General features: G+C 67.1%; 32 protein-coding genes and 4 pseudogenes. 15 read left to right on the forward strand and 21 right to left on the reverse strand.

The window, feature by feature from the left end; genetic code table 11:
• Positions 1 to 62: 62 nt before the first annotated feature.
• The 8 genes from OZ10_RS14820 to OZ10_RS14855 all read right to left on the reverse strand — a co-directional run bounded on the left by OZ10_RS14820 (position 63) and on the right by OZ10_RS14855 (position 9,383).
• Complete coding sequence (locus OZ10_RS14820) at positions 63 to 515, reverse strand: MarR family winged helix-turn-helix transcriptional regulator (RefSeq protein ID WP_039565677.1); 453 nt, start codon at positions 513 to 515, stop codon at positions 63 to 65.
• A 194-nt stretch (positions 516 to 709) separates the two neighbouring features.
• Positions 710 to 2,380, reverse strand: coding sequence for a choline dehydrogenase (betA, locus tag OZ10_RS14825; RefSeq protein ID WP_039411942.1), 1,671 nt, complete (start codon positions 2,378 to 2,380; stop codon positions 710 to 712).
• Positions 2,381 to 2,523: 143 nt separating this feature from the next.
• On the reverse strand, positions 2,524 to 3,996 hold the full coding sequence (gene betB, locus OZ10_RS14830; protein WP_039565654.1) for a betaine-aldehyde dehydrogenase: 1,473 nt from the start codon (positions 3,994 to 3,996) through the stop codon (positions 2,524 to 2,526).
• A 38-nt stretch (positions 3,997 to 4,034) separates the two neighbouring features.
• Complete coding sequence (gene betT, locus OZ10_RS14835; protein ID WP_039565656.1) at positions 4,035 to 6,014, reverse strand: choline BCCT transporter BetT; 1,980 nt, start codon at positions 6,012 to 6,014, stop codon at positions 4,035 to 4,037.
• A gap of 134 nt (positions 6,015 to 6,148) precedes the next feature.
• Entirely contained in the window at positions 6,149 to 6,886 is a 738-nt protein-coding gene (locus OZ10_RS14840) for an endonuclease/exonuclease/phosphatase family protein (protein WP_081419565.1), read from the reverse strand.
• A gap of 49 nt (positions 6,887 to 6,935) precedes the next feature.
• On the reverse strand, positions 6,936 to 7,751 hold the full coding sequence (locus OZ10_RS14845; RefSeq protein ID WP_039411912.1) for a thiol:disulfide interchange protein DsbA/DsbL: 816 nt from the start codon (positions 7,749 to 7,751) through the stop codon (positions 6,936 to 6,938).
• Between the two features lie 91 nt (positions 7,752 to 7,842).
• A complete protein-coding gene (locus OZ10_RS14850) occupies positions 7,843 to 8,493 on the reverse strand; it encodes a thiol:disulfide interchange protein DsbA/DsbL (protein WP_039411915.1) in 651 nt (216 codons plus the stop codon).
• Positions 8,494 to 8,585: 92 nt separating this feature from the next.
• Positions 8,586 to 9,383: a c-type cytochrome gene (locus OZ10_RS14855; RefSeq protein ID WP_039411918.1), complete on the reverse strand. Its 798-nt coding sequence runs from the start codon at positions 9,381 to 9,383 to the stop codon at positions 8,586 to 8,588.
• A 144-nt stretch (positions 9,384 to 9,527) separates the two neighbouring features.
• Between OZ10_RS14855 and yihA the strand changes: the two genes are divergently transcribed.
• On the forward strand, positions 9,528 to 10,151 hold the full coding sequence (gene yihA / locus OZ10_RS14860) for a ribosome biogenesis GTP-binding protein YihA/YsxC (protein ID WP_039411921.1): 624 nt from the start codon (positions 9,528 to 9,530) through the stop codon (positions 10,149 to 10,151).
• Positions 10,152 to 10,224: 73 nt separating this feature from the next.
• Here the strand turns inward: yihA and OZ10_RS14865 are convergent, their stop codons facing one another.
• Both OZ10_RS14865 and OZ10_RS14870 read right to left on the reverse strand, forming a co-directional pair.
• Entirely contained in the window at positions 10,225 to 11,205 is a 981-nt protein-coding gene (locus OZ10_RS14865) for an MBL fold metallo-hydrolase (RefSeq protein ID WP_039565657.1), read from the reverse strand.
• 106 nt (positions 11,206 to 11,311) lie between these two features.
• Entirely contained in the window at positions 11,312 to 12,148 is an 837-nt protein-coding gene (locus tag OZ10_RS14870; RefSeq protein WP_039565659.1) for a helix-turn-helix transcriptional regulator, read from the reverse strand.
• A 453-nt stretch (positions 12,149 to 12,601) separates the two neighbouring features.
• Between OZ10_RS14870 and OZ10_RS14875 the strand changes: the two genes are divergently transcribed.
• Positions 12,602 to 13,966, forward strand: a complete 1,365-nt coding sequence (locus OZ10_RS14875; RefSeq protein ID WP_039565660.1) for a glutamate--cysteine ligase — start codon at positions 12,602 to 12,604, stop codon at positions 13,964 to 13,966.
• Positions 13,967 to 14,186: 220 nt separating this feature from the next.
• Here the strand turns inward: OZ10_RS14875 and OZ10_RS14880 are convergent.
• From OZ10_RS14880 to OZ10_RS14885, 3 genes and pseudogenes are all read right to left on the reverse strand, one after another.
• A pseudogene (locus OZ10_RS14880) lies at positions 14,187 to 15,176 on the reverse strand (ATP-binding protein); the annotation flags it as partial.
• Positions 15,177 to 15,355: 179 nt separating this feature from the next.
• Positions 15,356 to 15,680, reverse strand: a pseudogene (locus tag OZ10_RS23225) (two-component sensor histidine kinase); the annotation flags it as partial.
• Positions 15,677 to 16,396: a response regulator gene (locus OZ10_RS14885; RefSeq protein WP_081419567.1), complete on the reverse strand. Its 720-nt coding sequence runs from the start codon at positions 16,394 to 16,396 to the stop codon at positions 15,677 to 15,679. The gene OZ10_RS14885 and the pseudogene OZ10_RS23225, both read right to left, overlap by 4 nt.
• 137 nt (positions 16,397 to 16,533) lie before the next feature.
• On the opposite strand from OZ10_RS14885, the gene OZ10_RS14890 reads away from it, so the two are divergent.
• The 7 genes and pseudogenes from OZ10_RS14890 (at position 16,534) to fghA (ending at position 24,921) form a co-directional block, all read left to right on the forward strand.
• Positions 16,534 to 17,634, forward strand: a complete 1,101-nt coding sequence (locus OZ10_RS14890; protein WP_039411945.1) for a glycosyltransferase — start codon at positions 16,534 to 16,536, stop codon at positions 17,632 to 17,634.
• A 456-nt stretch (positions 17,635 to 18,090) separates the two neighbouring features.
• Positions 18,091 to 18,897, forward strand: a pseudogene (locus tag OZ10_RS23230) (PAS domain-containing protein); the annotation flags it as partial.
• A 625-nt stretch (positions 18,898 to 19,522) separates the two neighbouring features.
• Positions 19,523 to 21,652, forward strand: coding sequence for a PAS domain-containing sensor histidine kinase (locus OZ10_RS22895; protein ID WP_052210044.1), 2,130 nt, complete (start codon positions 19,523 to 19,525; stop codon positions 21,650 to 21,652).
• A 286-nt stretch (positions 21,653 to 21,938) separates the two neighbouring features.
• A complete protein-coding gene (locus OZ10_RS14910; protein ID WP_039411209.1) occupies positions 21,939 to 22,214 on the forward strand; it encodes a metal/formaldehyde-sensitive transcriptional repressor in 276 nt (91 codons plus the stop codon).
• Between the two features lie 63 nt (positions 22,215 to 22,277).
• Complete coding sequence (locus OZ10_RS14915) at positions 22,278 to 23,387, forward strand: S-(hydroxymethyl)glutathione dehydrogenase/class III alcohol dehydrogenase (RefSeq protein ID WP_039411211.1); 1,110 nt, start codon at positions 22,278 to 22,280, stop codon at positions 23,385 to 23,387.
• A 69-nt stretch (positions 23,388 to 23,456) separates the two neighbouring features.
• Entirely contained in the window at positions 23,457 to 24,032 is a 576-nt protein-coding gene (gfa, locus tag OZ10_RS14920) for an S-(hydroxymethyl)glutathione synthase (protein WP_039411228.1), read from the forward strand.
• A gap of 58 nt (positions 24,033 to 24,090) precedes the next feature.
• Complete coding sequence (gene fghA, locus OZ10_RS14925; RefSeq protein WP_039565667.1) at positions 24,091 to 24,921, forward strand: S-formylglutathione hydrolase; 831 nt, start codon at positions 24,091 to 24,093, stop codon at positions 24,919 to 24,921.
• Between the two features lie 883 nt (positions 24,922 to 25,804).
• Here fghA and OZ10_RS14930 read toward each other — a convergent pair.
• Positions 25,805 to 27,214, reverse strand: coding sequence for an aminotransferase-like domain-containing protein (locus OZ10_RS14930; RefSeq protein WP_039565668.1), 1,410 nt, complete (start codon positions 27,212 to 27,214; stop codon positions 25,805 to 25,807).
• 190 nt (positions 27,215 to 27,404) lie between these two features.
• Here OZ10_RS14930 and OZ10_RS14935 point away from each other — a divergent pair.
• Both OZ10_RS14935 and OZ10_RS14940 read left to right on the forward strand, forming a co-directional pair.
• Positions 27,405 to 27,599 (forward strand): annotated as a pseudogene (locus OZ10_RS14935) (phenazine biosynthesis protein PhzF); the annotation flags it as partial.
• Entirely contained in the window at positions 27,596 to 28,516 is a 921-nt protein-coding gene (locus OZ10_RS14940; protein WP_039565671.1) for a DMT family transporter, read from the forward strand. The pseudogene OZ10_RS14935 and the gene OZ10_RS14940, both read left to right, overlap by 4 nt.
• A gap of 39 nt (positions 28,517 to 28,555) precedes the next feature.
• Here OZ10_RS14940 and OZ10_RS14945 read toward each other — a convergent pair whose 3' ends face one another.
• Both OZ10_RS14945 and OZ10_RS14950 read right to left on the reverse strand, forming a co-directional pair.
• On the reverse strand, positions 28,556 to 28,894 hold the full coding sequence (locus OZ10_RS14945) for a hypothetical protein (RefSeq protein WP_039411215.1): 339 nt from the start codon (positions 28,892 to 28,894) through the stop codon (positions 28,556 to 28,558).
• Between the two features lie 86 nt (positions 28,895 to 28,980).
• Positions 28,981 to 29,925 carry a DegV family protein gene (locus tag OZ10_RS14950; protein ID WP_039411217.1) on the reverse strand — a complete coding sequence of 315 codons (945 nt, stop codon included), beginning with the start codon at positions 29,923 to 29,925 and terminating at the stop codon, positions 28,981 to 28,983.
• Positions 29,926 to 30,392: 467 nt separating this feature from the next.
• Here OZ10_RS14950 and OZ10_RS14955 point away from each other — a divergent pair, with 467 nt between their 5' ends.
• Entirely contained in the window at positions 30,393 to 31,208 is an 816-nt protein-coding gene (locus OZ10_RS14955) for a GH12 family glycosyl hydrolase domain-containing protein (protein WP_039411219.1), read from the forward strand.
• A gap of 400 nt (positions 31,209 to 31,608) precedes the next feature.
• Here OZ10_RS14955 and OZ10_RS14960 read toward each other — a convergent pair whose 3' ends face one another.
• The 3 genes from OZ10_RS14960 to OZ10_RS14970 all read right to left on the reverse strand — a co-directional run bounded on the left by OZ10_RS14960 (position 31,609) and on the right by OZ10_RS14970 (position 36,498).
• Positions 31,609 to 33,210, reverse strand: a complete 1,602-nt coding sequence (locus OZ10_RS14960; protein ID WP_039565680.1) for a rhamnogalacturonan lyase B N-terminal domain-containing protein — start codon at positions 33,208 to 33,210, stop codon at positions 31,609 to 31,611.
• A 610-nt stretch (positions 33,211 to 33,820) separates the two neighbouring features.
• A complete protein-coding gene (locus OZ10_RS14965) occupies positions 33,821 to 35,101 on the reverse strand; it encodes an amidohydrolase family protein (protein WP_039411220.1) in 1,281 nt (426 codons plus the stop codon).
• On the reverse strand, positions 35,098 to 36,498 hold the full coding sequence (locus tag OZ10_RS14970) for an amidohydrolase (protein WP_039411222.1): 1,401 nt from the start codon (positions 36,496 to 36,498) through the stop codon (positions 35,098 to 35,100). Before OZ10_RS14970 ends, OZ10_RS14965 begins: the two co-directional genes overlap by 4 nt.
• A 141-nt stretch (positions 36,499 to 36,639) precedes the next feature.
• Between OZ10_RS14970 and OZ10_RS14975 the strand changes: the two genes are divergently transcribed.
• Entirely contained in the window at positions 36,640 to 37,200 is a 561-nt protein-coding gene (locus tag OZ10_RS14975) for a DUF924 family protein (protein ID WP_039411225.1), read from the forward strand.
• A 149-nt stretch (positions 37,201 to 37,349) separates the two neighbouring features.
• Here the strand turns inward: OZ10_RS14975 and OZ10_RS14980 are convergent, their stop codons facing one another.
• Both OZ10_RS14980 and grxD read right to left on the reverse strand, forming a co-directional pair.
• On the reverse strand, positions 37,350 to 38,219 hold the full coding sequence (locus OZ10_RS14980; protein ID WP_039565673.1) for a hypothetical protein: 870 nt from the start codon (positions 38,217 to 38,219) through the stop codon (positions 37,350 to 37,352).
• 174 nt (positions 38,220 to 38,393) lie between these two features.
• The gene (grxD, locus tag OZ10_RS14985) at positions 38,394 to 39,320 is read right to left on the reverse strand and encodes a Grx4 family monothiol glutaredoxin (RefSeq protein ID WP_039406216.1); all 927 of its coding nucleotides are present in this window, start codon (positions 39,318 to 39,320) and stop codon (positions 38,394 to 38,396) included.
• 60 nt (positions 39,321 to 39,380) lie between these two features.
• On the opposite strand from grxD, the gene OZ10_RS14990 reads away from it, so the two are divergent.
• Positions 39,381 to 40,157 (forward strand): polysaccharide deacetylase family protein, encoded by a 777-nt coding sequence (locus tag OZ10_RS14990; protein ID WP_039565674.1) that lies wholly within the window; start codon positions 39,381 to 39,383, stop codon positions 40,155 to 40,157.
• 434 nt (positions 40,158 to 40,591) lie between these two features.
• Entirely contained in the window at positions 40,592 to 42,775 is a 2,184-nt protein-coding gene (locus OZ10_RS14995) for a TonB-dependent siderophore receptor (RefSeq protein WP_039565676.1), read from the forward strand.
• Positions 42,776 to 43,418: the final 643 nt, after the last annotated feature.

Here is a 43,418-nt window from a genome sequence, read left to right on the forward strand (position 1 = left end):
ACATGCGACCACTCCTGCAGTGAATTTACATCACGCATGATACGTAAATATCATGCGTGATGCTATTCGCCGGCAGCGGATTCCAGGTTGGCGATGAGCCGGCCGAGAAGCGCCGTCAGCAGGCCGGCGTCCTTGCCGGAAAATCCTGAGACGCCGAGTGCATTGACATCGAGCAGGACGGTACGCCCGGTTGCGGCGGCGTCTTGCCCTGCCGCGGTCAAGCGGACGGTGGCGGCGCGCCTGTCGGTCGACGATGCTTCGCGCGCGATCAGCGCCATCGCTTCAAGTTTGTCCAGCAACGCGGCCATCGCCGGCTGCTTCACCGCGGACTCGCGCACCAGGTCCCGCTGCAGCATCGGGCCCTTCCAGGACAACAGCAGTAATGGCCCGATCAGCGCGAGCGTGAGTCCATGCTCGCGCAGGCGGGCATCGACCAGGCGATTGAAGACGCGCGCGGCATGGTTGGCCAGATAGCCGGGCGCGATGGCGGCTTCCGGGTGGATGTCCGAGGTCATGCGCAAAGGATAGCCCACGTGTGCCGGGCTAAGTGTTTGCGTCAATGGCGCTGCGGTGATCTTGCAGGCAGCAGTACCGTTGACGATGAAGTGGCGCCCGGTGCTGTTGCCGAGCGCCTGCAACGCGATGCGCCGCTGCCGATGCGCGAAGCGACCGGCGCGCTCGCGCTTACAGTTTCAAGCAAGCGCTCGACTCAACGGCGAACCGGTGCATCGCCTGCGATGTAATAGTCGGCCGTGCTGCGCGGCAAGGGAGTGCGCCCGCGCATGCGGTCGGCGATCTTCTCGGCGATCATGATGGTGGTCGCATTGAGGTTGCCGGTGATGATGCGCGGCATGATGGACGCGTCGATCACGCGCAGGCCTTCCATGCCGTGCACGCGGCCCTGCCCATCGACCACGGCCATGTCGTCGGTGCCCATCGCACACGAACACGACGGGTGGTAGGCGGTTTCCGCACGTGCGCGGACGAAGGCATCCAGTTCCGCATCGGTCCTGCAATCGGCGCTCGGGCTGATTTCGCGGCCGCGGTACGCATCAAGCGCGGGCTGGGCGATGATCTCGCGGGTGATCCGGATCGCGTCGCGGAATTCCTGCCAGTCCTGGTCGGTGGATTGGTAATTGAACAGGATGGACGGATGCTGACGCGGATCGCGCGACTTGGCATGCACGCGTCCGCGGCTGGGCGTGCGCATCGAGCCGACATGCGCCTGAAAGCCGTGCTCCTTCACCGCATTGCTGCCGTTGTAATTGATGGCGACGGGGAGGAAGTGGTACTGGATGTTGGGCCAGTCGAACTCATCGCGCGTGCGGATGAAGCCGCCGGCTTCGAATTGATTGCTGGCACCGGTGCCGGTGCCGGCGAACAGCCATTCGGCGCCAATCGCAGGCTGGTTCCACCATTGCAAAGCCGGGTACAGCGACACCGGCTTGGTGCACGCGTACTGGATGTAGACCTCCAGATGGTCCTGCAGATTCTGGCCCACCCCTGGCAGGTCGTGCACCAGTTGCACGTCGAGCGCACGCAGCAGATCGGGCGCGCCCACGCCGGAGCGCTGCAACAGTTGCGGCGATGCAATCGCGCCGGCGCACACCAGCACTTCGCGGCGCGCATGCGCATCGATGCCTTCGCTGCTGTTGCCAACCAGGTAATGCACGCCGATGGCGCGCTTGCCGGAAAACAGGATGCGGTCCGTGGTGGCGTGGGTGACGATGTGCAGGCCATCGCGCGGCTTGGCCATGTCCAGGTAACCGCGCGCGGTGCTGGCGCGGCGGCCGCGCGGGGTAACGGTACGGTCCATCGGCCCGAAGCCTTCCTGTTGATAGCCGTTGAGATCGTCGGTGCGTGGGTAGCCCGCCTGGACGCCCGCCTCGACCATGGCATGGAACAACACATTGTTGTCGTTCTTCGGCGTGGCCACGCTCACCGGGCCGTCGCCGCCGTGATAGTCATTGGCGCCGATGTCGCGCGTTTCGGCCTTGCGGAAGTAGGGCAGCACATCGCGGTAGCTCCAGTCCTCCAGGCCTGGCCGCCTGGCCCAGTGATCGAAGTCCAGCGCGTTGCCGCGGATGTAGCACATGCCGTTGATCAGCGAGGAGCCACCCAGGCCCTTGCCGCGCCCGCACTCCATCCGCCGGTTGTCCATGTACGGTTCCGGCTCGGTCTCGTAGGCCCAGTTGTAGCGGCGGCCCTGCAGCGGAAATGCCAGCGCTGCGGGCATCTGGGTGCGGAAGTCCAGACGGTAGTCCGGCCCGCCCGCTTCGAGCAACAGCACAGTCACGCCCGGGTCTTCGGTCAGGCGCGCGGCCAGCACGTTACCGGCCGAACCTGCGCCGATGATGATGTAGTCGTATTCGCGTTGCATGGTGGTCTCCTGAAGCATCTGCGATGCCGCGGCAGTTGAGGTGCGGCGCAGGTGTGCGGGCTTGCCGCGGCAACGTGTGACCACGCCCCGCGCCTGGTTGGCAGGAGGCAGCCGCCGAGCGACTGCGACCTGGGGCGAACCCCTCAGAAGACCGAGGCGTAGCGTTCCAGCTCGACCTGGACCGATTTGGTACGCGTATACGCCTGCAAGGTGGCCAGGCCGTTCTCGCGCCCCACGCCGGATTGCTTGTAGCCGCCCACCGGCATCGGTGCGGGCGACTCGCCCCAGGTGTTGATCCAGCAGATGCCCGCTTCCAGGCGATGGATCAGCCGATGTGCACGCGCCAGATCTGGCGTGACCACGCCGGCCGCCAGGCCATAGCTGGTGGCATTGGCGCGTGTGATCGCTTCGTCCTCGTCGTCGTAGGTGAGCAGGCTCAGCACCGGCCCGAAGATTTCTTCGCGCACGATGGCCATCACGTCGGTGCAATCGCTGAAGATGGTCGGGGCCACGTAATAGCCCTGCGCCAGCGCACCATCGCGCAGGCGCTCGCCGCCGCACAGCAGGCGTGCACCCTCGGCCTTGCCCTGTTCGATGTAGTCGAGCACCCGCTGCATGTGCGCCGCGCTGACCAGTGGGCCGAAGGTGGTGCGCGTATCCAGCGGATCGCCGATATGGATGCGTTGCACGCGTGCCAGCAGCCGCGCTTCGAAGGCGTTGCGCAGCGCGCGCGGCACGAACACGCGGGTGCCGTTGGTGCACACCTGCCCGGAGCTGTAGAAGTTGGCCATCATCGCGATGTCGGCGGCCAGATCCAGGTCGGCATCGGCACACACGATCAACGGCGACTTGCCGCCCAGTTCCATGGTCACGTCCTTCAGCGACGAACTCGATGCGCTGGCCATCACCTTGCGGCCGGTGGCGGTGCCGCCGGTGAAGCTGATCTTTTCGATCTGCGGGTGTTCGGTGAGCGCGGTGCCCACGCTGGCACCATCGCCGGGCAGCACATTGAACACGCCATGGGGCAAGCCGGCTTCGGTGAACAGCTCGGCAAGCTTGAGTGCGGTGAGCGGGGTGACTTCGCTGGGCTTGAAGATCATCGCGTTACCGGCCGCCAGCGCGGGTGCGGCCTTCCACAGCGCGATCTGGATCGGGTAATTCCACGCGCCGATGGCGCCCACCACGCCCAGCGGCTCGTGCCGCGTATAGAAAAAGCTGCCCTCGCGCAGCGGCACCTGCGCACCCTGCAGTGCGTGCGCCACACCGGCGTAGTACTCCAGCACGTCGGCGCCGGTGACGACGTCCACGCTGCGGGTTTCGCTCAGCGGTTTGCCGGTGTTGAGCGTTTCCAGTTCGGCCAGCGCATCATTGCGCTCGCGCAGCAGGGCCACCGCGCGCAGCAGGATGCGCGAGCGCTCCACGGTGGTCAGCGCCGCCCATTCGCGCTGGCCGGCCCTGGCGCTGTCGACGGCAGCATCCAGATCGTCGGCACCGGCGCTGTGCACGTTGGCCAGCACCTCGCCGGTAGCGGGGTTGACCACTTCGAACGTGTGGCCGCCGCGGGCGGGAACATGGCGGCCGCCGATGTACAGCAACTGGTCGGGAAAACGTGGCATGACAAACCTCCTGGGGACAGGCGCCGTAGTGCTGCAACTCAGCGGGTGAGGTGCAGGAACTGCAGGTGACGCTCGTATTGATCGATGATGTCGTTGATGATCTGCTCGCGGCTGTAACCGACCAGGTCGTAATCCTGGCTGCCTTCGTACAGATACACTTCGGCGCGGTAATAGCGCTGGTTGCGCAGGCGCTGTGCAGCAAACGACGGGGTGAGATACCCGCGCAGGACCACCTGGTAGCGGAAACCCTGTTGCTCGCCATGATCGACGCTGATGTCCATGTCGCCGTCGTCGATGCGGCTGCTGACGTTCCAGCCTTCTTCCTGCAGCTGTGCAGTCACCGCCTCGATGGCCGGGCGCACCTGGTCGCGCATGAAGCGATAGACCTCGTCGCGCGCCGGGAAATGCATGGCCTGGCCCAGGCGTTGGCGCCAGCCGCCATGATGGCGCGATTGCCCGATCAACGGACTGGGGCTATGCAGCTGTGCGCGTTTGCGCTGCGATTCCTCGCTGAGCGCGCGCGACAGCCCCCACGCCATCAACAGCAATACCGCCGAGAACGGCAACGATGCCAGCACCACCGCCGATTTCAGCGCGTCCATGCTGCCGGCCAGCAACAGGCCTGCGGTGACCACGGCAGTGAGCACGCCCCAGAACACGCGCAGCCAGCGCGGTCCGTCATCGTGCGGTTCACCGCCATGCGAGGACAGCGTGGACAACACCACCGTGCCGGAATCGGCCGAGGTCACGAAGAACACGAAGCTGATCGCCACGGTCACCGTGATCACCGTACGGCTCCACGGGTAACTCTGCAGCAGCGAATACAACACCGTCTCAGGGGCATCGATGGCCTGCTGTGCCCACGCGGACTGGCCGTGGTGCAGGAGCTGATCCAGTGCGCTATTGCCGAAGATCGACAGCCACGCCAGCGTAAAACCGAGCGGTATCAACAGCACGCCCAGCACGAACTCGCGAATGGTGCGCCCGCGCGAAATGCGTGCGATGAACAAGCCCACGAATGGTGCCCAGCCGATCCACCAGGCCCAGTAGAACACCGTCCAGTTGCCCAGCCAGTCGGCGCGGCCGCCATAGGCATACACATCGAAACTCTTGCCGACCACGCTGCCCAGGTAGTCGCCCAGGTTCTGCATCAAGGCATTGAGCAGGTACTGCGTGGGGCCGGCAAACAGCATGAACAGCAACAGCGCGATCGCCAGCAGCATGTTGATGTCCGACATCCAGCGCACGCCCTTTTCCACGCCGGAGACCGCGACAATGATTGCCGCGCCCATCATTGCCGCGATCAGCGCGACCTGCACCCAGTGCGCATGCGGCACGTCCATCAAGGTGCCCAGGCCGGCGTTGAGGTGCAGCACGCCAAAGCCCATGTCCGCGCCCAGGCCGAACACGGTGGCCACGATGCCCAGTGCGTCCACGGTGTAACCGATTGGCCCGTTGATACGCTTGCCGATCAGCGGATACAGCGCCGAACGCAACGCCAGCGGCAAATTGTGGCGGAAGGCGAAATAGGCCAGCGCCATCGCCGCCAGCGCGAACACGCCCCAGCCATGCAGGCCCCAGTGCAGGAACAGCAACTGCATGGCCTGCCGGGCGGATGCTTCGCCGTTGCCGGTGCCGCCCTGGGGCGGTTGCAGATAATGGGTGAGCGGTTCGGAGACGCAGAAAAAGAATAGCGTGATGCTGATGCCCGCCGCGAACAACATGCCGGCCCAGGAGAGATAGCTGAATTCCGGTTCGTCGTGATCGGCACCGAGCTTGATGTTGCCGTAGCTGGACAAGGCCACGCCCAGCACGAACACCAGGTACACCGTCATTGCCAGCAGGTAGTACCAGCCGACATTGCGCGAGGCCCAGGTCTGCGCATCCAGCAGTACGCGGCCTGATTCAAGCGGAAACAACGACACCAGCACGGCGAACGTGCATACGACCGTGGCCGCCAGCACGAACACCGGGCGCAAGGTACGGACCGGCTGGGTGTGCGGCGCTGTCGCACTCATGGCAACGCACTCATACGATGCGTATCACGTGATGTGCTCCCAACAAAAAACCGCCTGCGTTATCGCACAGGCGGTGTCGAGGGGGTGTCATCGGTCGAGTTCGCCAGTGCGAACCCGTTGGCAGCTTGCGTGCGCTAGCGCAGCAGCTGTCGTGGCACGCGGATATCCATGCCGACCGCCAGATGATCCGAAAACGCTGCCGGTATGGCTTCGGTGTGTTCGATCACCAGGCTGTCGCTGACCAGGATATGGTCGATCGCCCGGTCCGGCCGCCAGCTCGGGAAGGTATGCACCACGCAACTCGGCGGCTGCAGGCGCGTATGGCGGTACAGGGCCTGCATTTCCGGCCGGTCGGCCACGCAGTTGAAGTCGCCCATCAGCATGGCGTTGGGATGCTCGGACAGGAGTTCGGCGATGAAGGCCAGCTGCGCCATGCGCGAATTGGCGCCCAGCGACAGATGCGCCACCGCCACCGCAAGTCCCTCGCGGCCCTGCCCGAACTTGGCCAGCAGGATGCCGCGCCCGCCGATGCGGCCGGGCAAGGCATGGTCCTGCACTTCCAGCGGTTCGAGCTTGCTGAGCAGGCCGTTGGCGCTGGAGGCCACCCCACCCATGCGGCGGTTGGGTTGGTGGCTCCAGTAATGGAAGCCGGCGCGCTCGGCCAGGTAGTGGGTCTGGTTAGTGAAGCCCGAGCGCAGGCTGCCCGGGTCGGCTTCCTGCAGGCCGACGATGTCGCGTTCGCCGGCCAGCTTGGCGATGCTGTCCAGGCTGGTGCGCTTTGCTCCCAGCGGCAGCGCATGCGACCAGCTGCGGGTCACGTAATCGCTGTAGCGGCGGGTGCTGGAGCCGGCCTGGATATTGGCGGTCAGCACCCGCAGGGTGCGCGAGTCCGAAGCGTTCACGGCGTTGCGGTCGTCCGGCTCACTTGGCCAGCGTGGCGCGTTCGCGCGCGATCAGGTGATCGGCGATGCGCAGCATGTCCGGGAAGCTTTGGCCCTTGACCAGGTACTTGCCGTTGACGATCAGCGACGGCGTGCCGGTGATCTTGCTGCGGGTGGCGAACTGCTTGGCGCGGTTGGTCTTGGCCGAGACGCCGAAGCTGCTCATGGTGTCGATGAAGGTCTTGGAGTCCACGCCGTACTTGGCGTAGAACGCGGCGATGTCCTGCACCGAGTCCTTGCCGCGCTCGCCCTTCAGGCTCTGGTCGACGTGGATGGCCTTGTACAGCGCTTCGTGGGTCTTTTCCTGCACGCCCAGCGTTTCGGCGGCGTAGAAGGCGCGCGCGTAGTCATCCCATGGACCACCGAACATCGCCGGCACGTAGACGAAATGCACGTCCGACGGCAGCCCGGCCTTCCACGGCCCGATCAGCGGCTGGAACGCGTTGCAGGCTGGGCAGACATAGCCGAACACCTCCGCTACTTCGATCTTGCCGGCGGCCTGCTGATACGGCTGGCCACCGTCGATATCCAGATAGTCGGTGCCGGCGACCGGCTCCGGGCCATTCGGCGCGCGCGGGGCGGCGCTGGGTGCGGCCGGCGGCGGGGTGGTGGCGCTTTCGCCCACCGCTGGCGGGGCGGCCGGGTCGGCGGCCGGTGTGGCAGCGGCCGGAGCGGGCGCCGTCTCGGCCGCCGGCGTGGTGGCGGCGGGCGCAGTGTCGGACGAGCCGTCCTGGGCCTTGCAGGCGACCAGGATCGGCAGCAGCGCCATCAGCGTCAGGGCGAAGCGGGTCTTCATCGGATTGGATCTCCAGCGTGGGGCGAGGAAAGGGCCGGACGGCCGCGGGGCGCATGATGCCACGGGCGGCTGTCGGTGGCGGTTACGCGGTTCAGCGCTTGGCAGGTGCGGCGTGTTCGCGGGCGATCAGGTAGTCGGCCACGCGCAGCATGTCCGGATAATTGCGCGCGCCGATCAGATAGCGGCCGTTGACGATGAGGGCCGGCGTGCCGGGCAGCTTGCTGCGCAGGGCGAACTCGCGTGCGGCCTTGAGCCTGGCGTCCACCGCCTCGCTCTTGAAGGTGTCGACGAAGCGCTGCTGCGGCACGCCGTAGTCGGCATAGAACACGGCCAGTTCGTCTGCGGACACGTTCTGGGTCGGCACGCTCTGCTTTTCATGGATGGCATCGAACATCGCGCGGTGGCTGCGCTTGGCCACGCCCAGGATGTCGGCGGCGAAATAGGCCCGCGCAAACGCATCCCAGAACCCGCCGAAGGCCGCCGGCACCGGGGTGAAGCGCACGTACGCGGGCTGCTTGGCGGCCCAGGCCTCCAGCGTGGGTTCGAAATGCGCACAATGCGGGCAGGTGTAGCCGAACACCTCGACCACTTCGACCTTGCCGGCCAGCGGCGCATACGGCTGGCCGCCGTCGATCAGGGTGTAGTCCTCGCCTTCGACCGGTGGTGCCGTCTTGTCGGCGGCGCAGGCCGCCAGCGGTACCAGGATCAACAACAGCAGGGACAGGCGGGAAAGCAGATTCATGCGGGCTCCGTGGGGCGAGGGGAGAGCGGGAAACGACGACGCCGGTCTCGGGACCGGCGTCGTGACACGGTGGGGCAGGTGCGTCCGTCAGCTCATGAGCGTGCCGGGGTGCCGGCGGGCATCTGGGCGGCGGCCGCATCGTCGGCGCGGTCGTGCAGACCTTGCAGATAACTGGCCAGCGCCTGGATCTCCTGCTCGGTCAGCGGGTGCGCTACCTGCGCCATGATATTGAACAGCGCCGGATTGCGCTCCTGGGTGGTGCCGGCCTGGTATTCCTTCAGGCGCCGCGCCACGTACTCGGCATGCTGGCCGCCCAGGCGCGGGTAGGCCGGGCCGGGATTGCCGCCGCCGGACGGGCCATGGCAGGCCATGCAGGCCGGTACGCCGCGCGCGATGTCGCCGCCGCGGTAGAGCTTTTCGCCGACCTCGTAGAACTTCATGCCCTGGTACGGGCCCTCGGCAATGGCCGCGTCGTCGGCCACCCCGGCGGCGGACTTCTGGGTGGCGAAGTAGGCCCCCAGGTCGCGCATGTCCTGCGCCGTGAGGTCCTTGACGAACGGCACCATGACCGCCGACATGCCGGTGTTGCGTTCGCCGCTGGCGATCAGCGCGACCTGATGCGCCACGTAGCGCTCGGTCTGCCCGGCGATGCGCGGATACATGGCCACCGCCGGGTTGCCGTCCGGGCCGTGGCAGGCCGCGCAGGCCGCCGCCTTGGCCTGGCCGGCCTTGGCATCGCCCCAGGTGGTCTTGGCCAGATCCACCTCCAGCGGCGCAACGCGCACGGGCGGCGGATCGGGGATCGGCGTGACCGCCGACTGCGCAAATGCCACGGCCGCGATGACCGGCACGGCGAGGGTGGCGAGGACTAGCACACGAGCATGGCGCATCAGCTAAAGCTCCGTATGGACCCGGCCCGCGCGCGTTGGGTGCTGGCTGTGGCAGGCGTGCTTCGATTATCGACACGCCTTTGCGCCAGGGTCAACGAACAGTGCAGCAAAACCGGCAGAGCCCGAACGTGCGATCCTAGGGGGATGTCGCTCCTTATCGAACAAGCCCGCTACCACCTGTCCGCCCACAACGCCCGGCAATTGCCCGACGATGGCGGTTACGAGGTGGCCTTCGCCGGCCGCTCCAACGCCGGAAAATCCAGCGCGCTCAATGCGCTGACCCGCCAGAATTCGCTGGCGCGCGTGTCCAAGACCCCTGGCCGCACCCAGCAGCTGGTGTTCTTCCAGATCCAGCCCGAGCGCTACCTGGTGGACCTGCCCGGCTACGGCTACGCCAAGGTGCCGCAGGACCTGCAGGCGCATTGGCAGGCCTTCATCGACCGCTATTTCCGCACCCGCGAGGCGCTGCGCGGGCTGGTGGTGGTGATGGACATCCGCCACCCGCTCAAGGATTACGACCTGCAGATGCTCGGCTATGCCGCCGAACGCGGCCTGCCCGCGCACGGTTTGCTGACCAAGGCCGACAAGCTCGGCCGTGGCCAGCAGATGCAGACGCTGCAGAAGGTCAAGAAGGAAGTGACCTCGCGCTTCGGCGACAGCGTGACCGTGCAGACCTACTCCGGCGAATCGCGCCAGGGCGTGGACGAACTGCGCGGGATTGTCGGTGGCTGGCTGGGGCTGGATGTGGAAACGCCCGCCGCCGAGTGATGCCCGGCGGCCGTGACCGCCGCGGCCCATCGATGCGATGCGCGACGGCGGGCGAAGGCTCGCCGTTTCGCGTTCAGGGCGTGGCCGGCACCGCGCCGAACTCGGTCGGCACCCAGGCGAACGCGGCACCGTCGCGGCGCACGTGGCCCAGCCCCGGGAACGGCAGGTGCGCGCCGGCCACCCACCACCGGCCGTCCGCAGCCTGCGCCAACATGCGGCGGCGGGAGCCGATCGCCCTGGCACGGTCGCTGTCGGCCTCGAACGAGGCGTCCGGCTGTGCAAACTGCACGGCGTGGTAGTGCAGCACGTCGCCCCACACCAGCAGCGTGTTGTCGGGGCCGCCGTCGAAGCGATATGAGACATGACCCGGGGTGTGGCCCTGGCTGTCCAGGGCGACGATGCCGGCCGGCAGGGCGGTCTCGCCCGGCTGAAACCGGCGCAGACGTCCCTGCGCCTGGTAAGGCGCCACCGCCGCGCGCGCCAGCGGGAACGCGAATTTCAGCAGCGGTCCGGCGCCCGCCTCGGATGCGGGGTCCAGCCAGTACGCGGCATCGGCAGCGGACAACCATACCGTGGCAGCGGGAAACGCCGGTTTGCCCTGGGCGTCCAGCAGGCCGCACAGGTGATCCGGGTGGGCGTGGGTGAGCAGGACATCGTCGACCTGGGTCGGGTCATACCCGGCGGCGCGCAGATTGCTCAGCACCTGGCCCAGGCCAGGACCCAGGCACTGCGCGGTGCCGGTATCGACCAGGCTGAGGTGGCTGCCGTCCTGCACCAGATACGCGTTGACTGCTGTCTGCAGTCCCCTGGCGTCTTCGGGCACGAAGCCCTGCGCAAGCAGCCGGTCGCGTTCGGCCGGGTCGAGATTGGACAGCTGCTGGCGCGTCAATGCGACGCTGCCATCGAACAGCGCGGTCACCCGCAGCGTGCCGATGCGTTGCAGATAGAAACCGGGCACCTGCTGGTGGGTGCCGGCAGGCGTGGCAGCCTGGGCGAGGGTGGCGCTGGCGGCCAGCAGCAGGGGCGCCAGCGAACGCAGGGCGGGAAACGACATGGGGGCAACTCCAGGACAGGCGGCACCGCCGCGGTGCCGTCATGCTGGGCGCCGCGGCGCGCGCGATTCGCTCATTGCGCTGCGCCAAGCGCTCGCCGCGCTCGCTCTAACGGCTGTTGCCGATGCTGCCCGGGTCCAGCCCGTAGCGCTGCTGGAAGCGCTGACTGAAGCTGCGTGTGGAGCGATAGCCCGCCCGTGCGGCCACGGTCTTGAGCGGCCAGCGCGTGGTGTAGAGCAGGGCCATCGCGTGCGCGAGCCGCGCATCGGTGATCAGGTCGCGCAGCGAGCACTGCTCGGCGGCCAGATGCCGGCGCAAGGTGGCGCCGCTGATGCCCAGGCTGTCTTCGATATCGCGCGAGCGCCAGGCCCGTTGTGGCTGTGCGGTGATCAGCGCACGCACCTGGTCGGCGAGACTGGGCGCAGGCGGTAACAGCAGACCGCCGTGGCCGCGACGGCAAACGCCGATGATCAACGCGGCCAGTGCAAGGCGCGCTTCGGTGTACAACCCCTGTTGTAGCGCATCGCGCCATTGCCGCAACGGCCCGTCGAACGCGATGGCCGGTAACCGCGCGATGTCGGCACCGGCCTCGGGGAGCGGCTCGTTCCACAATGCCCGCGCTGCGGACAGGGCCTCTTCGCACAACGGGACCACTGCACTCAGGTAGAGCCCGGTGTGCGGGTCGGGGGTATTGATGACGTCGATGCGGCAGCGGCGCGTCACCAGGAACAGATCGCCGGGCCCGAACTCCAGCACTTGGGTTGCCGTGCGTACCTGCTTGCGGCCCTGCAGCAGGATGGCGAACTGCGCCTGGGCCAGGTCCACCGAGCGCGCCCCGTGCTCGCGTCGCGCGCTCACGCAGGCAAAGCCTTCGGCGCGCTCGCAGTGCATCAGGCTGGCCATCTGCGCAAGCAGGGCGTCCGTGGGCGTGGGCGCAACGGTCATGGCCGGGCGATGCTACAGGATCGTGTGCGCGCCACTGCCTAGCGCCGTGCCTGCCGCTCTGCCGGGTCATGCGGGCCCACGACGGGCGAATGAAGCACGCTGCTGAGGGCTGGTCCCTGGCCCCCCGGGTTGGTTCGATTGCGCAACCTTCCTTCTGGCGGCGGCCGGGCGATCCAGGCGAGTCGGGTTCGAGGGCCGTGGTGAGTGCAGGCTGCTGCGACGGCCATGCCCGACATCGCTCACCGGCGGCGGTGCCTACGCTTGGCATTGCGGCAGGATCGTGCCGGCGTGCAGGGGCTGCCGCCAGCCTCGACGCTGCCATGCGCATGGATGGAAATCTCAGACCCGGCCGATGGCGGCAATTCTTCCATGCCCTGCGGGTATAGTGCGGGCCTTGCGGTGGCTGGGGAGGACCCCCACATCGTCCCACCCCTTACGTTTGCGAGCCTGCCCTTGTCGAGTCCCAGCCACGTTGCCGAAACGCCGATCACCGAACGCGCGGAACTGGTCCAGGTGCTGGCCTCCGGCGAAAAGCCGAGTGCGGACTGGCGGATCGGCACCGAGCACGAAAAGTTCGGGTTCCAGCTCGACGACCTGCGTGCGCCCACCTTTGAAGGCGCCCGCGGCATCGAGGCCTTGCTGACCGGCTTGACCCGTTTCGGCTGGGAGCCGGTGCAGGAAAACGGCCACACCATCGCGTTGCTGCGCGACGGCGCCTCGGTGACCCTGGAGCCGGCCGGCCAGCTGGAGCTCTCCGGCGCGGCGGTGGAAACCCTGCACCACACCTGCGTGGAAACCGGCACCCATCTGGACGAGGTGGCGCAGGTGGCCGGCGAGTTGCAGCTCGGGTTCCTGGGCATGGGCTTCCAGCCCAAGTGGCGCCGCGACCAGATGCCGTGGATGCCCAAGGGCCGCTACCAGATCATGAAGAACTACATGCCCAAGGTCGGCTCGCTCGGCCTGGACATGATGACGCGCACCTGCACGGTGCAGGTCAACCTGGATTACGCCACCGAAGCGGACATGGTGCAAAAGTTCCGCGTCTCGCTGGCGCTGCAGCCGATCGCCACCGCGCTGTTTGCCGATTCGCCGTTTACCGAAGGCAAACCCAACGGCTACCTGAGCTACCGCTCGCACATCTGGACCGACACTGACGCCGACCGCACCGGCATGCTGGATTTCGTGTTCGAAGACGGCTTCGGCTACGAGCGCTACGTCGATTACCTGCTCGATGTGCCGATGTATTTTTCCTACCGCGATGGCGTCTACCACGATGCCAGCGGGCAGAGCTTCCGCGACTTCATGCAGGGCAGGCTGCCGGCGCTGCCGGGTGCACTGCCGACGCTGCGCGACTGGTCCGACCACATGACCACCGCGTTCCCGGAAGTGCGTTTGAAGAAATATCTGGAAATGCGCGGCGCCGATGCCGGCCCGTGGGATCGCCTGTGCGCGTTGTCGGCGTTCTGGGTGGGCTTGCTGTACGACCAGACTGCGCTGGATGCGGCCTGGGACCTGGTCAAGGATTTCAGCCCTACCGAGCGGCATGCACTGCGCGACGGCGTGCCCAGGCACGCGCTGGGTCTGCCGTTCCGTAACGGCACTGCTCGCGATCTGGCAGTGGAGGCGGTCAACATCGCACGCCAAGGCCTGCGCCGCCGCGCACGCCTGAACCGCGACGGGCAGGACGAGAGCGGGTTCCTGGACGTGATCGCCGAGATCGCCGAAAGCGGCGTCACCGCTGCCGAGCGCAAGCTGGCGCTGTATCACGGCGCCTGGAATGGCGATATCGACCGCGTGTTTCGCGAGTTTGCGTACTGAGTGAGCGGCACGCGGCGGAAGGCGCGCCGTGAGGCGGCGCGCATTGCCGTGGGTGACGGTGCGCGCAGTGGATTGTCGGTAGCGCACAGACTGTGTCTTGCGGGTGCGCCCCCCATGCCCATCCGACAACTGCTCCCCAGGTGTTGTCGCCACCGCTGCTGGCACCGCCGCCGTCACTGGTCCCGCGCACTGACCCGCCGTTGGCCGGCGCGCTCTGCGCTCAGCGCCGCTCCGGCATGCACGGCAGGCGCACGGTCACGCGCAATCCGCCCTGAGCGCGATTGTCCAGCCGCAGATCGCCGCCGTGCGCCAGCACGATGCTGTGCGCCACCGACAGGCCCAGGCCGATGCCGCCGGTGCCGCGATTGCGCGAGGACTCGCCACGCACGAACGGCAGCAGCAGTTGCTCGCGCTGGGTCGGGTCGATGCCGGGGCCGTCGTCGTCGATCCACAGCACGCCGTCCTCGCCATCGCGCTGCAGGTGCAGGCGGGCGCATTTGCCGTATTTGAGCGCATTTTCGAGCAGGTTCATCACCGCGCGACGCAACGCCAGCGGGTCGCCGTCCAGAGTGATCGCCGGGCCCGGCAACAGCACCGCGTCGGCGCCGATATCGGTGGCGTTGTCGACCACGCTTTCCACTAGCAGGCGCAGGTCCAGCGGCGCGCGCTCGCCGCGATGACGATCGTTCTGGATGAAATCCAGTGCGGCGGAGATCATCGCCTTCATCTCGTCGATATCGGCCAGCGCCTTGTCGCGGAGCGGCGGTTGCAGGTCGTCCAGGCGAAACGACAATCGCGCCAGCGGCGTGCGGAGGTCGTGCGCGATCGCTGCCACCATGTGGGTGCGCTCGTTGATCAGGCGGTTCAGGCGTGCTTGCATGCCGTTGAACGAATCGGCCGCGCGCACGATCTCCGGCGGGCCGCTGCGTTGCAGTGCAGGGGCATGCGGGTTGCGGCCCAGCCGGTCGGCGGCTTCGGCAAAGCGCTTGATCGGCGCCGACAGCGCGCGCGAAAACCACCACGCCAGCGGTACGTTGGCGAGCAGGCCGGCCAGGAACAGCAACACGACGTGCGTCTTGAATTCGGCCGACAACCGCCGGCGCGGCGACTCCACCGTGCGCCAGCGGCCATCGGGCTGCTGCAGGGCGGCGGTGAAGCCGTCCAGCAGCGGCACGCCGGGTGTCAGCCGTTCGTTTTCCCAGTCTTCCGGCGCCTGGCCCGGCGCTGCTTCACTGCCGAAGGGCCGGCCGTCGGTCGCGACCGCACCCGCACGGGCGGGCGGCCATTCCGTCGGCCGCTGTCCGTGGTCGCCAGCGGCGCCATCGGCCATCTGCGGCAGCCTGCGCGCGCGCGGCGACGGCTGCTCGTCCAGACGCGGGACCTGGCGCTCGTCGGCGCTGCGATAGAACCGCACGTGGCGTGCGTCCACGTCCAGCCAATGCGCCAGCAGCATCTCCGCAAACGGGTCGCGCACCTGGCCAGACGGCGGTGTCGGCGCCTGCGCACCATCGTGCACCTTCAGGGTCTGGGTACCGGCCGGCATGCGCGTGGACAGCAGCGCCACCACCTCCGGCGGATGCACCGGTGGCTCGTACACCGGCGTGCGCATCACCAGCAGGGCGATGCCGATCACCTGGGCGGTGAACAGGGCCACCGCCAGCAACACGAACGTACGGGCAAAGATCGACAGCCCGCGCCGTGCCGGCGTGCTCACAGGCGCGAGACGCTCGGCAGCAGCATGTAGCCTTCGTTGCGTACGGTGCGAATCAACTCGGTATGGACGCGCTCATTGATCTTGCGGCGCAGGCGGCTGATCTGGCTGTCGATGGCGCGGTCGTAGACGTCGGTGTCGCGGCCGCGGGCATAGTCCAGCAACTGGTCGCGGCTGAGCACCCGCTGCGGGTGCTCGACGAAGGTGCGCAGCAGGGCGAATTCGCCATCGGACAGATTGATGAAGATGCCGGTGGGGTCGCGCAGGTCGCGGCGTACCACGTCCAGCCGCCAGCCGGCGAATTCGTAGACGTTGCCGCGCTGGTCGGCCTGCTCGCTGCTGGCCTGGCTGCGCCGCAGCAGCGCGCGGACCCGGGCCAGCAACTCGCGTGGATTGCAGGGTTTGGCCAGGTAGTCGTCGGCGCCCACTTCCAGGCCGATGATGCGGTCGGTGTCGTTGCCCAGCGCGCTGAGCATGATGACCGCAGGTGAACCGCGCTCGCTGGCCAGGGCACGTGCCGCACTCAACCCATCTTCTCCGGGCATCATCACGTCGAGTACGATGAGGTCCGGGCGGTGCTGCGCCATGTGCGTGCGCATGTCCGCCACGTTTTCGGCCACGTCCACCTGGTAGCCGTGGGCGCTCAGGAATTCGCCGATCAGCTTGCGCAGGTCGGGGTCGTCGTCGACCACAAGAACGCGGGGTTGTTGCATATCCATGGAGGTCATCGTCGGTGGCGCGGAGGTTGGCCCGCGCGGGGTGGTGGCTACCGGATACATGGTGCTCGCAGATGCAAGGCTGGAACAAACATAATAATGATGGATTTTGTCAACCATTGGCACACGTGCAAGGCACCATGACGGGACGGGACATCGCGCAGGACATCATCGCTTCGACACTGCGCCAGCCGGACGGTGTGCGTGCGCAGGCCAGGGCGTTTCCGATGATGCGGGTGATCAGCCGCGACAACGGCGTGGGCCTGACCCGCGACATGGTGCTGATGGCGCAGACCCTGCGCGCCGGCGGCGTGCCGGTGCAGGAACTGGGGTTCACCAGCCAGCGGCTGCAGGACACCGGCCGCGAAGCGCGGCTGTGGGCCAGCCGCGCGCTGTTCGGGCGGGTGCCGCTGCAGATCTTTTCCGAACGCGTCTACGCGCGCTGCCTGGCGCTGGGGCAGATCAATCTGCTGGTGCCCAATCCGGAATGGCTGCTGCCCAAGTGGCTGCCGTTGTTGCCGCGCTTCGATGCGGTGCTGTGCAAGACCCATCATGCCGAGCGGATTTTCCAGAGTCTGGGTTGCACCACGCGGTTCATCGGTTTCACCAGCCCGGATCGCTACGACCCGCACGTGCCGCGGCAGCGCGCGTTTTTCCACCTGGCCGGGCGCAGCACCGCCAAGGGTACCCGCGTGCTGCTGGAGACCTGGAAGCAACACCCCGAGTGGCCGCTGCTGACCGTGGTGCAGAACCCGCGCACCGCCGGCAAGCCGGTGGTGGCGCCGAACATCGATCACCGCGTCCGTTATCTGGACGATGCAGAACTGCGCCGGCTGCAGAATGCCCATCTGTTCCATCTGTGTCCTTCCGAGGCGGAAGGATTCGGTCACTACCTGATGGAGGCGCTCAGCGTCGGCGCGGTGACGCTGGCGACCGATGGCGAGCCCATGAACGAATTGGTGCGGCCTGAGCATGGCGTGCTGATTCCTGCGGCCGAGGTGCGCCAGCGGCGCCTGGCCTCGTATTACTACGTGGACGCAGCGGGCATTGCGCAGGCGGTGGATACCGCACTCGCCATGCCGCAGGTGCAGCTGGATGCGCTATCGGCCAATGCGCGCGCCTTCTATCAGGCCAACGATGCCGCATTTGCGGCCCGCTTCCGGAATGCGGTGCTGGCATCGCTGCCCGGGCATGTGGCAGACGACGCGGTCGGTGTCGAAGCAGTCGTGGTCGAGCGTTGACATTCGACGTCGACGTGCTGCATCGCTGCACATGCTGCAGCGCCTGCGTGTGCCGAGCTGCCATCGATCGGTGTGCGCATGCGCGTGAGGTGCTTCCACCTCCCCGCCAGATTGCGGGCCGGCTGATCCTCATCAGCATCTGATTGCATCGCAACGCCTGCCGGCGGCAAGCGGACGTTGCCGTAGGTGCGCCTTGCGTGATGTATCGCCAAGCGCCGATGGATTAGGGTGCCAGGACTACGCTGATCGAGAACGCGCTACGGCTGCCGTCATCGTGCAGCGCCTGGTGCGTGTCGAGCACGCTGCTGACAACCTCTTCGCTGTTGATCGCGCATTGTGGTTGCCAAGGATTGCGAGTGATCGATCATGGCTCCTGCAGGAAAGATCCCGTCACAATGAAGAGTCCCTCCGGGCCACAGTTCGAGAGAGGTGGCGTTGCGCGACGAGCTGGAGGGCATGCGCCAGTTGCATGCGTTGCAGGTCGGCCTGGCGGCGCAAGCGGACGCGCGCGCCGCGTTGAGCGAGATCACCGCGCTTGCCTGCGCATTCGCGCGCACCGCCTGTGGCTGCGTGCAGCTGGTCGATGCGCACAGTAGCGAGATGGAGTTGCGCGTCTATCAAGGACACGACGAAAACAGCCCGTTCGTGCAGCATTTCCTCAAGGACGGGTTTCAGGCGACCTGCCAGGCCATGCGCCGCGAACGCCGGCAACTGGTGATCGAAGATATCGAAGCGTTCGCGCCGCTCAAGCACACGCCGGACTACGACGCAGCGCTGTGCAGCGGCATCCGTGCCGCCCAGTTCACGCCGTTGTTCAGTCGCGACGGCACGCTGCTGGGCTTGCTCGGAACGCAGTTCAGCGTCCCGTATCGTCCCGCCGATCATGAGCTACGGCTATTGGAACTGCTGGCATGGACGGCGGCCGATTTCATCGAGCGCTACCGGTCCGAGCGCGCGCTGCGCGCCAGCGAATCGCGATTGCTGGCCTTGTCTGCAGCAAGCTCCGAAGTGCATTACCGGGTGAGCCCGGACTGGAGCGAGATGTGCGCGCTGGGCAGTGCGGACGCGTTCGCGGGGGTGGTTGATCCGGACCGGCGCTGGATCACCGACTACATCCCCGAGGAGGATCGTGCGCAGGTACGCGATCGCATCGATGCAGGCATCCAGGGCAGGAGCGCGATCATGCTCGAGCACCGTGTACGCCGCAGCGATGGCAGCGTCGCGTGGATGTCGACCAAGGCCGTGCCGGTGATGGAGGCCGATGGCCGCATCCGCGAATGGTTCGTGGCGGGTGTCGATGTCACCGCCCGCAAGCAGGCCGATGTGCAGCTGCGCGCCAGCCAGGCGCGGCTGGCCTATGTGCTCGATCAGGTCCCCATCGGCGTGGGATTGTTCGATACCGCCGGCATCTTCACTTACAGGAATCCGCGTCTGCACAGCCAGCTCGGTGACCGGATTCCGTCGCGCGACGACGTGCATGGTGGGCACTGGAAGGGCGTTGACCAGCAGGGCTGCCCGGTGGCAAGCGAAGACTTTCCAGGCGCGCTGGCCTTGCGTGGGGTGGACTCCGCCTTGCCGGTGGACTTCGTGCATGTGGGGGGCGACAGCGAACGCTGGTTGCGCGTCACCGCCGTGGCGCTGCGCGACGGCGACAAGGTGACCGGCGGGCTGACCGTGGTGCAGGACGTGACCGAGCAGCGACAGGTGCAGGCAGCGCTATGGCAGCTTGCCGAACGCAACCGCGACATCCTGGAAAGCATTTCCGATGCCTTCTACGGCGTGGATGCGCAATGGCGTTTCACCTACGTCAATCGGCAGGCCGAAGCGGTGTGGGCACGCACGCGTACAGCGTTGCTCGGCAAGGTGCTGTGGGACCAATTCCCGGAGAATGGTGGACTCGCCAACGCACCGCGCGCATCTGCAGGCAGCGCAGAGCGGCCGCATGATGCGCCTGGATGCCGCATCGCCGGTGCCCGGTCACTGGGTCGACATCAGCATCTATCCCACCGGCGACGGCGGCCTGTCGGTGTATTTCCGCGACATCACCGATCGCAAGCATGCCGAGCAGCAACTGCGTACCAGCGAGGAACGCTTCCGCACCGCACTGACCATCGAAACGGTGGGGGCCACGTACTTCGACATGGACGGCCGACTGATCGATGCCAACGACGCGTTCCTCAAGATGACCGGCTACAGCCGCGCCGAGGTCGAGGCGGGCGGGCTGACCTGGCGGAACCTGACGCCGGCGGCGGCGAGCGCGTTGTCGGCGCATGCCTTCCACGAGCTCAAGACCAAGGGCAGTGCCACGCCGTACGAGCGCGAATATCGGCGCAAGGACGGCAGCCTGCGTTGGGCCTTGTTCGCCTCCAAGCTGCTGCCCGACGGGACCGGATTCGAGTTCGTACTGGATATCACCGACCGCAAGGCCACCGAGGCGGCGCTGCGCGAAGTGCAGGACCGCAACACCTTCCTGCTGAAGCTCTCCGATGCGCTGCGGTCGCTGTCCGATCCGGCGGCGATCCAGAGCAAGGCGGTGTGCCTGCTCGGCGAACACATGAACGCCGGGAGCGCCTATTACGTGGACGTGGACGGCGATGGCGGGCGCCCGCTCGTCGCACGCCACTGGCATCAACCGGGCCGGGCCAGCCAGGCGCATGGCACGGTGCTGACTACCTGGCCGCTGTCCTGGCTGAGCGAGCCGGGCACCTGGGTGGTGCGCGACACCCGCACCGAGGGCGCGCTGCCCGGCGACCAGCGCGCGGCGGCCGGTGGTAACGACATCGGTGCGCTGATCGCGGTGCCGTTGATCAAGCAGGGGCAGCTGGTGGCCGCGCTCGTGGTCAATCAGCGCAACGCGCGCGACTGGACGGTGGCCGAGGTGCGGCTGGTGGAAGAGACCGCAGCACGCACCTGGGAGGCCCTGGAGCGTGCACGTGCGCAGGGTGCACTGCGGGACAGCGAGGAGCGTCACCGCGTGATCCTGGAAAGCGCGCTGGACTATGCCATCTTCACCGTCGACCCCGGCGGGCGGATCCAGACCTGGCCACCCGGCGCCGAAGCAGTGTTCGGCTGGAGCGCCGAGGAAGCGGTAGGGCAAGACATGGCGATGACCTTCGTGGCCGAAGACCGGCTGGCGGAGGTGCCGCAGCACGAGCTCGAGCAGGCGCGCCGTTGCGGCGTGGCCCCGAATATCCGCTGGCATCAATGCAAGGACGGAAGCCGGGTGTTCATCGAAGGTGCCACGCGCCCGTTGCGCGATGGCAACGATAAGCCGCTGGGCTATCTCAAGATCGGCCAGGACGTGACCCGGCGACGGCAGTGGGAAGATCGCCAGCAGGTATTGCTGGCCGAGCTGCAGCACCGCACGCGCAACCTGATGGGCGTGGTGCGCGTGGTCTTCAACCGCACCCAGCGCAGCAGCGAGAGCATTGCGGAACTGGCGCTGGTCTACAACGACCGTCTGGATGCGCTGGCACGCGTGCAGAGCCTGTTGTCGCGCTTGAACGACGGCGACCGCATCCTGTTCGACGAGTTGCTGCAGGTCGAACTATCGGCGATGGGCGCAATCGATGCGCAGGGGCGCGGTGAGCGGGTCGTGCTGGAGGGGCCGCGCGGGGTGCGGTTGCGTTCCAGTACCGTGCAGACCTTTGCGCTGGCCCTGCATGAGCTGGCCACCAATGCCAACAAATACGGCGCGCTGGCGCAGCCTGGCGGGCACCTGCTGGTGCGCTGGCGGCTGCATCGCACCGACGACAGCATGCGCCTGCGCATCGAATGGCGCGAATCCGGCGTGGACATGCCGGCACCGGGGGCCGCCCCGCAGGGGTCCGGCTACGGCCGCGAACTGATCGAGCGCGCGCTGCCGTATCAGCTGCAGGCCGAGACCACGTATGTGCTTGGCCCCGATGGCGTGTGTTGCACGATCGCGCTGCCGGTCTCGGAAAGCATGCGGCTGGCAGCCGACGGCAACACGCCATCTGCCGCCGGCGACGAAGGACGTGCTGCCGGCGATGCGTAGCGCACGCGGGTGCCGCGGCCCGACGCACGCTGCCGTGGTCCCGTCGGGATCGCGCCTGCCGCATGCGGTTCTGCGGCGCAGGGCGCTGCGCGTCGGCATGCGGCAACGCAACAGTCCACCGACGCAGGCGGGTTCAGCCAGGCACGCGACAACCGTCCCGTGCTGACCTGAAAAACCATCGCGGCGGCACCGAAAACCGTCTGCGCGCCTAACGCACCCAGCGGCGGCATCGCTTTTCTGCTGGAAATGCCTATACTGCCCCCCAGTATTTTGGCCGGAGGCCGGCATGCCGCATTCGCCGCTGGAAAAGAAGCGCGCCCTGGCGCGGGTGCGCCGCTTGCGCGGGCAGTGCGACGCGCTTGAGCGGGCGCTGGAGTCGGGCGCAGACTGCGCCCCGGTGTTGCAGCAGATCGCTGCGATCCGCGGGGCCGTCAACGGGCTGATGTCGCAGGTGCTTGAAGCGCATATCCGCGAGGACTTCGGGCATGCCGCCGCATCCGATGCGCAACGCGCCGAACGGGTGCAGGACCTGCTGGGTCTGGTCCGGTCCTACCTCAAATAAATCTCCCACCGGGCCGGCGCTTGCCGGTTCCGTCCTTGAACATCTCGTCAGGAGCGCTACCCCATGAAATCCCGTGCAGCAGTCGCATTCGGACCCGGCAAACCGCTGGAAATCGTCGAAATCGACGTCGCACCGCCGAAGGCCGGCGAAGTGCTGGTCCGCATCACCCACACCGGCGTGTGCCATACCGATGCCTTCACCCTGTCTGGCGACGATCCGGAAGGCATCTTTCCCTCGGTGCTGGGGCATGAAGGCGGCGGCATCGTCGAGCAGGTGGGCGAAGGCGTCACCAGCGTCAAGGTCGGCGACCACGTCATCCCGCTATACACGGCCGAATGCCGCAAGTGCAAGTTCTGTCTGTCCGGCAAGACCAACCTGTGCCAGGCCGTGCGCGCCACCCAGGGCAAGGGCCTGATGCCCGATGGCACCACGCGCTTCTCCTACAACGGCGAGCCGATCTATCACTACATGGGCTGCAGCACCTTCAGCGAATACACCGTGGTGCCGGAAATCTCGCTGGCCGTGGTCAACCCCGACGCGCCGCTGGAAAAGGTCTGCCTGCTTGGCTGCGGCGTCACCACCGGCATCGGCGCGGTGCACAACACCGCCAAGGTCAAGCCGGGCGAGAGCGTGGCGGTCTTCGGCCTGGGCGGCATCGGGCTGGCGGTGATCCAGGGCGCGGTGCAGGCCAAGGCCGGGCGCATCATTGCCATCGACACCAACCCGGGCAAGTTCGATCTGGCGCGCAGCATGGGCGCCACCGATTGCATCAACCCCAAGGACTACGACAAGCCGATCCAGGAGGTCATTGTCGAGCTGACCGATGGCGGCGTGGACTTCAGCTTCGAGTGCATCGGCAACGTCAACGTGATGCGTTCGGCGCTGGAGTGCTGCCACAAGGGCTGGGGCGAGAGCGTCATCATCGGCGTGGCCGGTGCCGGCCAGGAAATCAGCACCCGTCCGTTCCAGCTGGTCACCGGCCGGGTGTGGCGCGGTTCCGCATTTGGTGGCGTCAAGGGACGCACGCAGCTGCCGGGCATGGTGGAGCAGTCGATGAAGGGCGAGATCGATCTCGATCCGTTCATCACCCACACCATGCCGCTGGAAGAGATCAACGAGGCCTTCGACCTGATGCATGAAGGCAAGTCGATCCGCACCGTGATTCATTTCTGACCAGACGGCCAGGAGCGGCGCGCGGCCGCCTCCGCGCACGTGGTACCCGAGACTCCCGGGAGGGACATGATGACAAACGTGTCGATTCATCCTTCGGTAGATGGTGGTGTTGCGCGTGGAGGTGCGGAGGGCTTTCAGGGGGGGACCCTCGAATGCCACTGCGCGACCGACAAGGTGACCGTGGAGGTGGCCGCGCAGACCGCGCACAACCACGCCTGCGGTTGCAGTAAGTGCTGGAAGCCTGCGGGCGCGAAATTTTCGGTGGTGGCGGTGGCGCCGCGCGACAAGGTCACGGTGACCGCGCATCCCGAAAAGCTGAAGATCGTCGATGAAAGCGCGACGATCCAGCGCCACGCATGCACCGGATGCGGTGTGCATCTGTATGGCCGCATCGAGAACAAGGACCATGCGTTCTACGGTCTGGATTTCGTGCACACCGAGTTGTCGAAGCAACAGGGCTGGTCAGCACCGGGCTTTGCGGCCTTCGTGTCGTCGATCATCGAAACCGGCACGCCGCCGGCGCAGATGGACGGCGTGCGCGCGCGGCTGACCGAGTTGGGGCTGACCCCGTACGACTGCCTGTCGCCGGGATTGATGGACGCGCTGTCGACCCAGGTTGCGCGCCAGAAAGGCCTGCTGCATTGATTGTCCGACCCTGCGGCCGGCGTACCGGCTGCAGGGTTTCTCTTCGTAAGGAATCTTCATGGAACGTATCGAACACCGCGCCTGCTTTGGCGGCTGGCAGGACGTGTATCGCCATCAGTCGCAGACCTTGAACTGCAGCATGCAGGTGGGCGTCTATCTGCCGCCGCAGGCTGCCGATGGCCCCTTGCCGGTGCTGTACTGGCTAAGCGGCCTGACCTGCACCGAACAGAATTTCATCAGCAAGGCCGGCGCGCAGCGCTACGCGGCCGAGCACGGCGTGATCCTGGTTGCGCCCGACACCAGCCCGCGCGGCGACGATGTGGCCGACGCGGACGGCTACGACATCGGCAAGGGCGCCGGTTTCTACGTCGATGCCACCGAGCAGCCCTGGGCCGCGCACTACCGCATGTACGACTATGTGGTGAACGAATTGCCGGCGTTGATCGAAGCCAACGTCGCCACCACCGGCGCGCGCGCGATCAGCGGCCACTCGATGGGCGGGCACGGCGCGCTGACCATTGCGTTGAAGAACCCGGGCCGCTATCGCAGCGTATCGGCGTTTTCGCCGATCGTCGCACCGAGCCTGGTGCCGTGGGGCGAGAAGGCGTTTGCGCAGTACCTGGGCGACGATCGCGCGACGTGGAAGGCCTACGACGCCACTGCGCTGATCGCGCAGGCGCAGGAACGGTTGCCGCTGTTGATCGACCAGGGCGATGCGGACGAATTTCTTCAGAACCAACTGAAGACCGCGCTGTTCGAAGATGCCGCCAACGCGGCCGGCTATCCGGTTACCGTGCGGATGCAGCCAGGCTATGACCATAGCTATTACTTCATCGCCAGCTTTATCGGCGAGCACATCGCGCATCATGCGGCGGCGCTGCGCGGGTGATGGGGTGCGGTTGAGGGTGTGATGGGATGGGATGGGATGGCGCGGCACGGCACGGCAAAGTGGCAGACATCCCGCAGTCCCCAGGTTGCACCGATAGTGGCAGCGCACACGAGCGCAGACCGCAAGTGATCCCTTCTCCCTTCGGGAGAAGCTGCCCCAAAGGGGCGGATGAGGGTACGGGCGAAGCCGCATGCGCTCGAACGCCGCGAGGGCTTCGCCACGTACCTCACCCCAACCCCTCTCCCGGCGGGAGAGGGGCTTGCCACCGCGCTGAAGTTCCGCGTCGAGCGGATGGTGGATGCAGCCAGGCCATGACCGTGGCGGTTATTTCATCGCCAGCTTTAGGTGCGAGCACATCGATCGCCAGTTGTATCGGCGAGCACATCGCGCATCATGCGGCGGCGCTGCGCCAGTGGTGGGGTGCGGTTGAGGTTGTGATTGGACGGGACGGGACGGGACGGAACGGGATGGGATGGGATGGGATGGGCAAAGTGGCAGACATCTCGAAGTCCCCGTGTCGCACCGATTGGCGGCAACGCACACGAGCGCAGACCGCAAGTGATCCCTTCTCCCTCCGGGAGAAGGTGCCCCGAAGGGGCGGATGAGGGTACGGGCGAAGCCGCATGCGGTTGAACGTAGAGGGCTTCGCCACGTACCCTCACCCCAACCCCTCTCCCGGCGGGAGAGGGGCTTGCTACTTCACTGAACGTCAGTGTCGCGTTGGTGCGGGTATCGTCGTCACCCAACACCCAACATCCAACACCCAACATCCAACATCCAACATCCAACATCCAACATCCACACCAACACCAACACCAACACCAACACCAACACCAACACCAACACCAACACCAACACAAACCAAGCTGATGCCTGCAACGCGCTAGCGCGCCACCCGGGCTGCCAGCTTCCCCAATCGCCGCATTGCGCGTTCCAGCGTCTCGCTCCATGGCTGGCCGCAGGTCAGGCGGATGTGATCCGCGTAGTCGCCGCGGCTGGAGTACAGATGGCCGGGCGAGGTGCCGATGCCTTCGGCCAGTGCGGCCTCGAACAATGCTTGGCCACTTCCACCCTCGGGCAATTGCAGCCACAGCGATAAACCGCCAGCCGGGTCGCCGATGCGTGTGCCATCGGGCCAATGCCGCACGATCGCATCGCGCAGGCGTTGGCCGTTGTCGGCCAGGGTGCGGCGCAGCTTGCGCAGATGCCGTTCCAGGTCGTGCTGCGCCAGATAATCGGCCAAGGCCAGTTGCGGCAGGCTGGCGCTGCCGACGGTGGAGAAATACTTGGCGCGCACCAAGGCCTCGGTCCAGTCGCCACCGAGCAACCAGCCCACGCGCAAGCCGGGCGCCAGCACCTTGGAAAACGACCCGCAGGTGATCACGTTGGCATGGGTGTCGAAGTGGCGTAGCGGGCGCGGTCGCTGGCCCGACCAATCCAGCTCGCCGTAGATATCGTCCTCGATCACCACGGTGCCATGGCGGGCGCAGCTGTCGAGCAGTGCGCGCTTCGCGCTGTCGGACGTCAGGCTGCCATTGGGATTGTTGAAGTTGGGCACCAGCACCGCCGCGCGCACCGGCGTGCGTTGCAGCAGTGCGTCCAGGCGCGCGACATCGATGCCCTGGCCTGCGCGGTTGGGCACTTCCAGTACCTTGAGCCGCAAGGCGGCCACCGCCTGCAGGATGCCGTGATAAGTGGGCGTCTCCACCAGCACCACGTCGCCCGGTGCGGTGAGCGTGCGCAAGGCCAGGCTGATGGCTTCCATCGCACCGGCAGTGATCACGACTTCTTCCGCAGCCAGGGCGGTTGCGCAGTGTGCATAACGCTGTGCGATCTGCCGGCGCAGTGCGGCATGGCCTTGTGGCGGTGCGTAGTCCAGTGCGGCGGTACGTTGGCGACGCAACTGACGCGAGAATGCTGCCGCCAACTGTGCAGCCGGCAACAGCGCCGGCGCGGGAGTGGCGGTATGCAATGGCACCAGGTCGGTACGCGCCAGGGTGTCGAGTACGCGCTGCAAGGCCGGGTTGTCCACCATGCCGGGTTTACGCCGACGCGTTGCGGGTGGTGATACAGGCGATGCAGAGGCGGTGGTGCGCACGAAGTAACCGGAGCGCGGCCGCGCCTGCACGCGTCCTTCGCGTTCCAGCTGCAGGCAGGCCTGCACTGCCGTTGCCGTGCTGATGCCGTGGTTGGCGGCCAATTGCCGGATCGAGGGCAGACGCTCGCCGGCACGCAGGGTGCCGCCTTCGATCTGCTGTCGCAGCTGCATGGCGAGCGATTCATACAGAAGCATGAGCCGGTACCTTTCATCTGTATTGGTCAATTTGCAGCGTATCTGAATCTGTCATGGTCGTGTCGTGCATTGCAGACTGGCTGTGCCCGGTGAATGCGCCAGGCGTGTGTCCTCTCTTGCGAGGTTGGTCGTGCTGCTTCCAGTGTCTATCGTCGATGCGTTCACTGCGGCGCTTCAAGGGCAATCCTGCGGTAGCGAAGATCCGGTGACCGGGTCGATCCATGCCGCGCTGGCGCCGCCATGGCCGGGCAGGCCGGGCAGGACGCAGTTGACCGCACTGCAGGCATCTGCGCGCGTCGGCGAACGTGCATGCCGGGTGGAGCCGCGGCATGTGTCTGTGCGCGGCAGCGCTGTGCAGTATCTGCAGGGAACGATTGCGCTATGAGCATCGCCTTGTCTGTTCAAGCGGCATCGGCCGGCATTGCGCGACGTGCGATCTGGCAATTGCTGGTGGCCGAGGTGTTGATCGGATCAGTGGGCGTGTTCGTGCACGAAAGCGGGCAGGATCCGGTGACGGCGGTGTTCTACCGCTGCCTGTTCGGCGCGCTGTTTCTCAGCATCTGCGGCCTGATCGGCGGACAGTTGCGTGGGGTGTGGCGCGACCGCACGCTGCTGCGCGATGCCGTCATCAGTGGCGTGCTGCTGGTGCTGAACTGGGTGGCCTTGTTCGCCGGCATGGCGCGCTCGTCGATCGGCGTGGCGACGATGGTCTACCACCTGTTTCCGTTCGTGATGTTGCTGCTGGCGGCGCTGCTGCAGGGCGAGCGCACCCGCCGCGCCGACCTGGGCTGGACGCTGCTGGCGTTTGTGGGCGTTGCGTGTTCGGCCGATCCGGCGCGGCTGTGGCAGGCTGCCGACCGCGGCTATCTGCTCGGGATTGCGCTGACCTTGCTGGCCGCGCTGCTGTGCGGCGCCTCACTGCTGATGTCACGCCGCATCAGCCGTGAGCGGCCGTTGGCGGTGGTGACGGTGCAGTGCTGGGTCGGCACGTTCCTGCTGGCGGGGTTTTCCAGCAGCAGCGCGTTGCATCTCGGCCTGCACTGGGTCTGGCTGGTGGGGCTGGGCGTGATCCACAGCGGCATCGTGTACGTGCTGTTCTATTCGTCGTACCGGCATCTGCAGGTGGCCACGATCGCGGTGCTGGCGTTCGTGTATCCATTGGTCACGCTGCTGCTGGACTATCTGCTGTACGGCCACGCGCTGGTACCGGTGCAGTGGCTGGGCCTGGCACTGATCGTGCTGGGCACGCTGGCGGTCAACCTGAAATGGCGCTGGCCACGCCGTGCATCGACACAGGCGTGAGCGTGCGCCGCCACGCATCCCGCATGGCGGCGCACACCGTCAACGCACGTCGCGCATCTGCCAGTGCGACCCGGCCAGGGCCTGCATGCGCTGCTTGAACAGATCGCCGGGAATGCTGGTGGTGGCAACCAGATCGATGCGCAGGTCCTGCTGCTTGCCGGTGACCGTGGCAGCCGGGTCGGTGATGCCCAGGCTCGGGTCCACCTCATCCGGGTCGGCCTGCAGCTGGCGCCAGCGATCGAACCACGCCGGATCGCGCAGGGCGGCCTGCAACTGCTCGGCAAACGCCTCGGCGCCGTTGGCGGTGAAGCTCACCGAGGGCGCGCTGCCGCGGGCGAGCTTGGGGTCGGGCAGGCTGATCGAGTAGCTGACAGGCATGGACACGCTCCGTTGAATGACGGCGGCACACTAGCCGAGGACGGGTGAGAACGCCGTCGAAGGCCAGGTGCCGCCAGGCGCGTGCCTCAGGCGGAAAAACCATGCGGCTGGGCCGCGAAGGCCACCGCCAGCGCGCCCTTGCCGACGTTGACCATGCCGGTCAGGCTCATCACGCTTTCGAACAGTTCCACGCCGTGGCTCTGGCAGGCGCCCTGCAGCGCCGCGTAGCCGGGCAGGGCATGCAGCTCGGCCAGCTCGCCGCCATAGCCCACGCACACGGTCGGGGTCATCAGGCCGTCGCGGATCTTGCGGACGGTGAAGCCAAACAATTTGTCGGCCGATGGCTCGAAGCCCTTGAGCTTGGCCACCGGCTCGGTGACGCCGCGGTACGCGCGCAGCACCGGCTTGATATCCAGCGCGCTACCCAGCGCCGCACCGATCAGGCCCACGCTGCGGTCGCCCTTGGTGCGCGCCCGCGCGCGCAGGTAGTAGAGATCGCGCGGGATCATGTAGCCGTAGGTGTGCTCGGCCAGCTGTTCCAGTCGGGTGCGGATCGCCGCCACGCCCTGGCCCTGCTCGCGCAGGCGCACGGCCTCCACCGCGGTGATGCCCTGGCCGGCAAACAGGTTGAGCGTGTCGATCACGCGCAGCGCAAACGGCGAGCCGTGGCCGGCGGCCTGACGGATCGGCTTGTAGTCGTTGAGAATCGCAAAGCTGGCCTGCATCGCGTTGTCGAAGATCTGGCTGCGCAGCTTGGAGATGGTCAGGCAGAACACGTGGTCGTAGTCGATGACCAACCGCTGCAGGAACAGGTCGCGGATCTGGTTGACCGAAAGCGGCGTGGTCTCGGCCTCGTGGCCGCGCTCGGCCACATGCGCCTGCAGAAAGCTCAGCGTGGCCTCTTCATCGCGGTGATCGGCCAGCACGGCCTCGCCGATGCGCACGCTGATCGGCAGCACGATGACGTTGTTGCGTTGAAGAAATTCCTGCGGCAGATCGCACGCACTGTCCACCACGATTCCGATGCGCATCGTCGCCCCCTCCGGCTGTTGCGTCGTCTGTACTGCGAACGCTATCGCAAATCCGCCGCCGCGCGTAGACCCGTTGGCGGCCGCGTGCCGGCAGGCTGCTCGCGTGCCTTCAGCCGCGCCTGCCGGCCCTTGCATGGCCATTGTCCGGCAGCCCGGGCCGCTGCGGTGGCAGCACACCCGTCGGCGGTGCGTTGCCTGCCATGTCGCCCTGCAGCATTCCCCCTCGCCGGTGTGCCCAGGTGCCTGAGCGATACATCTCGCCACCGCCGGGAAATGGCGGCGAACTGCGGACCAGGACACGCTTGGCTTGCCAGGTAGCGCCCGCTATCGCGCTTGGCCGCTCCGGCCTGCCGGAATCGCTATAGCTCCTCTCACAGCACCGCTGCTAGGGTCGGTCACGACCGCTGCAGGGCGGGTCTCGTTGGCGCCGCACTGGCGCCGCCGCGCCGAACACAATGGAGACAGAGATGCAGACCACCCCATCCAACACACTCACGCAGGCCGCGCCCAAGGCGACCACCACACGGCGGCGCGCATCGCGCTGGTGGAAGGCGGCACTGGCCTTGGGCCTGGTGGCGCTCGCCCCCGTGGCCCTGGCCGGCCCGTACAAGATCTTTGGCAACCACTACGCGTGGGTCAACAACTTCAACGATCCCAACAACATCATCCAGGGCACCTTCGGCACCGGCAGCACGCCGGAGTTGACCGTCACCTTCAACTTTGCCGACTACAACCTCTACGGCTACCCGGCCATCGTGCGCGGCTGGCATTACGACTGGAACCCGACCACCGACACGCTGTTTCCCAAGCAGATCTCGTCGATCAGCTCGCTGCCGTTCAAATTCAACTACAGCGCCGGCGGCAGCAATCTGGCCGGCGACTTCGCGTACGACATCTTCTTCCGCTGGGATACCGCCAAGGGCAATCCGCAACTGGAGGTGATGATCTGGGGCGACCACAACTCCTGGCCGATCGGCACCGTCACCGCGACCAAGGTGATCACCGCCGGTGGCCGCACCTTCGATCTGTGGGAGGGCTTCAACTCCGGTGCCGGCTATTACGTCTACACCTTCATCCCGACCGGCACCGCCGGCCAGCCCACGCTCAAGACCAGCGGCAGCCTCAACATCGACGCCAAGCCGTTCCTGACCTGGCTGCAGAACAACCGCTCCAAGGATGGCCGCTACAACAACAGCATGTACCTGCATGCGGCCGAGGCGGGCTTTGAAGTGGTGCGTGGCAATGGCTGGGCCAAGGTCAGCGCCACGATGGATGCCAAGTAACGCGATGGGCTGAGGTGCGCGTGGGCCGCCAGTGCGGCGGCCTGCGTGCGCGCTGCGCTGTTCGCGTGTGGATCGCCGGCAGCCGCGTGGGGCACCACCTGCTCGCGGCTTTCGCCGGGCATGAGGTGCATCACGCCAATGAGGTGGCCATCTGCGCCGCGCCTGTCATGCAGGCGGCGCGCATCGGAGGAGGCCACGGTGATCGGTCGCCGTGTCTGCGCCCCGTCAGTGCGTGGACATCCGCTGCGTGACGCAGGCCGGTGCGCTGGCGGATGACGCATTAGTCGTGTGTCCGGCGCGTGGCGTCCTGCCAGGTGGCAGGCGTCCCCATCCCCTGATCGGAGCTCACCCATGCACCGGCAGCGCGTACCTGGCGATTACGTAGTCGTGTCCACCGCTGTTACATCGCCACCAGCTGGATGCTGTCCAACACGACGGCCGGGCTGAGGAACCCGTTATCCGGCGATCCGGAGGCAAGCCCGATCTCGATGCGGTTGCTCCCGGCCTGCAGCGCCGACGCGGGGATGTCCACCTCATACAGCGTGTTGTTGCCGCGTGTGGTGCCACGGGTGATGCCGCGCGTCTTGGGCTGGTTGGGAGCAGCGGGCACCGGGCCGTTCCAGCGGGCATTCACGCTGACCTGCGGGCGCGCGCTGACCTGGGCCAACGGCACGAAGATGCGCAGGCGATAGCCGCGCACCTCGCTGGAGGCCAGGGCGAAGTCGATGCGGGTGGGGGTGTTGATGCTGCGCCACTGCACCGCCGGAAAACTGCTCATGCTGCTGGCGCCCACGGTGTAGGTCAGCGGTGACCAGCTCATGCGCCGGTCGGACGGGTGCGCGCGCGGCAGCAACTCGGCATGTCGAAATCCGGCCGGCGTGCCGTCGGGCACGCCGATCTGCCACTTCACTGTTCCTGGCGCTGTCACGGCCTGCAACGCGGCCTGCGCCGTGGCATTGGCAAACACTTCGACATCGCGCTGCGCCACCTCCAGCTCGTTCTGATACAGCGTCATGCGATAGCGCCCCGGGCGCACGCCGGCAATCTGGTAATCACCGCTGCCATTGGCCCTGGCCCAGTACTGCGCCTGCGCGTTGCGCAGCCCGATCACGGCCGGCTGCCCGGAGAGCACGCCGCCGACGCGGCCGCTTACCGCGCCCCGCCCGTCAGCGGCCAGATAGCCGTTCAAGCCCAGCGTGGCATCGACGAAGTCGGTGCTCAGCTGCGCGCTCGATGGCGCGCCGCCATCGGTGAACAACAGGCCGTAGACACCATGCAGGCCGCCGCGGAAGGCCTCGGTCTGGGTATGGTCGGAATACATGTAGTTGTAGAGCTCATGGGTCACGCGGGTTTTCTGTGTGGCGATGTCCTTGAAGAACGGCCCGCCGGAACTGCGTTCGCGGTTGCCCATCAGCATGAACACCGCAACCCCGGCGCCGCTGACACCATGCACCTGGTCGTCGAGCATGCGCCGCGCGGAATAGAACTTGGAGCTGGTGCGGCCATCCGGCAGCAGGAAGACATCTTCGCCTTCGATCGCTGTACCGACGCTGGAATCGGGCTCCTGCTGGGCAGTCGGCAACTTGGACACATTCAGGCGCGCGATGAAGCGCAGTTCGCCCACCGGCAGCAAGGTCGGCGCATAGGTGGCCATGTAGATCGCATTGCGGCCCTTGCGCACGATGTAGTACTGCACCAGATCGCCGGCCTTGGCCGATACCACGATCGCCCCGCCCACCACGCGCGCGTCCACGCTGGCACTGCCCAGCCCGGAGGCGATGTGCGAGCCCTTCGATTCGGTGGTCTGCAGCTCGTTGTCGCGGTAGCGCATCGACACGATGTCGCCATTGTTGGCATTGACCGAAAACACCAGCTCGGCGCCGCTGTCCACCACCACGCGGTCGCCGCTGCGGGTGAATCCGAATGCCGCCATGGCCGGGGCGCTGACGCCGGCGTACAGGCACAACGCGCATGCCAGCATGCGCAGGGTCGGGCAGAACATGTGGGTCTCCATGGCGACGTGAGGCGGCAAGCCGGATGCCGATGCGCGATGCTAGGCGGGCTGGACCACGACGGCGAGCGCGCAAGCAGCAGAGCGTGCGGCGCGTCCAAACTTCAGCAATGAACCTACGCGCCGGTCACGCTTCAGCTGCGACCGGCAGACGTATGGCATGTGCCGCAGCACCTGCCTGCTGCGTCGATCTGCGTCGCGATGTGGCTGGCTTGGCGCAGCACGCCGCAATCGAGCCAACGTCATCCGCCGGCTCGAACCAGCGGGTCCGTGGTCGTGCAGCGGCTGCGCCCGCAGCTGGCAGCTGCCAGGGCACGAAGGCTGCCGGGTAGTGCCAGCCGCCAAACCGGCAACAGGCGATAGCCCCGATGGCTGCATCACTGCAGCGAAGGCCGCCGGCGCCACGCGGCGAGACGCCACGACAGCGCATCGCCCATGTCTGCCAGTCCACCGCCCACCCACGTGCAACAGCAGGTCGTGCAGGGTGGCGGTGGTGCCGAGCGCGCTACTACGGGCGGCGCTGCCAAGGCCGCTGCATGTGCGGGCTGCGGGTGTGATGGCAGCGCCTTGCGGCGTACGCATCAGCGCACGCCGCACGCACTCATTTCAGGTACGCGCGCGGCAGCTGCCCGGCCTGCTGCAGGTAGCGGTCGCGCAGTTCGCTCTGGCGCGAGCGCATCGGCATCTCGCGCCCGCCCAGCCAGACCTGCTCGGCGTAATGGGCGACATCCAGCGGGTCGCCTTCCCACAGCACCAGGTCGGCCTGCTTGCCCACGGCAATGCTGCCGATGCGATCGCCCACCCCGAAGATCTCCGCGGGCACGCGGGTCAGCCCGGCCAGGCCGGATTCCCACGGCAGCCCATTGGCTACCGCATTGCCAGCCAGCTGACGCAGCTTGCGCGCGTTGTGCGAGGCATCCCCGCTCTGGCTGAAGCTGACCTCCACACCGGCCGCGCGCAGGCGTGCGGCGTTTTCCAGCGTCGCGCCGATCTGGTCGAAGGTCGCCGGCAAGTCCGCCAGCGCGTTCACCAGCACCGGCACCCTGGCCTGCGCCAGTTGCGGGGCCAGCTTCCACGCCTCGGCCCCGCCGGCGATGGCGATACGTACCTTCTCGCGTTGCGCCCAGCGCAACAGCTGTCGGATGTCGGCGGCCCGTTCGACCTGCACCACGATGCGGCCTTGCCCGGCCAGATAACGGGCCAGCACGCTGCGCCCCATCGGCGTCAGCAATGCATGCGGCGACCCGGCGGGTACGCGGCCGCGTGCTTCGGCCACCAGTTGATCCAGCAGCATCCATTGCGCGGCACGCGAGCTGCCGGTGAGGTCGGACGCCGCTGCACCGATGCGGATGAACAATGCATGCGGGCCCACCGGGTCCGGGCTGCCATCCAGCCGCACGATGCCGCCCTGGCCGGCAATGAAGGCGCCGCTGGTGGTGGCGCCCAGCGCCGTGAAGCCGATGCCTTCCACGCGTGCCACCGGCACCAGCACCGAGTCGGGGTTGTAGGCCAGGGTGACATCGAACTCCGGGCGCATCGGTTGCTCGGCCAGCTTGATGCCGCTGTCCACGGTGCTGTCTTCGCCGGAGACTTCTTCGATGCCGATCTCGGTAATGCCGCCGAACAAGGCCGGCGTCAGCGGGCGGCCCTTGGCCTCGATCACACGCCCATCGGCCGGCGCGGCCAGGTTGCTGCCGATCGCGCGGATCACGCCGCCCTGCACCAGCACGTCGGTGTGCTGCAGCGTGCCCTGCGCGGTGGCGGTGTGCACGGTGGCATCGCGGATCAGCACCTGCTGTGCCACCGCCGGCAACGCCAGCGCGGCCAGCACCAGCGCCGACAGGGCACGCCGCTGCGGGCGAGTCAGGATGCGGCGGCTCATCGTGCCACCTCCTGGCCCAGCATGAAGTCCGACACCGGCTGCAACGCGCGTTGATGCCGGTCGTAAACCTGCGCGCCGTCGATATACACCTGTTCGGCCAATGCGTAGGAACTGAAGGGGTTGCCATTCCACACCACCACATCGCCCATCTTGCCCGGCTCCAGCGCGCCGGTCTGCTGCTCGATGCCCAACGCCTTGGCGGCGTTGCTGGTGAGCCAGCGGATCGCGCGCTCGGGCGCAATCTCCATGCCGCTGCGGCGCGCAGTGGCGATCACCTTGGCGGCCTCCTGATTCAGGCGCTGGATGCCTTCTTCCGAATCCGAATGCACGATGGCGCAGCTGTTGGCAGGCCGGTCGACCATGGCGATGTTCTCCTGGATGCCGTCGAAGGCTTCCATCTTGAAGCCCCACCAATCGGCCCATAGCGCGCCGCAGACGTTTTCCTGCGCCAGCCGGTCGGCCAGCTTGTAGGCCTCCACGCCATGATGGAAGGCGGCGATGTGGAAGCCGAATTCCTTGGACAGGTCCAGCATGGTGGCCATTTCGTCGGCGCGGTAGCAGTGGATGTGCACGCGGATGTCGCCGTTGATGGCGCCGGCCAGCGTATCGAGCTTGAGATCGCGCTTGCCGCCGGCATCGCCGCTGCTGTCGTTGTCGCCACCACTGCTCCACCAGTGACGCTTCTTGGCGGGTTTCTTCTTCGGTGCGTTCTTCTGCAGGTACTCGGCCGCATCGATGAACGCAGCGCGGTACCCGGCGACATTGCCCATGCGCGTACCGGGGCCGCCCTTTTGGCCGTAGACGCGTTTGGGGTTTTCGCCGCAGGCCATCTTCAGGCCCCACGGTGCGCCGGGGAACTTCATGCCCTGGTAGGTCGTGGAGGCGACGTTCTTCAGCGTGACGCCGCGCCCGCCGATCAGGTTGGCCGAGCCTGGCAGGATCTGCAGCGAGGTGATGCCGCCGGCCAGCGCGGTGCCAAAGCCCGGGTCCTGCGGCCAGATCGAATGCTCGGCCCACACATTGGGCGTCACCGGTGCGGTCATCTCGTTGCCGTCGCTATGCGCGCTGACGCCCGGGCTGGGGTACACGCCCAGATGCGAGTGCACATCGATGATGCCGGGCGTCACCCACTTGCCGGTGCCGTCGATGCGGCGTGCATCGGCCGGTGCCTCGAGTGCGCGGCCAACGGCAGCCACCTTGCCGTCGCGCAGCAGCACGTCGGCATCGTCCAGCCGCTCGCCGGTGCCGGTGAGCACCGTGGCATGCTGGATCAGCACCGGACCGGACGCGAGCGCGCGGTAGGTGCTGGGGTAAGGGTCTTGCACGAACCGCGATGCCGCAGACGCAGGCCCGCACAGCAGCGCCGCGCCAAGGGCGGCGAACAGGATGGAACGCATGGATTTCCCCGGTGACACGAAAGCACAGGCCGCAAACCTAGCTGCCAGCGCCGTGCTTGCCAAGTGCTGGAGGTTGCGGTCGCGGCTGCCTCATCACATGCCAGAGCGCATGCTGTGCCGTATTCCTCAGGGGGGACGTCGATGATTGCCAAGACAGAACGCAACAAACAGGCCGATGTGGTGTTGGCTTTCTGGGAACTGGCCGGCTCGGCCCGCTGGTTCACGCACAACGATGCCTTCGACGCCAACTTTCGCCAGCATTTCAGCGAGCAGCACTTTGCCGCCGCACGGGGCGAGTACGCGCACTGGATGGCGCGCGCCGAGGATGCACTGGCCTTGCTGATTCTGCTGGACCAGTTCCCGCGCAATGCGTTCCGTGGCAGCGCGCATGCCTATGCCACCGACGGGTTGGCGTTGCAGTGCGCAAGGCAGGCGGTGGAGCGCGGCTTCGACCAGCAGGTCTCGGCGCAACTGCGGTTGTTTTTCTATCTTCCGTTCGAGCATGCCGAAGACCTGCAGGAGCAGGCACGCGCGGTGGAGCTGATCAGCGCACTGGACGATACGCAGACCACCCACTGGGCGCTGGAACATCAACGCATCATCCAGCGCTTTGGCCGGTTCCCGCACCGTAATACCGTGCTGGGGCGTGTGACCAGCGCAGAGGAACAGCAGTTTCTCGATGACGGCGGGTTTGCCGGCTGAAGGCCGCCATCCACGCGTTGCATGGCGGCGGGCAAGGGGTGTACACCGTGCCTGCATGCCAGCGTGATCGCCGAACAGCTGCGGGCACTGCAGCGGGGGCGGGCGCCACGCGCGGTGCCACCACCGGCACCGCGCATGCCGTCGATCGATCAGCAGCCGCCTGGCAGACCTTCCGACCGCCAGCTGGCACCTTCGCCAAGCAATAGATAGAAGCCGTAGCTTTCGTAGCCGCTTTCCGACAGCACCAGATCGAGCGTGCCGTTGCCGTCGATATCGCCGAACTGCAGCAGATGGGTGCGCTGCGGCAGGTCTTCGCAATCGTCGCAGCCGCTGGCGGCGTGGCCGTGGCGGAACTGCCAACGGCTGCCGTCATGGTCGAAGATCGCAAGCACCACGAGCACGCCGGTCGGGTTCTCCGGATTGCCGGTCTTGGTCGGGTGGTTGGAGGTCAGCACGGCCACGCGCCGCTGCGGCTGCTGCGCATCGGTGATGATCTGCAGCGCGGCCAGATCCTGCGCGCGGTCGGCCTTGAACGCGGCCAGTGCCTGCGCCAATGCCGCCGGTTTGACGCGCTTGCGCAGCTGCGCGGTGTCACTCACCTGGCGAAACAACTCGCTCTGTTCGGTGGCGGTGGCTGCACGCGACGCAAAGCGCTTGCCGGGGTTGAGATCCACCGTTGATAGCAGCGGCGAATCGGACAGCGTGGTGCCGCCCTTGATGCGCAGCTTCGCGGTGCCGCCGCACATGCTGTTGTCGTCCACCGTCAGCGACGCAAGCCGCACGGTGCCAGTGGATACGCCGGTATTGAAGACCTGCAGCGGCTGGCCCAGCAACGCCTTGGGCAGGGTCGATTCCTTTGCCACAGCCTTGCCGAGCCACACCGGAACGTATTCCAGCGGATCGTCGGACGGCTGGCTGTCGTAGGTCTGGACCAGCAGCACCGCGCGCGGCGGTTCGGCAGCGTGGGCAGCCAGCGGTAGCAGCGCGGCCAGGGCGAGCGGGAGCAGGCGGGTGTGCATTGCAGCGGTGTCCTTGTGCGGGTTGATCCATGAAAAAACGGACGCTCCAAGGAGCGCCCGTTTCGGTGTGCGGTGCCGCAGCCGTGCGGGCCGTGGTCACACGGGTCACGCAAGCGCGGCAGTCTGCACGTGCGGCGTGACGCGTGAGCGGCGGCCGCGACCGCTCGCGTCTGCTCAGTATTTCGCCACGCCGTTGTCCACCTCGTCCGACCACGCATCGATGCCGCCGGTGACGTTGTAGACGTTGGTGAAGCCCAGGCCGCGGAAATGCTCGGCGGCCTGCAGGCTGCGCCCGCCGCGGTGGCACAGGAATGCCAGCGGGGTGTCCTTGGGCAGCTGTTCGATGGCGGCGCGCTCGTGCGCATCCAGCGTGCGGAACGGTGCGGCCACCGTGGCCAGTGCACGCTCGTCGGCCGGGCGCACGTCCACCAGGGTCAGGCTGCCGGCCTTGAGGCGATCGTCGGCATCGCGCACCGACAGCTCCTGCACCGGCTTGGGCGCGTTGGGGTTGTCGATCGCCAGGCCGCGGCCGCGGATGTCGTCCACCCAGTCGATGGTGATGCCGTCTGCGCGGCGCGCGCTGGCCAGGTCGAACTGCACGCGCAGGCCGTTGGATTCGGCGGCGATGGCGTTCGGGTTGGTCGGCGCCAGCTGGAAGTTCGGCTGGAAGTTGGCATCGATGGACAGCGTCAGCGACGCGTCCGGCGCATCGGCCAGGGCACCCTTGAGCATCTCGACCGCGGCCGGGGTGATGGTGATCTTCGGCGGGCTGCGGTCGGGCGCCTGCAGGCCGAGCATGTTGCTCAGCTCGCCGCTGTCGGCCATCTGCACGATGATGTCGCTGCCGCCGATCAGCTCGCCGTCCACGTACAGCTGCGGGATGGTCGGCCAGTCGCCGTAGGCCTTGATGCCTTCGCGGATGTCCTGGTCGGCCAGCACGTTGACGTGGGCATAGTCGATGCCCAGCCCGTCCAGCACGCCGACCGCCTTGGCCGAAAAGCCGCACTGTGGCATGCCGGGCTGGCCTTTCATGAAGAGCACCACGCGGCTGGATTGCAGCAGCGTATCGATACGGGAACGCAGAGCGGGATCGAGGGACATGGCAGCACTTCGGTCAGATCGTGGAGACCGGGCATTCTACGCCGCGTGGCATCATGCGGCATGACCACGCCGGAAACGCTGTATCGCATCCCCTCCCGCCCGTACCGCTGGGTGGGCTTGTTCGCCCTGTCGCAGCTGGCGGTGGCGGTGCTGTGGTGGCATCTGGGCTGGGCCTGGGGCCTGCCGATGCTGCTGGCGTCGCATGCGCTGTTCGTGGTGCCGGTGTTCCTGCCGCGTGCGCGCCTGTATGCGCCGGTCCTGGCACGGCTGCCGGGCCGCGCGCCGCAGGTGTGGCTGACCATCGACGACGGCCCGTCCGACGACACCCCGGCCATGCTCGACCTGCTGGACGCCTACGGCGCCAAGGCCACCTTCTTCGTGGTCGGTGCGCGCGCCGAACGGCGGCCCGAGCTGGTGCGCGAGATCGTGCGACGCGGCCACGGCATCGGCAACCACAGCCATACCCATCCGCAGGCCTGGTTCTGGGCGCTGGGGCCGCGCCGCATGGCCCAGGAAATCGGGCTGGCGCAGCGCACCCTGGCCCGGATCACCGGCCAGGCGCCCCGGCTGTACCGCTCGGTGGTCGGCATGACCAACCCGTTCGTCGCCTCGCCGCTGCGCGCGCATGGCCTGACCCGCGTGGCCTGGAGCGCGCGCGGTTTCGATGGCGTGCGCTGCGAACCGGACACCACCGTGGCGCGCATCGTGCGCGACCTGCGGCCCGGCGCCATCGTGTTGCTGCACGAAGGCGCCGCGCACGGCCACAACCTCACCATCCTGCGCGGCGTGCTGGAGGCGATGCGGGCGCGCGGGCTCGTGGGGCAACGTCCGGATTGAACGCTGCCTCGGCGCGTGGCGTGGCGGGTGCAGTGCTGCTGCGGAGCGTTGTCTGTGTTGATGGCCGGTGGCCAATACGGCACTGGCGCAGCGCCGTGCGCACATCGCCGCCGGTATGGCAGCGCGCCAGGGACGCTGCGGACGAGCGCGGTGTCGGGCGCTCTTGCGTCAGGATGAGCGACATCGCGCGGCAAGGTAAGGGATCGCGGGCGGCCGGCAATCGGTTGCCAATGCGGTGGCAACCCAGCGTGCAAACCAGACGGCGTTTTTCTCGCCATCTGCAGCTCCCCGGCGCCGGCGTCTATTGACAGCGATGGGGCGTGCATCGACCATGCGCGCCCAGCCAGCCAACGGGCCGCACCTCGCACGGTGTGACCGCGCCAGCCTCAGCGGCCGTCTTCGACGGCAGTGTTTCGATCATGAGGCTGACACCAATGTTCTCTCGTCCCGTGTCTGCGCGCGCTGGTGCGCGTGCCGATCTGCGCCTGTCGCGCGTGATCCCCCGACGCGCCGTGCTTGCACTGGCCTGTGCCTGCCCGGCGCTGGCAAGCGCGCAATCGCATCCCGGCGATCCGGTCGATCTGGATCGGCTGCAGATCCAGGCGCACCGCAGTGCCACCACCGAGGGCAGCGATTCCTACACCGCCGATATCGCACGCAGTTCGGCCAAGCTGTCGCTGTCGTTACGCGACACGCCGCAGTCGGTCGTGGTGGTGACCCGCCAGCAGATCGTCGACCGTAACCTGCAATCGCTGCAGGACGTCACCGACACCGTGGCCGGCTTCAACTCGCCGACCTGGGATACCGAGCGGACCTACATCACCGCACGCGGCTTCGAGGTGGATTACTACCGCATCGACGGCATTCCCACCGATTACAGCGGCGATGTGCAGCAGAACATGGCCATCTACGACCGCGTCGAGATCGTGCGTGGTGCCAACGGGCTGACCTCCGGTGCCGGTAGCCCGGCGGCATCGATCGACCTGCTGCGCAAGCATGCCGACAGCGACGTGTTGACCGGCCGCGTGGATCTGTCGGCCGGCCGCTGGGACCGCTATCGCGGCACGCTCGATCTGCAATCGCCGCTCAATGCCGCCGGTACGGTGCGCGGCCGCGTGGTGGCCAGCTATGAAGACAAGCAGTCCTTCCGCGATTACTACGGCAAGCAGTCGTCGTTGTTCTACGGCATCGTCGATGCGGATCTCGGCGAGGCCACCCGCGGCTACATCGGCATCAACAAGCAGCGCAACGATGGGCGCGGCACCACCTGGGGCGGCGTCCCGGTGTATTTCAGCGACGGCAGCCGCACCGATTTCGCGCGCTCGGACGCGTTCACGCCACGCTGGGCGCGGGGCGTGGCCGATACCACCAACGCCTTCGCCGGGCTCACCCATCGTTTCGACAATGGCGCGCAGCTGCAGGTGGAGTACGCGCACCAGCGCTTCGAAACCGACTGGAAATCGGTGTTGTTCGGCTACCTGGATTATCCGGACGCACAGACCGGCCTGGGACTTGCCAGCACCTTTGGCGGGCGCTATCCCGCGCTCAGCGCGCAAAACAGTCTGGATGCCTACCTCACCCTGCCGTTGACGCTGTGGGGCCGCGAACACGAAATCGTGGCCGGCGCCACCTGGCTGAATCGCAATGTGCGCAACTGGTCCAACCTGCCGCTGCAACCGTTGATCGCACAAAGCGTCTTCGCCTGGACCGGCACCATGGCGCAACCGCAGTGGACGCCGCTGAGCAAGGGCGAAGACCGCGATGTGCGTCAGGTGGCCGCCTATGCCGCCGGACGATTCCAGCTGACCGACACGCTGAAGGCCATCGTGGGTGCACGCGTCACCGACTGGAAAAGCACCGACCAGCTGGTGCCGGAAAATTCGTACGAGCGCCGGGGCCGCACCACACCCTACGTCGGCCTGATCTTCGATGTGGACGACCACCACGCGCTCTACGCCAGCTACACCGGCATCTTCAAACCGCAGAACAACCGCGACCGCGGCGGGCGCTATCTCGACCCGCTGGAAGGCGATAGCTACGAGGTGGGTGCCAAGGGCGAATATTTCGGAGGCCAGCTCAATGCCGCGTTGGCGCTGTTCCGCATCGAGCAGGACAATCTGGCCGTCAACGACCCCGGGCAACTGGTGCCAGGCACCACCAATCAGGCCTATCTCGCTGCCAGAGGCACTGTCAGCCAGGGCGTGGAGTTCCAGCTGGATGGCCAGCTGTCGGAGCAGTGGCGTCTCGCGTTCGGCTTCGCGCAGTTCGATGCCAACGACGCCAGCGGCGCGGACGTGAACCCTGCCAGCCCGCGCCGTGAGGCCACGCTGTTCACCAGCTGGCAGACCGGGCCGTGGCGGCTGGGTGGGGGGCTGAGCTGGCAGTCGGCCATCCACGAGCTGATGGCCGCGCCGCAGGGCAACACGCAACGGCTGACGCAAGGCAGCGTGGTGCTGGCCAATGCGATGGCGCGCTACGACTTCAACCAGGCCTGGTCGGCACAACTCAACGTGTGCAACCTGTTCGACCGCCGCTACTACGCCAACATCGTCTACCAGAGCCAGCTGATCTACGGCGACCCGCGCGATGTGGAGCTCACGGTGTCCTGGAAGTTCTGACCTTGCTCCAGGCGACACGCGTTGCGGCGTGGATGCCGCCATCGAGCCTCTGCGGACGGATTTACGGCGTGTCCCGCAAACGATGAGGGCATCACGCCCTCGACCAGACTTGACGCGTGAAGATCGCTAAGTGCTCGAGACACGCACGGCGCAGTCGTCGCTACCTGATTGCTCACTACTGGAAGATCAGGCGCAGAGCGGATGGTCTGCGCCGTTGCTGCAGGGCCCTTGCCCGCCCACCATCGCGGGACACGCTGCAAGTACGTCCTTGTAAGCTCCGTGGCGGCATCCATGCCGCCAAGGGTCCCGCGACGGTGGGCGGGCAAGGACCAGTGGAGATGGTCGGTGTGCATGGATCTCAACCAGCGACTAGCAAGCTGGTGCCGCGGTGTCTTTGCGCTTCAACAAAACCACCAGTCACCTGTCTGGCGTGGTGTCCTCGCCGATTCGGGACCGTGTGGCGGCATGGATGCCGCCACCGAGCCTTATCTGTTCGGAATGTGGCAGCGTAGGTGTCGAGAGCCGGCGTGGGCTGCCGTATGAGCCTGGATCTGAGCGATCGCCTTGGAGCTTGGCACCCACGCCGGAATCTCCCTTGTTTCGCCCGAACAGTTGCCCGAGGTGACACTCGAAACGATAAGAC

Origin of the sequence: Xanthomonas cannabis pv. cannabis (assembly GCF_000802365.1) — a bacterium.
GTDB lineage: Bacteria > Pseudomonadota > Gammaproteobacteria > Xanthomonadales > Xanthomonadaceae > Xanthomonas > Xanthomonas cannabis.

Bases quoted from the DNA above. Each gene is read 5' to 3' on its own strand.
- OZ10_RS14820 (WP_039565677.1), bottom strand. From the start codon at position 515: ATGACCTCGGACATCCACCCGGAAGCCGCCATCGCGCCCGGCTATCTG.
- betA (WP_039411942.1), bottom strand. From the start codon at position 2,380: ATGCAACGCGAATACGACTACATCATCATCGGCGCAGGTTCGGCCGGT.
- betB (WP_039565654.1), bottom strand. From the start codon at position 3,996: ATGCCACGTTTTCCCGACCAGTTGCTGTACATCGGCGGCCGCCATGTT.
- betT (WP_039565656.1), bottom strand. From the start codon at position 6,014: ATGAGTGCGACAGCGCCGCACACCCAGCCGGTCCGTACCTTGCGCCCG.
- OZ10_RS14845 (WP_039411912.1), bottom strand. From the start codon at position 7,751: ATGAAGACCCGCTTCGCCCTGACGCTGATGGCGCTGCTGCCGATCCTG.
- OZ10_RS14850 (WP_039411915.1), bottom strand. From the start codon at position 8,493: ATGAATCTGCTTTCCCGCCTGTCCCTGCTGTTGTTGATCCTGGTACCG.
- OZ10_RS14855 (WP_039411918.1), bottom strand. From the start codon at position 9,383: ATGCGCCATGCTCGTGTGCTAGTCCTCGCCACCCTCGCCGTGCCGGTC.
- yihA (WP_039411921.1), top strand. From the start codon at position 9,528: ATGTCGCTCCTTATCGAACAAGCCCGCTACCACCTGTCCGCCCACAAC.
- OZ10_RS14865 (WP_039565657.1), bottom strand. From the start codon at position 11,205: ATGTCGTTTCCCGCCCTGCGTTCGCTGGCGCCCCTGCTGCTGGCCGCC.
- OZ10_RS14870 (WP_039565659.1), bottom strand. From the start codon at position 12,148: ATGACCGTTGCGCCCACGCCCACGGACGCCCTGCTTGCGCAGATGGCC.
- OZ10_RS14885 (WP_081419567.1), bottom strand. From the start codon at position 16,396: ATGGATATGCAACAACCCCGCGTTCTTGTGGTCGACGACGACCCCGAC.
- OZ10_RS14890 (WP_039411945.1), top strand. From the start codon at position 16,534: ATGACGGGACGGGACATCGCGCAGGACATCATCGCTTCGACACTGCGC.
- OZ10_RS22895 (WP_052210044.1), top strand. From the start codon at position 19,523: ATGGTGGACTCGCCAACGCACCGCGCGCATCTGCAGGCAGCGCAGAGC.
- OZ10_RS14910 (WP_039411209.1), top strand. From the start codon at position 21,939: ATGCCGCATTCGCCGCTGGAAAAGAAGCGCGCCCTGGCGCGGGTGCGC.
- OZ10_RS14915 (WP_039411211.1), top strand. From the start codon at position 22,278: ATGAAATCCCGTGCAGCAGTCGCATTCGGACCCGGCAAACCGCTGGAA.
- gfa (WP_039411228.1), top strand. From the start codon at position 23,457: ATGACAAACGTGTCGATTCATCCTTCGGTAGATGGTGGTGTTGCGCGT.
- fghA (WP_039565667.1), top strand. From the start codon at position 24,091: ATGGAACGTATCGAACACCGCGCCTGCTTTGGCGGCTGGCAGGACGTG.
- OZ10_RS14930 (WP_039565668.1), bottom strand. From the start codon at position 27,214: ATGCTTCTGTATGAATCGCTCGCCATGCAGCTGCGACAGCAGATCGAA.
- OZ10_RS14940 (WP_039565671.1), top strand. From the start codon at position 27,596: ATGAGCATCGCCTTGTCTGTTCAAGCGGCATCGGCCGGCATTGCGCGA.
- OZ10_RS14945 (WP_039411215.1), bottom strand. From the start codon at position 28,894: ATGCCTGTCAGCTACTCGATCAGCCTGCCCGACCCCAAGCTCGCCCGC.
- OZ10_RS14950 (WP_039411217.1), bottom strand. From the start codon at position 29,925: ATGCGCATCGGAATCGTGGTGGACAGTGCGTGCGATCTGCCGCAGGAA.
- OZ10_RS14955 (WP_039411219.1), top strand. From the start codon at position 30,393: ATGCAGACCACCCCATCCAACACACTCACGCAGGCCGCGCCCAAGGCG.
- OZ10_RS14960 (WP_039565680.1), bottom strand. From the start codon at position 33,210: ATGTTCTGCCCGACCCTGCGCATGCTGGCATGCGCGTTGTGCCTGTAC.
- OZ10_RS14965 (WP_039411220.1), bottom strand. From the start codon at position 35,101: ATGAGCCGCCGCATCCTGACTCGCCCGCAGCGGCGTGCCCTGTCGGCG.
- OZ10_RS14970 (WP_039411222.1), bottom strand. From the start codon at position 36,498: ATGCGTTCCATCCTGTTCGCCGCCCTTGGCGCGGCGCTGCTGTGCGGG.
- OZ10_RS14975 (WP_039411225.1), top strand. From the start codon at position 36,640: ATGATTGCCAAGACAGAACGCAACAAACAGGCCGATGTGGTGTTGGCT.
- OZ10_RS14980 (WP_039565673.1), bottom strand. From the start codon at position 38,219: ATGCACACCCGCCTGCTCCCGCTCGCCCTGGCCGCGCTGCTACCGCTG.
- grxD (WP_039406216.1), bottom strand. From the start codon at position 39,320: ATGTCCCTCGATCCCGCTCTGCGTTCCCGTATCGATACGCTGCTGCAA.
- OZ10_RS14990 (WP_039565674.1), top strand. From the start codon at position 39,381: ATGACCACGCCGGAAACGCTGTATCGCATCCCCTCCCGCCCGTACCGC.
- OZ10_RS14995 (WP_039565676.1), top strand. From the start codon at position 40,592: ATGTTCTCTCGTCCCGTGTCTGCGCGCGCTGGTGCGCGTGCCGATCTG.